The sequence below is a fragment of the Hafnia psychrotolerans genome, from assembly GCF_014639435.1.
GTDB lineage: Bacteria > Pseudomonadota > Gammaproteobacteria > Enterobacterales > Enterobacteriaceae > Ewingella > Ewingella psychrotolerans.
Map to the genome: position 1 here is coordinate 1 of NZ_BMFZ01000002.1, position 57671 is coordinate 57671.

Annotated in this window: 50 protein-coding genes and 1 pseudogene (1 of these 51 running past the window's edge); 15 read left to right on the forward strand and 36 right to left on the reverse strand. The window is 51.3% G+C overall.

Going from position 1 to position 57671, the window contains the following annotated elements:
- Positions 1 to 109: 109 nt before the first annotated feature.
- From IEV89_RS03175 to IEV89_RS03190, 4 genes and pseudogenes are all read right to left on the reverse strand, one after another.
- Positions 110 to 6886, reverse strand: a complete 6777-nt coding sequence (locus IEV89_RS03175) for an autotransporter outer membrane beta-barrel domain-containing protein (RefSeq protein ID WP_229746362.1) — start codon at positions 6884 to 6886, stop codon at positions 110 to 112.
- A 736-nt stretch (positions 6887 to 7622) separates the two neighbouring features.
- Positions 7623 to 7829, reverse strand: a pseudogene (locus IEV89_RS21625) (integrase core domain-containing protein); the annotation flags it as partial.
- A gap of 231 nt (positions 7830 to 8060) precedes the next feature.
- A complete protein-coding gene (locus IEV89_RS03185; RefSeq protein WP_188470390.1) occupies positions 8061 to 9038 on the reverse strand; it encodes an alpha/beta hydrolase in 978 nt (325 codons plus the stop codon).
- A gap of 12 nt (positions 9039 to 9050) precedes the next feature.
- The gene (locus tag IEV89_RS03190) at positions 9051 to 9932 is read right to left on the reverse strand and encodes an MBL fold metallo-hydrolase (protein WP_188470392.1); all 882 of its coding nucleotides are present in this window, start codon (positions 9930 to 9932) and stop codon (positions 9051 to 9053) included.
- A gap of 117 nt (positions 9933 to 10049) precedes the next feature.
- On the opposite strand from IEV89_RS03190, the gene IEV89_RS03195 reads away from it, so the two are divergent.
- Positions 10050 to 10958 (forward strand): LysR family transcriptional regulator, encoded by a 909-nt coding sequence (locus tag IEV89_RS03195; protein ID WP_188470394.1) that lies wholly within the window; start codon positions 10050 to 10052, stop codon positions 10956 to 10958.
- A gap of 55 nt (positions 10959 to 11013) precedes the next feature.
- Here the strand turns inward: IEV89_RS03195 and IEV89_RS03200 are convergent, their stop codons facing one another.
- On the reverse strand, positions 11014 to 11301 hold the full coding sequence (locus IEV89_RS03200; protein ID WP_188470396.1) for a hypothetical protein: 288 nt from the start codon (positions 11299 to 11301) through the stop codon (positions 11014 to 11016).
- Positions 11298 to 11810 (reverse strand): GNAT family N-acetyltransferase, encoded by a 513-nt coding sequence (locus IEV89_RS03205; RefSeq protein ID WP_188470398.1) that lies wholly within the window; start codon positions 11808 to 11810, stop codon positions 11298 to 11300. The genes IEV89_RS03200 and IEV89_RS03205 overlap by 4 nt, the downstream gene beginning before the upstream one ends.
- 418 nt (positions 11811 to 12228) lie before the next feature.
- On the opposite strand from IEV89_RS03205, the gene ybjG reads away from it, so the two are divergent.
- Positions 12229 to 12834 (forward strand): undecaprenyl-diphosphate phosphatase, encoded by a 606-nt coding sequence (gene ybjG / locus IEV89_RS03210; protein ID WP_188470400.1) that lies wholly within the window; start codon positions 12229 to 12231, stop codon positions 12832 to 12834.
- A 50-nt stretch (positions 12835 to 12884) separates the two neighbouring features.
- Here the strand turns inward: ybjG and IEV89_RS03215 are convergent, their stop codons facing one another.
- Positions 12885 to 14096, reverse strand: coding sequence for a serine hydrolase (locus IEV89_RS03215; RefSeq protein ID WP_188470402.1), 1212 nt, complete (start codon positions 14094 to 14096; stop codon positions 12885 to 12887).
- A gap of 327 nt (positions 14097 to 14423) precedes the next feature.
- Here IEV89_RS03215 and IEV89_RS03220 point away from each other — a divergent pair, with 327 nt between their 5' ends.
- Positions 14424 to 14762, forward strand: a complete 339-nt coding sequence (locus tag IEV89_RS03220; protein WP_188471288.1) for a GlpM family protein — start codon at positions 14424 to 14426, stop codon at positions 14760 to 14762.
- Positions 14763 to 14765: 3 nt separating this feature from the next.
- On the opposite strand, the gene IEV89_RS03225 is transcribed toward IEV89_RS03220, so the two are convergent.
- Positions 14766 to 15689 (reverse strand): LysR family transcriptional regulator, encoded by a 924-nt coding sequence (locus IEV89_RS03225; RefSeq protein ID WP_188470404.1) that lies wholly within the window; start codon positions 15687 to 15689, stop codon positions 14766 to 14768.
- Positions 15690 to 15841: 152 nt separating this feature from the next.
- On the opposite strand from IEV89_RS03225, the gene IEV89_RS03230 reads away from it, so the two are divergent.
- The 4 genes from IEV89_RS03230 to IEV89_RS03245 all read left to right on the forward strand — a co-directional run bounded on the left by IEV89_RS03230 (position 15842) and on the right by IEV89_RS03245 (position 20631).
- Complete coding sequence (locus IEV89_RS03230; protein ID WP_188470406.1) at positions 15842 to 17269, forward strand: M20 family metallopeptidase; 1428 nt, start codon at positions 15842 to 15844, stop codon at positions 17267 to 17269.
- A complete protein-coding gene (locus tag IEV89_RS03235) occupies positions 17266 to 18552 on the forward strand; it encodes an MFS transporter (protein ID WP_188470408.1) in 1287 nt (428 codons plus the stop codon). Before IEV89_RS03230 ends, IEV89_RS03235 begins: the two co-directional genes overlap by 4 nt.
- 109 nt (positions 18553 to 18661) lie before the next feature.
- Entirely contained in the window at positions 18662 to 19282 is a 621-nt protein-coding gene (locus IEV89_RS03240) for a glutathione S-transferase family protein (protein ID WP_188470410.1), read from the forward strand.
- Positions 19283 to 19557: 275 nt separating this feature from the next.
- Positions 19558 to 20631 carry a sugar ABC transporter substrate-binding protein gene (locus IEV89_RS03245; RefSeq protein ID WP_188470412.1) on the forward strand — a complete coding sequence of 358 codons (1074 nt, stop codon included), beginning with the start codon at positions 19558 to 19560 and terminating at the stop codon, positions 20629 to 20631.
- A gap of 60 nt (positions 20632 to 20691) precedes the next feature.
- Here IEV89_RS03245 and xylR read toward each other — a convergent pair whose 3' ends face one another.
- From xylR to xylF, 4 genes are all read right to left on the reverse strand, one after another.
- Positions 20692 to 21870 (reverse strand): D-xylose utilization transcriptional activator XylR, encoded by a 1179-nt coding sequence (gene xylR, locus IEV89_RS03250; protein WP_188470414.1) that lies wholly within the window; start codon positions 21868 to 21870, stop codon positions 20692 to 20694.
- 168 nt (positions 21871 to 22038) lie between these two features.
- A complete protein-coding gene (locus tag IEV89_RS03255) occupies positions 22039 to 23238 on the reverse strand; it encodes a sugar ABC transporter permease (RefSeq protein ID WP_229746363.1) in 1200 nt (399 codons plus the stop codon).
- Positions 23231 to 24787 (reverse strand): xylose ABC transporter ATP-binding protein, encoded by a 1557-nt coding sequence (locus IEV89_RS03260; RefSeq protein WP_195826133.1) that lies wholly within the window; start codon positions 24785 to 24787, stop codon positions 23231 to 23233. Before IEV89_RS03260 ends, IEV89_RS03255 begins: the two co-directional genes overlap by 8 nt.
- An 87-nt stretch (positions 24788 to 24874) precedes the next feature.
- Positions 24875 to 25870, reverse strand: a complete 996-nt coding sequence (gene xylF / locus IEV89_RS03265) for a D-xylose ABC transporter substrate-binding protein (RefSeq protein WP_188470416.1) — start codon at positions 25868 to 25870, stop codon at positions 24875 to 24877.
- 397 nt (positions 25871 to 26267) lie between these two features.
- On the opposite strand from xylF, the gene xylA reads away from it, so the two are divergent.
- The 5 genes from xylA (at position 26268) to IEV89_RS03290 (ending at position 31003) form a co-directional block, all read left to right on the forward strand.
- The gene (xylA, locus tag IEV89_RS03270; RefSeq protein WP_188470418.1) at positions 26268 to 27587 is read left to right on the forward strand and encodes a xylose isomerase; all 1320 of its coding nucleotides are present in this window, start codon (positions 26268 to 26270) and stop codon (positions 27585 to 27587) included.
- 198 nt (positions 27588 to 27785) lie between these two features.
- Positions 27786 to 29240 (forward strand): xylulokinase, encoded by a 1455-nt coding sequence (gene xylB, locus IEV89_RS03275; protein WP_188471295.1) that lies wholly within the window; start codon positions 27786 to 27788, stop codon positions 29238 to 29240.
- 243 nt (positions 29241 to 29483) lie between these two features.
- Positions 29484 to 29789 carry a hypothetical protein gene (locus IEV89_RS03280; protein WP_188470420.1) on the forward strand — a complete coding sequence of 102 codons (306 nt, stop codon included), beginning with the start codon at positions 29484 to 29486 and terminating at the stop codon, positions 29787 to 29789.
- A 126-nt stretch (positions 29790 to 29915) separates the two neighbouring features.
- Entirely contained in the window at positions 29916 to 30314 is a 399-nt protein-coding gene (locus IEV89_RS03285) for a CidA/LrgA family protein (protein WP_188470421.1), read from the forward strand.
- Positions 30311 to 31003: a CidB/LrgB family autolysis modulator gene (locus IEV89_RS03290; RefSeq protein WP_188470423.1), complete on the forward strand. Its 693-nt coding sequence runs from the start codon at positions 30311 to 30313 to the stop codon at positions 31001 to 31003. Before IEV89_RS03285 ends, IEV89_RS03290 begins: the two co-directional genes overlap by 4 nt.
- Positions 31004 to 31136: 133 nt before the next feature.
- Here IEV89_RS03290 and IEV89_RS03295 read toward each other — a convergent pair whose 3' ends face one another.
- The 12 genes from IEV89_RS03295 to flgB form a co-directional block, all read right to left on the reverse strand.
- Positions 31137 to 31397, reverse strand: coding sequence for a hypothetical protein (locus IEV89_RS03295; RefSeq protein WP_373283351.1), 261 nt, complete (start codon positions 31395 to 31397; stop codon positions 31137 to 31139).
- A gap of 500 nt (positions 31398 to 31897) precedes the next feature.
- Positions 31898 to 32860: a flagellar hook-associated protein FlgL gene (gene flgL, locus IEV89_RS03300; RefSeq protein ID WP_188470428.1), complete on the reverse strand. Its 963-nt coding sequence runs from the start codon at positions 32858 to 32860 to the stop codon at positions 31898 to 31900.
- Between the two features lie 33 nt (positions 32861 to 32893).
- Positions 32894 to 34561, reverse strand: coding sequence for a flagellar hook-associated protein FlgK (gene flgK / locus IEV89_RS03305; protein WP_188470430.1), 1668 nt, complete (start codon positions 34559 to 34561; stop codon positions 32894 to 32896).
- A 160-nt stretch (positions 34562 to 34721) separates the two neighbouring features.
- Positions 34722 to 35672: a flagellar assembly peptidoglycan hydrolase FlgJ gene (gene flgJ, locus IEV89_RS03310; protein ID WP_188470432.1), complete on the reverse strand. Its 951-nt coding sequence runs from the start codon at positions 35670 to 35672 to the stop codon at positions 34722 to 34724.
- Positions 35672 to 36781, reverse strand: coding sequence for a flagellar basal body P-ring protein FlgI (locus tag IEV89_RS03315; RefSeq protein ID WP_188470434.1), 1110 nt, complete (start codon positions 36779 to 36781; stop codon positions 35672 to 35674). The genes flgJ and IEV89_RS03315 overlap by 1 nt, the downstream gene beginning before the upstream one ends.
- Positions 36782 to 36790: 9 nt before the next feature.
- Entirely contained in the window at positions 36791 to 37513 is a 723-nt protein-coding gene (locus IEV89_RS03320) for a flagellar basal body L-ring protein FlgH (RefSeq protein WP_188471297.1), read from the reverse strand.
- Positions 37514 to 37737: 224 nt separating this feature from the next.
- A complete protein-coding gene (gene flgG, locus IEV89_RS03325; protein ID WP_188470436.1) occupies positions 37738 to 38520 on the reverse strand; it encodes a flagellar basal-body rod protein FlgG in 783 nt (260 codons plus the stop codon).
- A gap of 21 nt (positions 38521 to 38541) precedes the next feature.
- The gene (locus tag IEV89_RS03330) at positions 38542 to 39297 is read right to left on the reverse strand and encodes a flagellar basal body rod protein FlgF (protein WP_188470438.1); all 756 of its coding nucleotides are present in this window, start codon (positions 39295 to 39297) and stop codon (positions 38542 to 38544) included.
- Between the two features lie 33 nt (positions 39298 to 39330).
- Positions 39331 to 40581: a flagellar hook protein FlgE gene (flgE, locus tag IEV89_RS03335; protein WP_188470440.1), complete on the reverse strand. Its 1251-nt coding sequence runs from the start codon at positions 40579 to 40581 to the stop codon at positions 39331 to 39333.
- A 103-nt stretch (positions 40582 to 40684) separates the two neighbouring features.
- Positions 40685 to 41368, reverse strand: coding sequence for a flagellar hook assembly protein FlgD (gene flgD / locus IEV89_RS03340; protein WP_188470442.1), 684 nt, complete (start codon positions 41366 to 41368; stop codon positions 40685 to 40687).
- Between the two features lie 11 nt (positions 41369 to 41379).
- On the reverse strand, positions 41380 to 41784 hold the full coding sequence (gene flgC, locus IEV89_RS03345) for a flagellar basal body rod protein FlgC (RefSeq protein ID WP_188470444.1): 405 nt from the start codon (positions 41782 to 41784) through the stop codon (positions 41380 to 41382).
- A 5-nt stretch (positions 41785 to 41789) separates the two neighbouring features.
- Positions 41790 to 42200 carry a flagellar basal body rod protein FlgB gene (flgB, locus tag IEV89_RS03350; RefSeq protein ID WP_188470445.1) on the reverse strand — a complete coding sequence of 137 codons (411 nt, stop codon included), beginning with the start codon at positions 42198 to 42200 and terminating at the stop codon, positions 41790 to 41792.
- Positions 42201 to 42378: 178 nt separating this feature from the next.
- Here flgB and flgA point away from each other — a divergent pair, with 178 nt between their 5' ends.
- From flgA to IEV89_RS03365, 3 genes are all read left to right on the forward strand, one after another.
- Positions 42379 to 43092, forward strand: a complete 714-nt coding sequence (flgA, locus tag IEV89_RS03355) for a flagellar basal body P-ring formation chaperone FlgA (protein WP_188470447.1) — start codon at positions 42379 to 42381, stop codon at positions 43090 to 43092.
- A gap of 165 nt (positions 43093 to 43257) precedes the next feature.
- Positions 43258 to 43557, forward strand: a complete 300-nt coding sequence (gene flgM, locus IEV89_RS03360; RefSeq protein WP_188470449.1) for a flagellar biosynthesis anti-sigma factor FlgM — start codon at positions 43258 to 43260, stop codon at positions 43555 to 43557.
- A gap of 55 nt (positions 43558 to 43612) precedes the next feature.
- Complete coding sequence (locus IEV89_RS03365) at positions 43613 to 44065, forward strand: flagella synthesis protein FlgN (RefSeq protein ID WP_188470451.1); 453 nt, start codon at positions 43613 to 43615, stop codon at positions 44063 to 44065.
- 22 nt (positions 44066 to 44087) lie between these two features.
- Here the strand turns inward: IEV89_RS03365 and IEV89_RS03370 are convergent, their stop codons facing one another.
- The 12 genes from IEV89_RS03370 to motB form a co-directional block, all read right to left on the reverse strand.
- On the reverse strand, positions 44088 to 44507 hold the full coding sequence (locus IEV89_RS03370; RefSeq protein ID WP_188470453.1) for a flagellar protein FlhE: 420 nt from the start codon (positions 44505 to 44507) through the stop codon (positions 44088 to 44090).
- Between the two features lie 2 nt (positions 44508 to 44509).
- A complete protein-coding gene (gene flhA, locus IEV89_RS03375) occupies positions 44510 to 46588 on the reverse strand; it encodes a flagellar biosynthesis protein FlhA (RefSeq protein ID WP_188470454.1) in 2079 nt (692 codons plus the stop codon).
- A complete protein-coding gene (flhB, locus tag IEV89_RS03380) occupies positions 46581 to 47732 on the reverse strand; it encodes a flagellar biosynthesis protein FlhB (RefSeq protein WP_188470456.1) in 1152 nt (383 codons plus the stop codon). The genes flhA and flhB overlap by 8 nt, the downstream gene beginning before the upstream one ends.
- A 179-nt stretch (positions 47733 to 47911) precedes the next feature.
- On the reverse strand, positions 47912 to 48541 hold the full coding sequence (gene cheZ, locus IEV89_RS03385) for a protein phosphatase CheZ (protein WP_188471299.1): 630 nt from the start codon (positions 48539 to 48541) through the stop codon (positions 47912 to 47914).
- A 38-nt stretch (positions 48542 to 48579) separates the two neighbouring features.
- Positions 48580 to 48969, reverse strand: a complete 390-nt coding sequence (gene cheY, locus IEV89_RS03390; RefSeq protein ID WP_188470458.1) for a chemotaxis response regulator CheY — start codon at positions 48967 to 48969, stop codon at positions 48580 to 48582.
- 49 nt (positions 48970 to 49018) lie between these two features.
- The gene (locus IEV89_RS03395) at positions 49019 to 50068 is read right to left on the reverse strand and encodes a protein-glutamate methylesterase/protein-glutamine glutaminase (protein ID WP_188470460.1); all 1050 of its coding nucleotides are present in this window, start codon (positions 50066 to 50068) and stop codon (positions 49019 to 49021) included.
- Positions 50068 to 50940, reverse strand: a complete 873-nt coding sequence (gene cheR / locus IEV89_RS03400) for a protein-glutamate O-methyltransferase CheR (RefSeq protein WP_188470462.1) — start codon at positions 50938 to 50940, stop codon at positions 50068 to 50070. The genes IEV89_RS03395 and cheR overlap by 1 nt, the downstream gene beginning before the upstream one ends.
- Positions 50940 to 52616, reverse strand: a complete 1677-nt coding sequence (locus tag IEV89_RS03405) for a methyl-accepting chemotaxis protein (RefSeq protein WP_188470464.1) — start codon at positions 52614 to 52616, stop codon at positions 50940 to 50942. The genes cheR and IEV89_RS03405 overlap by 1 nt, the downstream gene beginning before the upstream one ends.
- Before the next feature lie 107 nt (positions 52617 to 52723).
- Complete coding sequence (locus IEV89_RS03410; protein ID WP_188470466.1) at positions 52724 to 54415, reverse strand: methyl-accepting chemotaxis protein; 1692 nt, start codon at positions 54413 to 54415, stop codon at positions 52724 to 52726.
- A gap of 220 nt (positions 54416 to 54635) precedes the next feature.
- On the reverse strand, positions 54636 to 55133 hold the full coding sequence (gene cheW / locus IEV89_RS03415; protein WP_188470468.1) for a chemotaxis protein CheW: 498 nt from the start codon (positions 55131 to 55133) through the stop codon (positions 54636 to 54638).
- Positions 55134 to 55212: 79 nt separating this feature from the next.
- Positions 55213 to 57228: a chemotaxis protein CheA gene (gene cheA, locus IEV89_RS03420; RefSeq protein ID WP_188470470.1), complete on the reverse strand. Its 2016-nt coding sequence runs from the start codon at positions 57226 to 57228 to the stop codon at positions 55213 to 55215.
- Between the two features lie 4 nt (positions 57229 to 57232).
- Positions 57233 to 57671 carry the 3' end of a flagellar motor protein MotB gene (gene motB / locus IEV89_RS03425; RefSeq protein WP_188470472.1) on the reverse strand. The gene runs 740 nt beyond the window's last position, so only the last 439 of its 1179 coding nucleotides appear in the window; the start codon falls outside the window, past its right edge; its stop codon occupies positions 57233 to 57235.

Genomic DNA, 57671 nt, shown 5'->3' on the forward strand with positions numbered 1-57671 from the left:
CTTTTAGAACTCGCAGGATCTGAGTTTCAGTGAAACGCGCTTTCTTCATGATGAGCCTCCCAATGGTTGTATTTTAACCAGAGAACTCTATCAAGCAGTAAGACTAAATTCAGGAGGGACTACAGATCCAGTTAGCCTCAATAAATGGCTGGAATTCACGTGCTTTTCCCTCATCAGAGGCATGATGCCCTTTAAGATAAGTTCTCACGCCCAGTCGAGTCATTAGGTTACCGTCACCATCACTACTCACACGAGTACCATTGGCTTCGGTATGATTTTTTGCTTTGATGCCCATCCAAACAGCCTGTGCCTGTGGTTGTACATACCATGTATTGGTACCACCCAGACTGCCTTTAAACTCATTAAGCTTAATGGTCTGCCCCACTTCTACCGATGCAGTGATACCGCGTGACTTATACGATTCAGAGGCAATTTGTTCACCGTTAACATTGTTGTTAAACCAGCTATATTGCAACCAGCTATCAACGTAGGTACCTGTTTTCTCGGCGTCATTGGCATACCACGTACTGTAGATACCTGTACTGTAGCCATCAACTGAACCTTTCGAACCATAACCACTGATGTTGGAGTGCGTATTGCTGTGGTTATTACCGTAGCCGGCCATCACACCTAAGTGCCAGCGATCCAGCCGATCGGTACTCCACTGTGCAATATCGCCGCCCATTTGTATCACATAACGGTTGCTTTGAGTTTTTAACTGGTCAGCAGCGTCACGGAAGTTATTGTGTCCACCGACCTGACGCATCCACATACTGGTGACTTTCTTCTCGCCGGTTAGCGCATCGATATACTGAGTTTCACCTAAGCGATCATGTAAACGCGTTACGAAAAGATTATTCGCCGCTGCAAGGTTAGCAATATAACTACTCCCTTCAGGACGCTCGGTATTATCACTCGGCTCTGGATTTGGGCCTGGATCAGGATTTTCACCATTTTGATTATTGGTTAAATACCAGTTTCCACTGCTATCCCCCTTACCACGCGCCAACGTGTAGTCATAAGCGCCCGCAACGATACGCCCTTCCTGATTGAACTCACCATTAGATGCCCCATCCACGTGGATAAGTTCGATGCCGTTTAGCGTCTGAGCACCCGTGCCTCCGGCATTGCTGACGCTGACTCCGGTTTTCCCAGAGGTATCTCCAGTAACGACCATCTTATCCGTAACCGAATTGTCGCCGCCAAGTGCAGTGTTAAAGTGAATGTATCCATCATTACCGATGTAGTCACCGTTCACCAACAGCTGATTACCTGCAGTGGCATGTCTGGTATTATTACCGACCATAACGGTTCCGCTGTTTACTAGATCTTTGCCAATGGTGAAAGTCTGAGCCTTACCGTCAGTTTGGGTATCTGAGCCAATCTGTAGCAAGCCTTGGTTATCTATATTCCCAGCCACACCACCAAATCCGGAGAGCTTCGCTCCCTCGTGAATATTGACCTGCTGGCTGGCAAGCGTCATTGCCGTATTTTCATTACCAAGAATCAGACCGCCCTGCTGGATGTCAGTCGTTCCGGTATAGGCTACGTTTTTGTTAAGGGTCACGCCGCCACTCCCCTGTTTGATAAACGAACCACTGCCGGTAACGTTGTTAGCTAACGCCCAATCTGACTGAGTATTCAGCACCAGCTCGCCTTCATCTTCTATATCGGCCGTCCCCAAATGCTGCGCAGAACTCGCAGTCAATTGAGAAGTGGAATCAATAGTGAATGTGCCCGCGAATTGACTGTTGTCACCAGCAAGAACCACGTTGCTCTCTTTCAAAGTTACAGCGCCGTTATCGCTGATGTTGTTATAGAGAGCGCCATCCGCCGTATTCAGCAACAGCTCACCTTTATCTACAATATCGCCGATTCCCAGACCCAGAGTGTTATTCAGTTCGGCTAAAGCCCCCTGCTCAATCGTGGTCGTCGCAGAGAGATTCGCATTGGCGCCATTCACCGTTAACGTGTCAGCGGCAACAACCAATTCTCCGCTGCCAGCTAGCTCACCCGAAGAAATGCCACCGTGACTTAACGTTAATTTACCGCCGTTGATATTCAGCAAAGAGCCCGCTGCTGTAGCCAGTTTGCCCACAGTCTGGCGATGACCACTCATATCCAGTACGGTATCCAACGCTAACTTGAGTTCGCGGGTCAGTCCCAGAACGTTATCGTTCAGCATCAAGAGATTACCACTGCGAACATCGGTGACGCCGGTATAGTCGTTATCCATATTAGATAAAGAGACCGTCTCCCCTTTTTGACTATCGAATGCCAGATCGCCGCTGCCTGTGACTTTGGCACTCAAATCTGCAGCATTGTCTGTTTTGCCATTCGCATCGAGCCCTAATGCATCATTACCACTCCCTAACAGTTCAACCTGAGTGAGACCATAGTTCACATAAAGGCCATCGTTATTTTCGCCGCTGGTAAGGCGATAGTCATAAGTACCTTTGGCGACAGCAGTTCCATCCTGAACAATATCCAACGTAACGCCATCTGAAATCACGTTACCGCTGGCGTCATGCAACTCTAAATTACCGCCGCTGCCTTGAACCGTCGCATCAGAATCGGCCAGTTTAATCAGGCTTCCGGTGTCATCTTGCTCGAGAAGGGAAACGTGTGTATTTGGTAAAGGGCGATCGTTACTCACGCTGCCTGCATCGACTTGAACCACACCGTTGCCCAGCAGATCCATATTATCGGTGGTATGAATGGTACCCGCGGCCTCAGTCACTCCAGGAGTCACACCGTCAAACTTCACTGTACCGCCGTTAAACACCAGCCCACCGATCGTTTGCTGCCCCGCGCCAACATCGGAAATGCTACCGTTGTCAGCACGCAGCGTCGCATTGGCTAAAGCCTGAGTATTAAGCCCATCCAGCTCAAAACGTGTATTCTCCATGGCAACCGTTCCAGCAAAGCCATCGGCAGCGTTGTTGGACGTGAATTCAAACTGGTTACCCGCTGTATTAACCGCCATCAGTCCATTGCCAGACAAGTGGCTATTAAATGCGACGCTAGCGCTATTAATAACGGATAAAGTACTTTTAGAATCAATGAAATAGCCCGTTGCAGCACTATTATCACGGCTATCGCCCAGCGCCAGCAGCACGTTATCTAAGGTGAAGGTCGAACCGTTAGTGAGATCGATATGTTCCATTCCAGTAATGGCATCGGCGCGATTTAACACATAGCTAGAATTATCCAGTTTCAGTGTGTCGTCGCCTTGCCCACCATTCAGAGATGTAAACAGGTTGGTTTCACTCTCTTGAACATTTTTAAGTAAAAACAGATCGCTACCATTACCCGTGGTGAAATCAGTTCCCGTACTGCCTGACTCCAACGTTACCACGTTGTTACCAGTAAGAAGGTTCACCTGCCCAATGATGTTTCCACCATTGGTATTGGTGAACTGCACGCCTGGCCCGCTGGTCGTTTCGACGGCTTTCTGTGAAGCATTGAGAGCCAAAATATCACCACGGTTTACGAATTCGCTTACGCTACCGTTGTTAATATCAACCACGGCATCCGTCGTTGACTTTGAGGTGAGTTTTCCTGACTGTTCAACTTTTTGAGTTGAACCTTTGACTATCAGGGCTGCACCTCCCGCAGAATCGAGTACATTAACGCTCATGCCGGTTTTCAGGTCAGAAGAGGTATTGGTCACAACCCCCTTGCCACCAGCCTGCTGGACATTAATCACTAACTCTTTTGAGTCGGACATATCCAGCATTTGATCGGTCTGCGAGCCATCATTGTTTTCAAACAAAATACCGGTACCGCTACCAGTGACATTAATTGTGCCGGAATTGGTTTGAGCCATAGAGGCTCCGGTGTGAACGCCAATACCGTTACCCACATTGATCGTCGTATCTTTAAGCTGAATACCAACAATGTTGGCTTTGTTTTCAATAGCACTGCCGCTTCCTGTGTCGCTCATGGTTATAGTGGCACCGTCTACCGTTAAACCTTTCGCGCCGGTATCTAATAAAATACCGTGAGCTGAACCAGCAGCCTGCGTAATACCATTACCGTTTAACGCCAATGTAGCGTCTTTACCCACCAAATAGGCAGCCGTGCCTTCCGTTGCAGTAACCGTTCCAGTGTTTGTGATTTCAGAACTGGCGCCCTGAATATTCACAGCGACACCATTAACCGAAATGGTAGAACGGTTATCAAGGATCCCGCCGTCAACCAATACGCCGGTGCTATTCGCCTCAGTGAAGTCGATACTCCCCTCATGGATCAGCTTGCCATCATTACGCGCAATATAGCCAAATGCACCATCGGCAGTATTGGCTGTTTCCAGATTGGCATAGCTGGTTAGAACAGAATTGCCTTTTTTGGCGGTATTCACCGAACCATCCAATTCATAGTAATTACCATCTACAATCCCTGCAGTGGTATCTTTGCCCGCCACTTTAACGATAACGGCATCTGCACTAATTTCTCCTGTTGCACCGCCTTCAACCCTGATCCCTGTAGCGCCTTCTCCTGTAACGCTAAGTGCTAATTTTCCAGAGCTGAATTGACTACCTGAACCAGTAGAACGAATAATGGTTGTATTATCACCTGAGGCATTAAGTTGAGCTACGCTATTGCTGGAGCCGTCAAAGGAGGCGCCTCCGTCAATTCGGTAAAGTGTTGAGTCTTGCGTTGACACATCTTGCACACTGTTAGCGTCATTTTTTATTCTAGAGCCAGCACCAAAAATATAGTATCCAGTTTGGTTAGTACCGCCGTTAAACGTTACTGCGCCATTTTGAGTTACATCAATTTCACCTTTATCTCTGGCGTGAATACCGATGGCGCCATTGCCAGCAAGATTTACGTTACCGGATAAAATCGCTAGGGCTTTTTCGCCTTGGGCATAAATACCGTAGTTAGCATAATGAGTTACTGGATCCAGACCTCCGTTAACGTTGATCGTCCCTGAATTAGTAATTTGTCCATTAGCTAATACTTTAACCCCAATACTATTCAATCCATTCATATCAATAGTGCCACTATTGATAACTTTATTTGCATCGGTGCCTTCGCGAACCATAATTCCCGTATTGCTAGAGACAGAGTCTCCAGACACGGCACCGTTAAGTTGGATAGTCCCTTGCTGTGCTAGTGTAGCCGCGCCACCGACATCAATAGCAGTGGCGTTTTGAACTTTAGAACCAATGATGATTTCTGAATTATTTTTCCCGTTATAAGTGCCATTACCATAGAGTTGCACCCCTATTGATGATTGTTTAATAGATAAATCATCGGTGCTATCAGATGGCGTTCGTTGCGCCATACGGCCAATATATAATGTACCTTCATTATTAAATGTGGTGTTTTGCTGAGTGACCACACCAATATTATAACCTTCGCCTAAAATGCTGTTTGCTTCATTGCTAGCCGCGATATTAATCGCGCCATAGTTATTTAAAGTAGCAGAGGATCCGAGCAATACTCCTGTATTATCATAATAGTTGCCTCTTGCGGCAACGTTAATCAAGCCAGTGTTATTGTTGTTAACTACCGACGCGCCGTTCGCTAAGATTGCGGTATGGATGCCATTCGCTACTCCCGCAGCTCCGCCCTGAAAGAAGCCCGCCATTTCAGGGTTTGTGCCTGCATCGATCACCCCATTGTTTTCAACAAAGGATGTATTGCGGGCTGCCACAACATAAGCACCCCGGAAAGTATTGCCCGCAGTCCCCAGGGTGCCATTGTTGGTTAATTTCGCCCCGTTCTCGAGGTTAACTACGGTGGCATCTGAGCCGACTAACTGGATGTTAGCGTCAGCGCCAATGTTAATATTAGAGCCAGCACCTTCAGCATGAAGATAAGATACGACGTCTCTATTGACCGTCGCTCTTACTGCATCGTCAGAAGCAATATTATCTGTATTAACGACAATCCCATGTACTGTTTGATCTCTGGCCTTGTTCAATTCAGCAGAATATTCAGCCTCAGTTAACTGAATTTTACCGTCTTGTAGGGCTTTAATTAAAGCATCGTTATAGGCTTTAAAGTCATCAATGTTAGTAATATTTTGTGGGCCCATCACACTATCAAAAGAGCCAACAAAGTCTGCCGTAGTCATCCAAGCGACTGGATTACTGGAATCTCGGATATTATTATTATTATTACCGAGCTGAACGACGGTCTTCGACAGATAGTTAAGCTGTCCCCCATCTATCACATGAAATGCTGAAGAATTATTCTTAGTCTTAGAAGAATTTTTCAAAATAACGTTGAATTGGTTTTCTGCAGCTCCGACCCAGTTTCCTGTGGTTTTACCAACATTGATATCAAGAGACGCGCCAGAGCCAATCTGGTAAAAGTTTCTATCGACATATTGACCATCTTTTCCCACTGGGGTTGAGATTGTTATGCGAAAATCTGCAGCAGGTTCTGTCTGAATATCATTGTTATCATAGACCTTCATAGTGACTGTGTTACCAGTCACAGGGTCTATATAGTTGATGGATTTAGTTTGTGAGCCGATTCTAAAAATATCATGGTCGACCCATTGAGCGCTTTCACCGGTGATGAGACCATCAGATTTAGCTTGCCCTAATGTAGTCTTCTTGGATCCACTTTCTCCCTTTTGGATACTAGCAAAGCTTCCAATCAAATTGTTTGAGCCAGAAATGACTTCCTCAAATGGATCTTGAGGCGTGAAATCATGCACTTGTATATCTTCAGCATTTGCAGTGAAACAAAAGAAAGATAGCGCGAAAGATATAGGCGCTAACTTAAAACAGTGTAACCCCGTATTAGCCGTACTGCTCGAGCAAGATTGCGAGCTTGAGCAATTATGCCCCTTAGCTAGTTCCGATGTGACAACAAACAATTGTGTATGTGCATTCCAAAGCACTTTAAAAATTCTATTCAAAACTGAACTCCCTGTTATAACTTTCCATAAAAACAATCAATTCTTATTAGTAATTCGTACTCAAGAACGCCCTGGCTTACAGTGTTAATGGATTATTCCGATCTAGCATCTCGACTATCAACATTGGTTGTGAGTGCAATCAAAATGTTATAGGACGGAATACTTTCACCTTTTATGCTAGCGTTTCAACCTATAATTCTCGCCTCTGAATTTAGCATGCAAATCATTAACCGAACATATACGAACGATCGCAATCATCATATTGATAGTTTGTGCCTGCCATTTTTATTGTCTTTGATCAAGTTTTCCGATCTGTACCAACTATTATTTTTCGATTTTATGCAAAAAAAATATTATGCAGTCATGAAATTTATCAACATATGCCACTGATAAATAATAGCATTTTAATATAAACAATCTAAATTTTATAAAAAATCATTTAAAACAGTAAATTATCACTCCGCTCATCATTATAAGAATAATCCCAAACAGATAATTACACGTAGTGTTATATTTATGTAATATAAGTCGTTTTATTTTGTTTTCCTGTTGTTGTCTTTTTGTTGGGTATAATCTACACGAGAATGTTTTTTATTTAGGTGCAGTCATAACTGCACCTAAATAGTTCACTGATTCACTATTAATTTATTGTTAACATTAGTTGATAGTCATCTTTTATTTCCAGATGCATATTGATAATCCTCCCATTTTTAGCAGCGGTAAATAGCAGAACGGATGCCGCGCGTCGTTCATGTTGTTTTGTGGTATAGCCACTCAGTATCACATTGGGTCTTTCGTGATTATAAAATCACTGCCATTCGGTTGCATAGCGTTGTCATTCATCCAGCGAACAGAATAAACATTGCCCCAACCAATGATAACGCGCTGTCCGGTTATAGCGCTCTATATACGCATTTTGCTGCGGGTTTCCAGGTTGAAAAAAGGGTTGGCATATGACAGCCAAAGAAAAGCCCGCGTATCGCGAGCCTGGTTTGCTCGTTTGAAGCACCTCCCATATCTGCCGTTCTTTGCTGTCAATCTCCGTGCCAATCCTCTGCTCAGAATATAGATGAATCATCGGTTGAGCTGTTTAATCAGTACGTTGAATGGTTACCGATATGCCCTCTTTCTGTCAGTGAGGGCACATGGTTGCAATAAGTCATGAAATGACGAGTCAAACGTTAAGTGTCTGGGTGATAAAATCACGGGCCAGTGCAAAAACCTGCTTACGGTTTTTCTCCAGCACCATCATGTGAGTCGCTTCACCGATCTCCACCCAGCGTTTCCACGGTGCGCCGGTAGCACGCAGGTACCAGTTCAGTGTGGCATTAATAGGCACATCCTGGTCCCACTCGCCGTGTAGCAACAGGACCGGAACCCTGATATCCGCCGGATCGTAAACCGGAATACCGGCTGACCAGTAAACCCGGGTATCCTGGATGGGACCGGTGCTGGCACGGATTTTACGCTGCGCCTTTAACTGCAGATTCGGCTCATCAGACAGCGTTTGCATCGCCCATTGGCTGAATCCTTCGGGTGGAATCAGATCCTGTTTTTTCTCATCCGGCACGCCCCGCAGCCAGCGGGCTTCAATGGCATCAATATCAATGTCTCGCCATGCCCCAATGGCACCTCCGGGATCAAGTGCAGGCTTCCCTTCCTGTAGCCACTGCGGTGCGATCAGTGTCAGGCGGCGCACTTTCCCGGCATTAAGCGTGGTATAGAGCGCTGAGACGGTTCCGCCCCACGACATGCCAATGATATTCAGTTGCGTCAGATTCTGTCGCTTAAGGATGAAATCAATGGCGCTGCCGAGGTCACATGCCGCTACCTCTGCGCGCGCAGAAGGTGGATTGTCCAGAGCAGGCGCCTCGAATGAAGCCATTCTGGATGCGCCACCGTAGCCGCGCACATCAACGGCCCAGACGTCCATACCTGAGGCAGCGAGATAATCGATGAAGGATTCGCCTTCAACCTGTGTATCAAACAGGCTTCCTGATGAATACGTCGCGCCATGCATCAGGATCACCGTATGCGCGGTATCGAATACGGTTCTGTCAGCCAACCATCGATGACGCAGCCACAACTGAATGCCAGCGGTATCAGAATCGACAGCGAAAGCCTCGCGAGAAAGTTGCGTTGAATATGACATTATTTTCTCCTCTTATGCGTACTGCCAGCACAGCTGACCTTTTACGGACACAACCTTTCCGACCGAGCGATCCGGAAAATGTGTGGTGAAAACCAGCGCGCCGGTCTCTGCGGCAAAATTCAGCATGTCCAGGCGAGATTGCAGCGCGGCATCGGGAAACTCGCAGTAGCCACTGCTCCACTGCGGCAAAGAGACCTGCAGCGGGTTATGTGCAACATCACCCCAGAAAAGAGCGGTTTCCCCTGCACGTGACATGCTGAAGGCGAGATGATCAACGCTGTGTCCTGGTGTCCTGTGAATACGCAGGCCAGGAAAAACCTCAACCGCATGTTCATCCAACAGCACTGCCTGTCCCGAAGCGACTACCGGGACAACGCTGTCCTCCAGTGCACCAAGACTTGGCTGCATGACATTTTGCGGATGCTGATAAAAGGCGTATTCCTGTGCTGAGAAGTAGTAACGGGCATTTGGGAATGTCGGTCTCCATTCCCCCTCACAGTAAATCGTATTCCAGCCCACATGATCGACGTGAAGGTGCGTCAGCACCACCGCGTCCACTTGCTCAGGCGTAACGCCCGAGCTTCTTAATGCGTTCAGCCAGTCACTCTTCATCTGATGGAATTTAGGGTTGCCCGGACGGTTCTTTCCGTTGCCGGAAGCGGTATCAATGATGATGAACTTACCGTCTCTTTCAACAAGCCAGCTATGCGTGCTGAGCGTGAGCGTTTCAGTCTGCATCTCTATGTCGCTCGATTTGAGGCGTTCAGCGACCGGTGAGGCTGTCTGACGATTCCATTGCGAAAACAGTGAAGATGCCGGGATCCCGCTGCTCTGTTGCTCCGGAATTTTTGTGATTCTTGCGCCAGCCACTTGCCAGGTTAACAGGTCATTCATAAGCCTTCCCTTTCGTTTGTTGGTTGCTGATGGCATCATCTTCGTCTTTGGACACGTGATGAACAACGGGGCAACAGGCAAACTTAAATTGCAGATCAAGCAACAATAAGGCGATTTATGGATAAATTTTCCGCAATGCGCAGTTTCTTACGGGTGGTAGAAACCGGCGCCTTCACGCGTGCGGCTGAAAGCCTCGGATTACCTAAATCAACGGTGACGCGACAAATCCAGACGCTGGAGACAGCACTCGGTGTAAAACTGCTGCACCGCTCATCCCGACGGCTCAGCCTGACCGAACAGGGAGAAGTGTACTATAAAGGTGCTCAGGCCCTGCTTACTCAGGCCGAACGCCTTGATAACAGCGTGTCAGGCGCTGATGCAACCTGGCGTGGGACGCTGAGGGTTGAGATGCCCGGCGCGCTGGCGTACTGCCTGCTGATCCCCCGCCTGTCTGATTTTATGAACCGCTATCCTGACCTGCAGGTCATCACCAGCGTGGGTAATCGCACCAGCGATCTTATCGACCAACAGATTGACTGCGTGATCCGTATTGGCGCATTGCATCATGATACGCTTATTGCCCGGTCTCTCGGTACGCTGCCAATGACTGTTTGCGCCGCACCAGAATATCTGCAAAAGAATGGCCGACCCGCTCACCCATCTGAGCTTCTGAAGCACCAGCTTATTCAGGTCAGGTCGCCGCAGAGCGGCAGAAGCTTCGAGCATCGGCTGACGAAAGATAATGGATCTTTTGCTATTCAGGGACCCTTTCAGATTTCCGTCAACGATGCCTATGCGGCATTGTGTGCTGCACAGGCAGGATTAGGTATTGTTGTAACCTATGCATTTCTGGTACAGGACGCGTTAATAAAAGGAGAGCTTGTTAGCCTGTTTGACGACTGGAATGCGGATAAACTGCCGGTTCATATTGCCTGGTCTGAAAACCGCCAGCTTGCGCCACGGGTCAGGCTGTTTTCCGACTGGGTCCGGGAACAGTTTAATGATATTAGCGAGAACTCACCTTGATTGGTCCTTGAGCAAGGGCAGGAAGAATATCTTCAGGCCCGGTAACATCCGGGGATCACAATATACGTTGTACTTTCTGCGCCACACCGCCTAAACGGCCATCGACCTGATTCCATTCATGGATATAGGATTCATAAGCAAATACAAAAGCGCTATGTCCGTTAGAAAACCAGCGGTCTGGCTTACGTTTCCAACCGACATAAGCGTCATAACGCAAAATTTCAACACCGCGCGGCTGAGAACGGATGATATAGGTGTAATGCCCATAAAGTTCTTCATCAGCGGGGATCGCTTCTTCCGGTGCCAGCGTAATAAAAAGCCCGCCGAGTTTGACTTTAATCATTCAAATTCCTTTTTCATCACCCAGAGTTCGGTGGTTTGTGTTGTCGTGACATGGGCGCTTTCACAGTGAATTGACATGCCCTGACGCTCATAAAAACCGATGGCTGAGGTATTTCCTTTCAGTACGGTCAGCCACAAGCAAGGTTGATGGTGTTCGCGTGCGTCATGTTCTGCGCGAACAAATAACGCAGTGCCCAGCCCTCGTGACTTAACATGAGGCTGCAAGTATAACTTACACATCATCGTCCCCTGTTCCTGGCTCTGCGGAAGCCGCTGGCGGTGGTGGACTTTAGCAAACCCAGCGGGTTGACCTTCTTCTATCGCCAGCCACCAGCGCTGGTCAGGATCAGTCAAACTTTGCTGCAAGGTGCTAAGGGAGAAATCGTTGTCCAGAAACTGTTCCAGCTCGGCAGCACTTTCCCACAGCGCGCCAAAATAGTACCGATAAGTTTCTGTGCCCATTTTATGCAGTAACTCAATATCTGCGATAACCGCCTGACGAATCTCCAATTTCTTCCCCCATTACTTTTATAGCGATACGCTCCCCGCCGTCACCCGCACAGGATAACGGCTTAAAGACATGATTAATATCACATCAGACATTATTGATGACGGTGCCTTTTTAAAAATTTCCTCGCACTTTAGGCGCTCAACAAATGGCCGAAAGCTCTCTTTGACGGCCTTAAGGACTCCTTAATTTCCTTTACTTATCATGAATCTCATCGCGAAACTATACCGCGCTTAAATAGAGCGGAATATTCAGAAGATCCCCTCTTTACCTGGCTTTCAGCACAATTTAACGTTGGCCCGGAATTTAGAGGTGTGCTCAGTCGTTTACTGAAAGACTTTACGGCCTCTATTTGGCCGATATTTATTATTGAGGGTATTCATTTTGCGGACAGATATGTTAAGGGTGCAGGAATGGAACATGGAACAGTTAAATCATCTGCTTTTTACCTGGATTAACGCAACGCCGGCATCGCCAACAGCGTTGATCAAATTTGCCATATTTATCGCCAATGACGTGATTATGATTGTGCCATTGTTGATCATCGGTTTATGGCTCTGGGGCAACCATGAGCATATTGCTTCCCAGCGCGCGTTGGTAGCCAAAACAGTGATTGCGCTCGGCTTCGCGATGGCAACCGCCAAAACACTGTCGATCCTGTTCCCTCATGCCCGTCCTTTTGTCGAAGGCTTTGGCTATAACTTCTTGCACCATTCGCCTGACGACTCCTTTCCGAGCGACCACGGCACCGCCATCTTTACCTTTGCTATCGCGTTTCTGTGCTGGCATCGGTTCTGGTCTGGCGCACTGCTATTCCTCGCGGGATTAGGTATCGCCTGGTCAAGGGTTTATCTCGGGATACACTGGCCGATGGACATGCTGGGCGGGCTGCTGATAGGTATGGTGGGGTGTTTGTTTGCACAGCTGGTGTGGAATTTATTTGGAGAGCCGCTCTCCGCCGGGCTGGATAAGCTCTATCGTTTCAGTTTTGCCATTCCTATCCGCAAAGGCTGGGTACAGGAGTAAGTGAAAAAATAGGGGCGCAGTAAACTGCGCCCGATGTTTCTTTTCCCAGGTTATTTCGCGAACAACGACCCAAACAGCCCGGTGATTTTCATCATCACAAAATCCCAGATACGACTGAAGAACCCGCCTTCTTTGACCTCTTTTAATGCCACCAAAGGACGCTGATCCACCACCTTACCATTCAGGGTGAAATCCACCGTGCCTACAACCTGATTTTTCGCCAGCGGTGCTTCCAGCTGTTTGTTGGTCAAGGTAAAACTGGCTGTCAGGTTTTTCAACTGCCCTTTAGGTGTGGTCAGGGATACATTTTCAGCCACGCCAAGGGGGACCATTTTGTCCTCACCGAACCAGACTCGCTGGTTGGTGAAGGCATCACCGGCCTTCATTGGGGTCAAGGTTTCGAAGAAGCGGAACCCCCAGTTCAGGAGATTTTCACTCTCATTGAAACGCACGCGATCGCTCGGTGCCCCCATCACAACCGCAATCAATCGCATCCCGTTTGCATCAATGGCGGATGAGACCAAATTATAACCCGCGCCTGAGGTGTAACCGGTTTTAATGCCATCGACGTTCAGGTTAGTGTTCCACAACAAACGGTTGCGGTTTATCTGGCGAATATGGTTGAAAGTGAATTCTTTCTGTTTATGCAGCGCGTATTCTTCCGGCGTATCGCGGATTAACGCTTGCGACAATAACGCCATATCGTGGGCCGAGCTGTATTGCCCATCCGCATCCAAACCGTGGACGGTTTTGAAATGGGTGTTTTCCAGCTTCAGCTGTTGAGCATAGCGATTCATCAAATTGACAAAAGAGTCTTGGCTGCCAGCCACATAATCAGCCAGTGCGATGCAGGCATCATTGCCAGACTGAATCACAATGCCTTTGTTTAACTCGGAAACAGGCACTTTATCACCGGGCTTGAGGAACATCAGCGATGACCCCTGCAGCACGGGATTGCCGGTCGCCCAGGCATCCTGGCCAACCGTGACCATGTCATCCGGCGTTATCTTGCCTGACTTGATAACCTGACCTACCACATAGCTGACCATGATTTTGGTCAGGCTGGCAGGATCAAGACGCATGTCAGGATTCGATTCAGCGAGCACCTTGCCGCTGTTGTAATCCATCAACACCCAGGATTTAGCGTTAATCTGCGGGGCTGCAGGGTTGGTATCTGCTTGTGCAGCGGGAAGCGCCAGCAGCATCAAACCGCCGCCGAGCGTACAAAGAAAGGTCCGTGTTAATTTAGGAGAGATTGTCATAGGTTTATGAACGCTTTTGTCAGGGTGACTGAGATTTATCTTGTCTTTCAAACAGCTTGGCGACTTGCTATTAAGACGCCGACCGAACGACCAATGCTAAAAGTTACCGGTTTATAGGCCTCGAAGAAACCATTGCAATGTAAAGATTCTTAGATAAAACCTCATTGGTGCCGTTCGCGGCTTTTTCTGCGCACTTTTCATTCTGTCTCCCACGCATTGACCGCATGCGAGGAGTCTGTCAAATTTGCGCCTCTATACATTCTCATGACTAACAAAACGCTGATCGGCAATAAATGCGCAACGGTACAGCAATGGAGAAACAGCGTGATTGGACTGGTGATTAAAGCATTGATTGGCGCACTGATGGTGGTGGCGATCGGTTTATTATCCAAAACGCGTAATTACTACATCGCCGGTTTGTTGCCTTTGTTTCCCACCTTTGCGCTGATCGCCCATTATATCGTCGGTACCGAACGTAGCATTGACGCACTGCGCACCACCATTATCTTCGGTCTGTGGGCAGTACTTCCCTATATGGTGTATCTGATTTCTCTTTATTTTTTGATTGGTTGGATGAAACTTCCCTATGCCCTTCTTACCGGTGTGATCTGCTGGTCCCTGGCCGCCTGGCTGCTTATTTCCCTCTGGACACGTTTTCACGCCTGAAAACTAAAGACCAAATTCGTCACGAAACCGGTCACCTTCTTGTGTCAGTTCATCACGGACAAACTCAATAAACTGGCTCAGTATGGCCGAATGTTTTTTGCCTGCCACCGTTTGCAACTGCAATGTGCGCTGGCTGAGCTGCTCAATATTCACCGATTTCACACAAAGCCCGTCACGCCGTGCTCTATACAAAATAGAGAAGTGACTGCAAGCCAAAATCGCCCCCGGCGTATGCAGCATAAATTCATATAGCGTTGAAAAACGGTTACAACTGAGTGCAGGTTCGAGAAATATTCCGCTCATCCGGCATGACAAATCAAACAACTGGCGAATCGTGCTGCCCGGTTCGTTCATCGCCAGCGGATAAGGGTGTAAGTCGGTCAGCTGTAATGCGGTAGTGGCCAGCGGATGATCAAGGCGCATCACCATTCTTACCGGGGCCGGAAACGTCGCGATCACATCAACACCCCGTTCGGCCGTTAGGCTGAACTGCAACGCGAGTTCACTCTCACCACGGCGGATCATCTCAGCCACCTGCAACGCCGTCCCCACATTCAGCGAAAACATCACGCCAGGATGGCGCTGTCGAAAGCGAATAAACAACTGCGGCAGGAGGTCAAATGCCGGGCCGTCGGTACAGGCCATGTGGATGACCGTTCGCCGCAGTGCATTTAATCCCTTGATCTCCCCGATGGCATGTTCCATGTCCATCATGCTTTTGCGTACGTGGTTTTCAAGGATCTGCCCGGCGTCATTGAGCACCATTCCACGAGCATGACGTTCAAAAAGCGTCGCCCCAACCCGCTCCTCCAGCCGCTGGATCTGCCGGCTAATTGCCGACACCGCCACAAATAATTGTTTACTGGCCGCGCTGAGCGAACCCGCATGGGCAACAGCCAGAAAATAGCGAATCTCGGTACTTTGCATCTTTTTTCTCTGCCTCATAAACGTGCAATCAAGCATTACATAAAAAGCAAAGGTTGATTGCAATTATTATTATTGTGGCAACGCTGCGTATTGGTTTAGATAACATTGATAACAACATAGATAAAAAAATAACCAACACAACGGATAACGCAATGACAGCGGATAAAGCAGCAGCACAGGCTCTGGCCTGGTTTGACAAGGGTGAATTTAAAACAACGTTGGCACGGCGTATTGCACTGGCCACCGAAAGCCAAAGCAGCACGCGCGACGCCGAGTTGGTCCGCTATTTCGACGACGAAATTAAACCGGCGTTATCTGCTATGGGCTTCTCACTGCTCAGCGTTGATAATCCTCGCGCCGCCCACCGTCCGTTTTTGATAGCCAGCCGAATTGAAGATCCGCAATTACCCACGTTGCTCACCTACGGCCATGGCGACGTGGTTTTCGGCGACGACGAGCACTGGCGTGAAGGGCTCAAGCCCTGGCAGTTGGTGGAGGAAGATGACCACTGGTATGGCCGTGGCACCGCCGATAATAAAGGCCAGCACAGTATCAATATCGCCGCGCTGGAACAGATTTTTCAGGCGCGCGGCGGCCGTTTGGGATTCAACTGCAAAGTCTTGTTTGAGATGGGCGAAGAAGTGAGTTCGCCAGGTTTGGCCGAGTTATGCCGCGATCACGCGGAGATCCTTAGCGCAGACTTATTGATCGCCTCGGATGGCCCACGCCTGAGCGCCGCGCGTCCAACGCTGTTTCTTGGGTCACGCGGTGCGGTTAATTTCCGCTTGAGCATCAATGCCCGTGACAACGCTTATCATTCGGGTAACTGGGGCGGCCTGCTGAGCAACCCCGGCACGCAGCTGGCTAATGCGCTGGCCTGCCTGGTGAATCAGCACGGCCAGTTACTGGTCGATGCCCTAAAACCTGCGCCCGTCAGCCCGCAGATTCGACAGATCCTCGATGATATTGAGGTAGGGGGTGGTGATACCGATCCACACATTGACCCCAACTGGGGCGAACCCGGTCTGACACCCACCGAACGTCTTTATGCCTGGAATCAACTTGAAGTGCTTTCTTTCCTTACCGGCAATCCGCAGCGCCCGATGAACGCGATCCCAGGTCAGGCAACGGCCGTGTGTCAGTTGCGCTTTGTTGTCGGCACGGATTGGAAAAATCTGGCACAGCATGTACGTGCTCATCTTGATTCCCGGGGATTTTCACAGGTTGATGTCGAATTCATGCGCGGTTCCCCTGCCACCCGTTTCGACCCGACGGATCCCTTGGTCAGTTGGGCTCTCGAGGTGATGCAACACAGCAGCGGCAAAAAACCGGCACTGTTACCCAATCTTGGCGGCTCGCTACCTAATGACGTTTTCTCTGACATCCTCGGCTTGCCGACGCTGTGGATACCCCATTCGTATCCGGCCTGCGGTCAGCATGGTGTGAATGAACATATGCTACGCTCGGTCGCGCGCGAAGGGCTGGAGATCATGACCCGACTGCTGTGGAACTTAGGTGAACAGGGAACCTCCCTGCTGCTACAACACCGGCAACATGCCGCTCCTGGAGGTGTAAAATGAATCACGCCGCTGTTCACACTGCCGGGCAAAATGCCCTTTCCTCGGGTAAACCGAGCCTAATAAAAACCCTCTTCGCGACCTGTATTGGTAATGCGCTGGAGTGGTTTGACATCGCTATCTACGGTTTCTTTGCCACTTACATTGCCCACGCCTACTTTCCCGCCGTGGACCCTACGGTGTCATTGTTACTGACCTTCGGCAGCTTTGGTGTCTCTTTCCTTATTCGCCCGCTCGGTGCCATTGTCTTAGGCGCCTATGCCGATCGCCATGGCCGTAAGGCATCGTTGCTAATGTCGATAAGTCTGATGATGCTAGGTGGGCTGATCATCGTACTTACGCCCTCGTACGCCACTCTCGGTATCGCGGCCCCGCTGCTTATTTTGCTCGCTTGTTTGATTCAGGGGTTCTCGGCAGGCGGTGAATTTGGTAGCTCCACCGCTTTTCTGGTTGAACATTTTCCGGAACGGAAAGCGTTTATCGCCAGTTGGCAGTTTGCCACTCAGGGAGCCAGCACACTGTTGGCCTCGGCGTTTGGTTTGGGGTTAGCGCGCGTATTAAGTGAAACGCAATTGCAAGACTGGGGATGGCGCATTCCATTTATTTTCGGTCTGCTGATCGGACCGGTTGGTTTGTACATTCGCCGTCACATTCATGAATCAGAAAGCTTCCAAAAAGCAGAGAAAACCCATTCGCCGTTGAAACAGATTGTCCGGGCGCAAAAGTCCCTGTTTTTCATTGCTGTCGGGCTGATGGTGGTCTCAACCGCCATCAACTATATGCTCAACTACGTCCCCACTTACGCCACCAAGACGTTACATCTTCCGCCTTCGGTCGGCTTTAGCGCCACGCTGGTTGCCGGTATCATTCTGACGGTCGTGACGCCGCTAATGGGACTATGGGCAGAGAAAGTCGGGCGTTTGCCATTAATGTGGGGTTCACTGATTCTGCTGTTAATTACTATCTACCCGGCGTTCTGGCTCATGCTGCAATATACCTCGGCGTTGTCGTTGATTCTTCTAATAGGCTGGCTGGCCCTGTTAAAATCGATCTACTTCTCCACGGTACCCTCGATGATGGCTGACCTGTTCCCGGTCGGCACCCGCGCCAGCGGAATGGCGATAAGTTACAACGTCGCGGTGACCGTTTTCGGTGGTTTTGCCCCGTTCATCTGTACCCTACTGATCTCAATGACCGGAAGCAGTCTGGCGCCAGGTTACTATCTGATGGCCGTTGCGCTGCTCAGCGTATGGGCATTGTTGCGGGCGCAGAGGCTACAGCGATAGCGTTCTCGCGGCAAATCACAGATGCATAAAAATTTTTTCACGCTTATAGTCTCAACGGCCTGTTTTTAAATTGTTCTACAAAATTCAAATCATTCAGGAGAAGTAAAAGATGCTGACAGTATGGGGTCGTGAAAACTCAACCAACGTGAAGAAAGTGCTGTGGCTGCTGGATGAGCTCGGTGAAACCTATCAGTTGGTCGGCGCAGGCGGCGCTTACGGCAAAGTCAACGAACCGCTCTATTTGTCGCTCAATCCCAACGGGTTGGTGCCTTGTCTGCAGGATGATGACTTTGTTTTGTGGGAATCGAACGCTATTTTACGCTATCTGGTGGAGCGCTCTGGCAACCCCATGTTCTGGAGCAGCGATGCACAGCAACGCGCCTCGGCGGATAAATGGCTCGACTGGGCCAGTAATTCGCTGCCGCTTCCTTTCCGCCAGGTCTATATCAATCTGATCCGCACACCTGAAGATAAGCGTGATATGGCTGCCGTCGCCACTGGTATCGCTGGGTTTGAGAAATTATGGCCCGTGGTTGATGCCGTACTGGCGAAACAGACCTGGCTGTCCGGGGACACATTCGGTATTGGCGATATTCCGATGGGCTGTTTTGCGTATGCGTGGTTTGGACTGGAAATCGAACGTCAGCCCCATCCAAACCTTGAGCGCTGGTATCAGCAATTGACCCAACGTCCGGCTTATCAGAAACACGTAATGATCCCGCTGAGTTAATCTGCCTTCGAGGTCGGATGCAAAAACGTCCGGCCTCGTCTGTATGGGTGGACCGCAGAAAAACCCTCCCAGGTTATCTATTCCAAACAGGAATAACGCAAGTACGAAATATACTAACTACAAAGCATTCCCTATTTATTAACAACTAGGTAAACTGCCCGCACAGATAGACGTCTGGACAGACAGACTTCTGCACATCCTCATCTTGGGTGGCTCTTGTTGAGCTCCCGTAAACCACCTTGCGAAACCGCGTTCGCTGTCTGCCGGAGTTGTTAATGAAAAAAATATCCGCCTCTTTATTGGTGCTGAGTCTGTTGGCCGCTGCCCCAGCGTTCGCTGCAGAAGCCACGCTCGCCGCTGTTCCTGCTGTGATTGCTCAGCATCAAGGTCCGGTGCGCATTGCTGTGATCCGTAATTTAGGTTCTGACGATAACACGACCCAATTTTTAGCCGGGACCATCAAAGAAGGCCGCAATCTGGGTTTTAAAGTCGACACCTTCCTCAGCAATGGTGACGACGCCAAATTCCAGGACTTCGTCAACCAGGCCATCAGCCAGAAATATGACGGTATTATCCTGTCACAGGGCCGGGGGCCTTACTCCGTCGCACTGGTGAAACGCATTACCGCTGCGGGCATTGCAGTCTCCGTATTCGATACTGAAGTCCCGGACAACCTGCCCGGCGTAACGGTGACTCGTCAGGATGATGCCTCGTTGACCCACGCTTCCGTAGGGGAACTGGTAAAGGATTTCAACGGTAAAGCCAACATCATCAAATTATGGGTTGCCGGTTTCCCGCCGATGGAACGTCGTCAGAAAACTTATGAAGAAATTCTTAAGCAAAATCCGGGCATTCATCAGTTGGAGTCTATCGGCGCCGTCTCCTCTGATGTGCAGGGAGATACCGCGAATAAAGTCGGTGCTATTTTAGCCAAATACCCGAAAGGTAAAATTGACGCCATCTGGGGTGCATGGGATGCCTTCAGTCAGGGCGCGTATAAAGCCTTGAAGGAAAACGGCCGTACTGAAATCAAACTCTACAGTATTGATGTATCCAACCAGGATCTGCAGATGATGCGAGAGAAAGGGAGTCCGTGGAAAATCACTGCGGCAGTCGATACTCAACTGATCGGCGCGGTAAACCTGCGCATTGTCGCGCTGAAAATTGCCGGTGAAAAAACGCCAGCTACTTATGAATTCCCGGCTCAGGCGATACCGCAAGCTTTGCTACAAAGCCAGAGCGGCGGCATCAACGTGACAGGTTTGAGCAAAATTATTCCGGGCTGGGGCAAATCTGAAGATTTCACCGCCCCGTGGTTTGCCACACTGGAAGCCAAATATAAGAAGTAATCTCCCTTTAGCCTCCAATACGCCTGCATCACGCAGGTGTATTCTTAGCAATTTTCCGCCTCAATAAATGACTTCACCATGCCGGTCGCGATATTCTTTAGGCGTCATGTCATAGCCTTTTTTGAATACAGAATAAAAGTATTGCAGTGATGGATAGCCGCACATTTGTGAGATCTCATTGATAGAAATCGACGTCGCTGCCAGCAGATTTTTGGCGCGTTCCAGCTTCTCATCATGGATCACGCCATGAATAGTTTGACCGGTTTCATCTTTGAATCTTTTTTCGAGATTTGAACGCGAAATACCAATAGCATCCAGGACTTGTTCAACCTTAATCCCTTTGCAGGCATGGTGACGGATATAGTGCATCGCCTGAATAACTGCCGGATCACGCAGCGAACGAAAGTCGGTAGAACGGCGGGCCATCACTTTCACCGGCGGTACCAGGATACGTTGCAGAGGTAATTCACGAGCATTCAGCAACTGGTGTAATAGCTTGGCGGCGCGGTAACCCATTTGCCGGGTGCCCTGTGCCACCGACGAAAGTGCAACCCGCGACAGGTAGCGGGTCAGCTCTTCGTTATCGATGCCAATCACGCTGAGTTTTTCTGGCACCGGAATGTCCAAATGTTCACAAACCTGCAAAAGATGACGAGCACGGGCATCCGTCACCGCGATAATTCCCGTTTGCTGTGGCAAGGTTTGCACCCAGTCAGCCAGACGGTTTTGCGCATGCTGCCAGTTCTCCGGCGCAGTTTCCATTCCCTGATAAACCACACCTTGATATTGTTCAGCGGCCACCAACTGGCGGAACGCATGCTCACGTTCCTGAGCCCAGCGCTTGCCGCCTACACCGGGTAAACCGTAGAAAGCAAAACGGTTAATACCCTTTTCTTTAAGATGCATAAATGCCGCTTCCACCAGCGCATAATTATCGGTCGCAATGTAATGCACCGGTGGATAGTCCTCTTCGCGGTGGTAGGAACCCCCAACACCCACGATCGGTACGTTCAGGCCTTTAAGCACGCCTTCAATCGCACGGTCATCGAAGTCCGCGATGACACCATCACCCAGCCAGTCGCGTATGTTATCGAGGCGACAGCGAAAGTCCTCTTCAATGAAAATATCCCAGTCGCTTTGCGATGCCTGCAAATACTCACCGACGCCCTCGACGACCTCGCGGTCATACACTTTATTGGCATTGAATAACAATGTGATCCGATAACGCTTTTCAAACATATCGGTTTCTCTACGGTGGTTTACGCAAAAAACAAACCGGGTCATTCATGCCACGGCTTGTAGGAATCAGTTCGATATCACAACCCTACCTCAGTTGCAGCAATAGCGCTGATTTCTTTAAAATTTAGCCAATATTTTCCCAACGCTCCTGCACGTTGGAAGGTCTATTTAGGCCCGTCGTTTGGTCGCTGAATCCATCCAGACCGCCAGCAGCAAGATCGCGCCTTTGACGATGTACTGCCAGAACGACGGAACATCCAGCATACTCATGCCGTTATCCAGCGAGGCCATGATGAAAGCCCCCATCACTGCCCCGGCTACGCTGCCCACGCCCCCGGCCAGGCTGGTGCCGCCAATGACGCAGGCGGCAATGGCATCCAGTTCGGCAATGTTGCCTGCGGAAGGTGAACCCGCACCCAATCGGGAGGTGAGGATCAGCCCCGCAATCGCGACCATCAGCCCGTTGATGGCAAATACCGCCATCTTACTTCGCTCGACATTCACGCCAGATAACCGTGCCGCATCGATGTTGCCACCGATAGCATAGATACGTCGGCCAAATGCCGTGCGTGATGCCATAAAAATACCACCGAGCATCAGGGCAACCAGCACCAACACCGGTGTCGGTACGCCGCGATACTCATTAAGCAGCAGTACTGCCCCCAACGCGATAACGGCGGTCAGCGCCTGCCGGGCGACATCACTTTTAGCCTGAGTAAGCGGTAGCCCCAATGCAGCCCGCTGTTTGCGCCGGTGCCACTGCCAGCCGATAAACAGCGCCAGAGCAACAACACCGATACCAAAACCCACACCATCAGGTAAATAACTTTGCCCGATCAGTGACATTGCAGGCGTGGTTGGCGCAACGGTCGTCCCGCTGGTGATGCCAATGAGTATCCCGCGAAATGCCAGCATCCCAGCCAGTGTCACGATGAACGATGGCACCTTACGATAAGCCACCCACCAACCATTCCAGGCACCCAGTAACAAGCCTAGCAGCAAGGTGACCGCAATCGTCAGGGGTAGCGGCCAGCCCAGCCACACATCAAAGATAGCAGCAACCCCACCCAGTAACCCCATCATGGAACCGACGGAGAGATCAATTTCGGCCGAAATAATGACAAATACCATACCGACCGCCAAAATGCCGGTGATCGCGGTCTGGCGAAGCAAGTTGGAGACATTACGCGCACTGATATAAGCACCGTCTGTTGTCAGTGAGAAGAACACGATGATCACGGCGATCGCCGCCAGCATGACGTACACTTGCAAGTTGATATTTTTGAGCGACTGTAACGAGAAAAGTGACGGTGATCTGATGGGTTCGTCCGCCGCTTCCGGCGCGCCCAATGGCGTTAATTTAGACATGAATTTCACTCCTTAAAGCAGATTCCATAACCTGTTGCTGGGTTAAATTGTCATTTTTCAGACAGGCTTTGAGCTGCCCCAGATGCATAACCAAGATCCGGTCACTCAAACCGAGAACTTCAGGCAGTTCAGAAGAGATCACAATAACCGCCATCCCCTGAGCAGCCAATTGACTGATAAGTTTATAGATTTCCTGCTTTGCCCCGACATCGATACCGCGCGTAGGCTCATCCAGAATGAGGATTTTGGGTTTAAGCAACAGGCAGCGAGCAAGGATAGCTTTTTGCTGATTACCGCCACTTAACCTGCCAATGGCCAGAGTAGAAGTGGTGGTTTTAATTTTGAGTTTGGCGATCGATTGTCTGATGTTTTCCTGCTCGCGAGCATCGTTAATCACGCCCGCTGACGTAAAATCGCTGAGGGCAGCCAGTGTAATGTTACTCCCGACCGCCATCACCGGAACAATGCCGTCACGTTTACGGTCTTCCGGCACCATTGCCATTCCATGGGACATGGCGTCACGGCAATTTACGATGTTGACTCTTTTTTCTGCCAGCCAGACCTCCCCTTGCCAACGACCAGGATAGACACCAAACAGGCACTCCATGGTTTCTGTTCGCCCCGCGCCAACCAAGCCAGCGACGCCCAGGACTTCACCGGCATGCAGATTGAAGCTCACGTCATCGACCCGTTTTATATGACGATTGACTGGATGCCATGCACTCAGATGCTCAACTCGCAATACTTCGACACCAGGCTGTCGTTGGCGGGGAGGAAAAAGCTCCGTCAATTCCCGTCCGACCATCATGGCGATGATCTCCTGTTCACTCACGCCCCTGGCATCGCGGGTCGCGATATGTTGGCCATCACGGATGACGCAAAGCTTGTCAGAAATCGCCCTGACTTCGTTGAGTTTATGGGAAATGTAAATACAAGCGATATCGTGATTGCGCAGATCACGGATAATGTCTAGCAGGATCTCCGTTTCACTTTCCGTCAGTGACGCTGTCGGTTCATCAAGCACCAAGAGCCGCACTTGCTTATTGAGCGCCTTGGCGATTTCCACCAGTTGACGCTGGCCAAGTCCCAGTTCGCCGACCCGCGTATGCGGGTCAATCTCCAATTTGACCTGCGCCAGCATTCTTTGGCAGCGTAAATACATCTGGTCGGTATCGAGCAGGCCGTATTGCCCCCATTCGTTTCCCAGAAACATATTTTCTAAAACGCTTAACTGCTTCACCAGCGCCAGTTCCTGATGAATAATCGCAATACCTTTTTGTTCCGTTTCGCGGATCCCCTTTGCCATCAGTTTCTCGCCGGAGAAATAAATCTCTCCGTCAAATGTCCCGAAAGGATAAATGCCGCACAGTACTTTCATCAGGGTCGATTTACCTGAACCATTTTCACCACAAAGTGAGAGCACTTCTCCAGCATCCAGCTGGATACTGATATTATCGACGGCCTTTACCACGCCAAATTGCTTAGTGATATTACGCATATCAAGTAGGCGCGTTTTTTCCGGTGATCCAGATATAGGTAATCCAGACATAATTAACCTCGCAGCACTCTGACATTCTTATCAATATTCAAAAATGTCAGAGCCGCTCAATGACAGAAAAAGAGTGCAAAATAAAAATTATTTAAGATCGGATGCTTTATGGAACCCGTCGGCAATCACCGTGCTGTCAATATTACTTTTATCAACCGGAATAGGGGTTAATAAATAAGAAGGGACGTCTTTCATGCCATTATTTAAGGTGGCGTTAGATTTAGGATTTTCACCTTTGGCCAGTTCCACAGCAATTTCAGCCGCATCATTAGCCAGCTTAGTGATCGGTTTATAAACGGTCATGGTCTGGGTTCCCGCCTCAATACGCTTAATGGCAGCAAGATCCGCATCCTGGCCGGAAATGGCCACTTTGCCAGCCAACCCTTGCGCAGAAAGTGCCTGAACGGCACCGCCCGCTGTCGCGTCATTGGAAGCGACGACTGCATCAATTTTGTTATTATTGGCCGTCAGCGCATTTTCCATGATTTTAAGCGCATTTTCCGGCAACCAACCATCCGCCCACTGATCGCCAACGATCTTTATTTTCCCCTCTTTTATCAAAGGGGTTAGCACTTTCATCTGACCGGAGCGGAACAGTTTGGCATTATTGTCGACTGGCGAGCCTCCCATCAAGAAGTAGTTGCCTTGCGGCACACGCTCAACCAGGCTTTGTGCCTGTAATTCGCCCACTTTCTCGTTATCAAATGAAATATAAAAATCAATATCTGCGTTGTTAATCATCCGGTCGTAGGCTAGAACTTTAATGCCTTCCCTTTTGGCCTCGGCGATAACATTACTCAACACTTTACCGTTATAGGGGATAATCACCAGGACATCGACACCGCGATTGATCATATTTTCAATCTGTGCCATCTGTGTTTCTTCATTTCCGTTAGCAGATTGCACAAACACATCAGCGCCCAGTGTTTTGGCTTTCGCTACAAATATATCCCTGTCTTTTTGCCAACGCTCCAGTCGCAAGTCATCGATTGCCATACCAATTTTGATCTCTTTTGCCATCCCGAGATGGCTGAAAAGGAGTATGGCGGCGCTGGCACTGAGTAACAATGTTTTCATTTTCATCTTCTAAAACCTTTTTTATAAAGAGGTAGGGAAAGAGAAATAAATAAATGTGGAAGCAACCACAGGGAATGTTGTTGCGGATGAATTGTTGTCGCTTAGCCATTATTCAGCAATTGCAGATTTTAACCCTCGCATTACGTTTTTTAGTTTCTTTTCTAATATTTGATGGAGATCATGGTTTGCTTGCAATAGCCCTATTAGCAGCACTGACTTGCTCGCGGAGCCTCGGCTTATTAAAATCAATCGTATTTAATTGGCTATTTATGCGATCTAACGCACAGTTAATAATTAAGTTAATTTGAGTGTTAAATAACGTAATTGTGGGACAGCCTGACAACTCCGAAGATACCCCCTCTCACCTCCCAGCAAAACTGGGCCAGTTTCTAAGGAGTTTTCAATGCACGCTTATTTTGACAAGCTTGACGCGGTTCGCTACGAAGGAACTCACAGCAAAAACCCTCTCTCATTTCGCCATTACAATCCAAATGAGGTCATTCTCGGCAAAACCATGGCTGAGCATCTGAGATTTGCCGCTTGCTACTGGCATACATTCTGCTGGAATGGTTCAGACATGTTTGGTGTGGGGGCGTTTGACCGCCCATGGCAGCAACCCGGAGACGCCCTGGCCTTAGCAAAACGTAAAGCCGATGTGGCATTCGAATTCTTCACAAAGCTCAGCGTCCCTTACTACTGTTTCCACGACGCCGATGTGTCACCGGAAGGCAACTCGCTGAAAGAATATGTCAATAATTTTGCCGTCATGACCGACGTACTGGCGCAGAAGCAGGAGAGCAGCGGCGTAAAACTGTTGTGGGGTACAGCCAACTGTTTCTCCCATCCTCGCTACGGTGCCGGCGCGGCAACCAATCCGGATCCTGAAATTTTTGCCTGGGCCGCCACGCAGGTCTTTACTGCCATGAATGCCACGAAACAACTTGGCGGTGAAAACTACGTGCTATGGGGCGGACGTGAAGGTTACGAAACACTGCTTAACACGGATTTACGCCAGGAACGTGAGCAAATTGGTCGTTTCATGCAACTGGTGGTCGAGCATAAACACAAAACCGGGTTCCAGGGGACATTACTGATTGAACCCAAACCCCAGGAACCGACTAAGCATCAATATGATTATGACGTTGCCTCAGTCTATGGCTTCCTGCAGCAATTTGGGCTGGAAAAAGAGATCAAAGTTAACGTAGAAGCCAACCACGCAACGCTGGCAGGCCATTCGTTCCATCACGAAATTGCGAATGCCATTGCCTTGGGAGTTTTTGGCTCCGTGGATGCCAACCGTGGTGACCCTCAGTGTGGCTGGGATACCGATCAGTTCCCTAACAGCGTCGAAGAAAATGCGCTGGTGATGTATGAAATCATCAAAGCGGGCGGTTTCACTACCGGGGGCCTGAACTTCGATGCCAAAGTTCGCCGTCAGAGTACCGACAAGTATGACCTTTTCTATGGACATATTGGCGGTATGGATACCATGGCGCTGGCGCTGAAAGTTGCCGCGAAAATGATTGCCGATGGTGAGCTCGACAAACACGTTGCTCAACGTTATTCAGGTTGGAATACTGAGTTAGGCCAGCAGATTTTGCAGGGCAAAATGTCACTGGATGAACTGGCCAAGTTTGCACAGCAACAACAGTTAGCGCCGGTGCATCAGAGCGGTCATCAGGAGCAACTGGAAAATCTGGTTAACCGTTACCTTTTCGGTTGATTGCAATCTAGCTGCCACAGCAAATCTGCTCCGTGATAGCTGTACGATACCCCGAAATGGGATACTCGACAGATTACCTGGCGCAAGGACGGCGGCAAATGAATGCCCCAGGTGCTGACATCAGTCAGTGACTGGGGTAAGTGAAGGCAACCAACACACCTGCACATTGAAAGATGGCGGGTACAGGAAGAGGTGAATATGTATCTCGGTATCGATCTCGGTACATCCGGTGTAAAAGCCATTTTGCTCAGCGAATCCGGGCAGGTCGTCGCCACTCATAGCGAACCGCTCACCCTTTCTCGCCCTCATCCTTTATGGTCAGAACAGGATCCTGAGCAGTGGTGGAGTGCAACTGACAACGCTATTTTGGCGCTGGCAGCAATACAGGATCTCTCCAGCGTAAAAGCCCTGGGCCTGACCGGGCAAATGCACGGTGCCACGCTGCTCGGTGCGCACGGAGAGGTATTACGTCCGGCTATCTTATGGAATGACGGACGCAGCTTTAAACAATGTCTTGCGCTGGAGGAAGCCGTACCCGAATCCCGTCATGTTACGGGTAACGTCATGATGCCTGGCTTCACCGCGCCTAAATTAGCATGGGTAAAACAACATGAGCCTGAGGTGTTTAACCAGATAGATAAAGTATTGTTGCCCAAAGATTATCTACGCTGGCGTATCAGCGGAAATTTTGCCACGGATATGTCAGATGCGGCAGGAACCCTGTGGCTGGATGTGGCTAAACGCGACTGGAGTGACGTGATGCTCAACGCCTGCTCGCTTCGTCGTAGCCAGATGCCAACACTGTTCGAAGGCTGCCAGATAACCGGCAACGTTTCCACCGAGTTGGCCGAACGCTGGGGTACCGGTTGCATACCCGTGATTGCCGGTGGCGGTGACAATGCGGCAGGTGCGGTGGGCGTTGGGCTATATCGTGCAGGTCAGGCCATGCTCTCTCTCGGGACGTCTGGCGTCTATTTTGCCGTCAGCGACGGTTTCCTCAGTAATCCGCAGCAAGCCGTACATAGTTTCTGCCACGCCTTACCCGATACCTGGCATTTGATGTCCGTGATGCTCAGCGCCGCCTCTTGCCTCGACTGGGCGGCAAAACTGACCGGTATGGCCTCGGTAGGTGACTTACTGGCGCGGGTTGAGCAATCGACTCCCTCTGAATCACCGGTGTGGTTTCTGCCCTATCTGTCCGGCGAACGGACACCCCACAACAACCCGCAGGCTAAAGGCACGCTGTTTGGTCTTACACATGAGCATGGGCCAGCGGATATCGGCCGCGCGGTACTTGAAGGCGTCGGTTTTGCGCTGGCAGACGGCATGGATGCGCTGCATGCTACCGGTCTGAAACCGGATTCGATCATCCTGATTGGCGGTGGCGCACGCAGTGGTTACTGGCGGCAAATGCTGGCCGATATCAGCGGGCAAACGCTTGAGTATCGTACCGGTGGGGATGTTGGCCCGGCGCTGGGTGCCGCCAGACTGGCGCAAATTGCTATGAACCCGCAGCAATCTTTCGAGGTGTTACTGCCAGCACTGCCTCTTGAACAAACGCATAAACCGGATGCGGCAAAACACCACGCCTACAACGAGCGTCGCAAGGTATTCAGCGAGTTATACCAGCGTCTATTACCCTTAATGAGTTGAGCGTAGTGACTGGCGTTGTTTGACCCACCAGCGCCTTGGTGAAACCGATGCCAAACAGACGAGGTCGCGGTCAGGATCTCTGGCGCACGATTCAGGTAACGCCAACGCTGTACGCTTTCAAAAGTTAAGCCGTCGGGTTATTCCTCCGACGGCTTAACTTTAGCTATTGAATTCCATCTTATAACGATAATAGCCAGTGACTAACCACTGGCCTCTACCACCGCTGAATGTTTCTGCAATACGATGACATCCATTAGAGGGATATCAGTAAATATTGGTGTCAAAAATAATCGTAACCTCACCGCAATAGGTCCCTGGCCGGGTTTTCAGCAGGGTATCAACATCCCGCTGGCTGACCAGAAAATCCAGGCTTCCCGTCTTATTCTGCCAAACGCTTTCGTCAAGAATATCATCCCGTTGCGCTCGCCACCGGCTACCCGCGGTTTGCGTGATGCCGATGAGCCAGGCGTGTGGTCAACGATATTCTCCGGCAGCGTCTGCACCGGCACCCGCTGCGACGAGTTATCACGTTTCAGGACGCAGTCTTAACCGTTCTACTGCTCACACGTAAGGTTGCAAATGACATACACTGGATTATTAATTCATACTCAGTTTTGTGGCATAGCTCACACTTTAATTGTATGATGAATGCGTCACCTCACTGGAACGAAGGCTATGGGCAACATAATAACGCTGTTATTGCAATATATTCGCGCTTTTATAGTGATATATCTCTGTTTGTACGCCGGTATTGGTATTTCATCCCTGCTGCCGCTCACCATCCCCGGCAGTATTATCGGAATGCTCATTTTGTTTACCCTACTCAGTACCCAGATCTTACCTTATCGCTGGGTTAAACCCGGCTGTAGTGTATTGATCCGCTATATGGCGTTACTGTTCGTGCCTATCGGCGTCGGGGTGATGAGTTACTACGATGTGTTGCGCACTCAGTTTGGCCCGCTGGTTGTCTCTTGTTTCATCAGTACGCTGATGGTGCTGCTGGTCACCGCCTACTGTTCTCACTATGTTCACCGGGAACGTCCCATCACCGGCGAGCCGGAGGAAAAACCATGATCGACATGCTGTGGTCCCTGCCCTTAACGCTACTGGTGTTTTTCGCCACGCGTAAACTGGCGGCGAAACTCAAACTCCCGCTGCTCAATCCGCTGTTGATGTCGATGGTGATCATCATCCCTTTACTGCTGGTGACCCATATTCCTTACGCCCGTTATTTCGCTGGCAGCAAAATACTCAACGACCTGTTGCAACCCGCCGTCGTCGCGCTGGCGTTCCCTCTTTATGAGCAGTTGCATCAGATCCGCGCCCGCTGGAAGTCGATCATCAGCGTCTGTTTTATCGGCAGCATGGTGGCGATGGTCAGCGGTACCGCCATTGCATTATGGATGGGTGCCACGCCTGAAATAGCCGCGTCCGTACTACCGAAATCTGTCACCACGCCGATAGCCATGGCGACAGCCCAATCCATCAATGGCATACCGGCCATCAGTGCGGTGTGTGTTATTTTCGTCGGAATTTTAGGCGCCGTATTCGGCCACACTATTTTGAATATTCTGCAGATCACCACCAAAGCCTCACGCGGCCTGGCGATGGGTACGGCATCGCACGCGCTGGGCACCGCCCGCTGCGCCGAGATGGACTTTCAGGAAGGGGCATTCAGTTCACTGGCGCTGGTGATCTGCGGGATCATTACCTCGTTGCTGGCGCCGTTTCTGTTCCCGGTGTTATTAGCGGTATTTGGGTAAGTTCAGAGAGGATTTAACGCTGAAGGTGGGGAGTAAGTCAGGGCCGCTGTAACGCTCACTTCCAGCAGACTAAGAACAAGCCAGATTAGTAATCTGGCTTGTTCTATAAGTTTTAATAATCGATCGCTATTAATTAGTGTGTTCCTTTCCATTTATTGATCATTTCTTGGGTCACCTCATCTTTATAGCAAATTGGGCTATATCCTCCAGCACGACTCCAGGCACTTCTTTTGCCACAACGACTGCCATTTCTTGCTGAATTGTACGGGCAAGGACAGTTTCCTGGATAACTTTCTATAGACTCGTTGATAATAGATTGTTTTATTGCGCCATCAGATGTTTTTATTGGCTTAGCAGACACAGGTAATGACATAAGAGCAAACATAAAGAGCATAGCGAATGTCTTGATTTTAGAACTGTGCATACGACCTCGTTGCTGTAGGTAAACACAGAATATCTAGCTTTAAATACAATAGCTTCTTGATATAGGTTAATAAAGCATCAATGAATAAATTTATTCTTAATCCGTGTATTCTTCCTCTCGATAACCCATATCAAAATATTTTTCTGGTTTATCAATAGCCTTTGCCGGTCATTACGCCGCAATACCACCTGAATGTTGACTAAAGATTTATTATTGAGGCGCGCTGCGGGAAATAATAAGGCGATCAGTGACAGGCAGGATCAATGAGGTAGAAAATCGGCTATGTTGTACGCTGATTGGCGCAACAAAAGGTGTTAACGGGTTGTCGCAAAAAGGCGTATGTCACCCGGCTATTAGGTAAACAGAGTGACATACAAAACTGAGCGTACCCGGTTCAAGCATACTCAGAAAAGCGTGTCCAAACGGAGGCATTTCGCCTCCGTCGGTCAAAGCAGGTCAGTATGAAAGGATTATGAGTTCATCTTGAAGAGTGACATGCCCTGCATGTTACTGAAGGTTTTGTACGATGCCTGCAATGCAACCTGCTGCAAAGAATATTGTGAAATGACCGCAGTCCAGTCGGCATCGACCAGCGAGCTGAGTTTGCTGCTGTTGGTCAACGTGCGGTCATCCCCCAGCGAGTCCAGTTTATCGAGTTCACTCAGTTGAGTCCCCAACTCGGAACGCACAGAAAGTACGTTGTTGAGCGAATTACGCAGGCCACGGTTGGTTTTATCAATCGCGTCGGTGTAATCGGTATCGTTAGGGAAATCTTCTTTCGCCGTTTTCAACGCCGTCAATGCGGTATCAATGGTCTTAAACAGGTCAGACTCTCCTGTTGTACCGTCCGGCTCTTTTACCGCATCACCCGTCAACGCATCAAATACCTGCGAACCGGTATGGTTGATAACCATGGTGCGGCTGGCATCGACTTGTTGAGAAATAGATTCTGTGCCGCCGTTGTAGGTCACTGCACCGGTAGTAGCGTCGGAGGTAAACGGCGGTTTATCACTTTTATAACCGGCAAAAATATAGCGGCCATTACCATCGGTGCTGTTGGCCAGGTTGAGTATCTGATCTTTAATACCCTGTAACTTGGTCGCCAATGAGTTACGGTCATCGTTGCTCAGCGTACCGTCACCGGCCTGAACAATCAGTGTTTGCGCATCCTGAATACTCGAGGTCACATTTTGCAGAATTGACTCTTCCTGACTCATGCTTTGCGTGGCAAACGTGCGGGCAACACCATACTGTTCGTTCTCAGCCTGTGACTGCTTAACCATCACTGCCTGCGAGGCGGCCAACGGGTCATCGGAAGGTTTATTCACCTTCAGACCGGTTGAAAGCTGCACGCTGGTATCCTGCCAGCGCGATTGCGCATTCATGACGCTGTCCATGTTTTGCTGGTAAATCAAATTTGTACTAAGGCGCATGACATCAGTTCCTTATCGCATCAAAGTGTTTAATTAACGGATGTTGATGATCGCGTCGAAAATGGTAGACGCCGTCTGAATCACCTGCGCGTTAGCCAGATAATATTGCTGGTAGCGCTGCAAATCGCCGTACTCTTCATCGGTATTCACACCGGAAATTGACTGCTGTTGCGCACTCAGTTGCGTCACGATGTTGGTCTGTGCGGTATTGTTGGTTTTCAGCGTCGACACCTGATTACCGACGTTACTCACCAGACTGGCGTAAGCCCCTGAGAGTGTCGATTTACCTTCAACCAGCTTGGCGTTTTGTAAGTCGAGCAGTTTCTGTGCATTACGGTTATCACTGGCGCCGGCGAGGCCGGTAGTGGGATCCAATTCACTGGCGGCCGCAATTTTAGACGAGTCGGTGATCGCCAGATTCAGGCTGCCAGCTACGCCACTGACGGTTTTCACCGTGAAGCTGTCTTTGGCGTTCGCTGTTCCTGTCACTGAGACTTCCAGGCCGTCAAATGCCAGGGTTGGGTTGCCTGAGGCATCCGTCCCCGCCGTTGGCGTGATTTTTGTACCGTCTGACGAGCGGGTCGCGCTCCAGGCCGTGCCATCATAAGACACCACGTAATCGCTGGCTTTCACCGCTGATACATCACTGAACGTAGTGCTAAGCACTGCTGAGCCGGTGTTTTTAGTATTCGACACGGTCGCTGGCTGATTGAAGCTGAAGAAATCGCCTCCCGCCTCGCTGTTCATATCGAAGCCACCTTTGTTGACGGTGTTGAAGCTGTCGCCCAACGAGAGTGCCAACTGCCCTAATTGGTTAATCGCGGGTTCGAGGTTGTCTTTACGAAACTGCAGTACTCCGCCTAGCGCTCCCGTTGTGATACGGCTTTCAGCGATCTCCGATACAGTGCCGTCCGGCTGAGTCACCCCTACGGTCAGTTTACTGGTGTCCGCGCTGGAGGCGATAGCCACGATAGTGCGGGTGTTGGAACCTTGAACTAACGGCACGCCGTTGGCAAAAGAGACGTTATACGCATCGCCATCCTGCTGGGTAACCGTGACGCCCACGATATCGTTGAGCTGGCTGACCATCTGATCACGCTGGTCGAGAAGCGCGTTAGGTTCCTGACCCGTGCTACCCCGAGTGGTCGTAATTTGGGTATTGAGCTTAGCAATCTGCGCCGCAAAGTTGTTGACCTGATTAACGTTATCAGTGATCTGCTGATTCACACCGCTGCTCATATCGGCCAGATATTTTGCTGAACTGTTAAATTGAGCGGTCATACCCTGTGCTTGTCCGAGTACCGCCTGGCGCGCGGCGCTGTCGCCTGAGTTACTGGTCAGCGTTTGCAGGCCGGTGAAAAATTTCTGCATGGTAGTCGCCAGGCTGGTCGTCGTGTCTGACAACAGATTGTCAATCTGACCGGCCTGCGAGGACTGCGTAGTCAGCGCGCTATTAACGGTGCTGGCACTCATTAACTGATTGACAATAAAGGCATTATATTCGCGATTAACACTGCTGACGTTGACGCCGTTACCGATGTAGCCTGCCGCCGTACTCGTCCCATTGCTCTGGGCAATGATTGCCGTCTGGCGGTTATAACCGGCCACGCTGACGTTGGCGATGTTATTACTGACCGTACTGAGCGCAGCCTGCGCCGCATTCAGCCCGCTCATTGCGGTATTGATCAAGCTGTTGGACATAATTTTTTTATCCCAAAGTGACGCCGGCTGACGTTTTTATAGATTTAAGTGTTGTGAAAATCGGGAGCACTCCCTATTCCCCTACAGGTCTTTAAACGGCTATTTATTTCTAAACTAGAAGTGTTATCGGCGTCGGCTGACGGAACTTGAGGGTTGATTGTCAGAAAATCTTACTCAAATCTGTGCTGTAAGCTTTTACCGCTTGGTGGCCTGCCCCTTTGATTTTCTGAATGACGCTGACCAGCTTGTCGGCATAGTTCGGATCAGTGGCATAACCCGCAGCCTGTAAGGCATGAGCGGCCTGTTCAGGCGTTGCTGCAGCCATGACCTGGGCATAGCGCGGGTTGTTGGTCAGCAGTTTCACGTAGTCGCCAATGGCCTCGACGTAAGAACCATAGACGCGGAAACTGGCCTGTACTTTTTTTGCCACGCCATCGGTGTATTCCGTGGTCGTGATATTGGTGGTTGGCCCATCCCAACTGCTGCCGGCTTTGATACCAAAGAGGTTGTAACTCTGTTTGCCATTCGTAGTGGGGATCTCTCGCTGCCCCCAGCCTGACTCCAGCGCCGCCTGCGCCAAAATCAGCTGGTGAGAGATACCACTCTCTTTGCTGGCGACCTGCGCCGGAACACTCAGACGCGACACAAACTGCCCACTGTCCTGCCCCAGTGGCGCGCCGCCGGAGGTTCGGTCTGGCGCATTGGGAATGGCTTTGCGGATCATCTGTTCCATGGCCAGCACCGGCATCGTGTTCAGCACCTCTTTATCCAGCGCCATCGGGACTGTCCCGGCCATTTCAGAGGGTTCCGGGTTACCGCCGGTCATCTGTTTGACCATCATTTCAGCCATACCAAGTCCTTTGGCTGACATGTTCTGGGCAATTTGCTGATCGTACATCGATGTATAAAGCCGGGTCTGATCGCTGCTGAGCAGGCCATCCTGCGGTAAGGCTGAACGCATGCTTTTAAGCATCATCTGCACGAAGACGCCCTCGAACTGCTTAGCGACTTCCGCAATATGTGCCTGCGGATCTTTCTGTACCGCCAGCTTCAGTGTATTCAGCGACTGCGTTTCATACGCCGCCCCAGACATCGACATCAAATCGCTCATTAGATGATTTCCAAATCAGCACGTAAACAGCCAGCGGTTTTCATCGCCTGCAAGATAGACATCAGATCGATGGGTGTCGCACCCAACGCGTTCAGTGTGCGCACCACATTATTCAGGCTGGCGCTGGACCGCACTTGTTGCAGTGCGCCACCAGACTGACGAACGGAAATGTTGGTGTTGGGTGTCACCACGGTCTGACCGCCACCCAATGGCGTGTTCGGCTGGCTGACTTCATTCTGACGGTCAACGACTACGGAAAGATTCCCCTGTGCCACAGCACAAGAATCAAGCGTAACATCGCGGTTCATGACCACGGAGCCGGTGCGCGAGTTGATGATCACTTTGGCATCCATCGGACCGACATTGACTTCAACATTTTGGATTTGAGCCAATACACGGACCTGCGAGCTATTGCCGCGCGGCACCATCACCCGAATATTGCGCGCATCCAACGCACTGGCGGAACCCAGGCCGCCCTGGCGGTTAATCGCATCGCTGACCTGCTGCGCCAAATTGAAATCTTCGTCATTGAGTACCAGATTGATCACGCCTTCAGCACCGAAGGTGTTTGGCAATTCACGTTCAATGGTCGCGCCCGCAGTGATGCGTCCGCCGGAGAGTTGGTTGACGGTGACACTGCTACCGCCAGACGATGCGCCTGCCCCACCCACCAGTACGTTACCCTGCGCCAGCGCGTAAACCTGATTGTCCACGCCTTTGAGTGGAGTCATCAGCAATGTGCCGCCACGAATGCTTTTGGCGTTACCCATAGAAGAAACCACCACATCGATGGTCTGGCCGCTTTTGGAGAACGGCGGCATTTTTGCCGTGACCATCACCGCCGCAACGTTTTTCAACTGCATGTTGGTGCCAGCAGGCACCGTGATCCCCAACTGGGACAACATGTTGGTCAGTGTTTGGGTCGTGAACGGCGTTTGGGTGGTCTGGTCACCGGAACCGTCCAGCCCCACCACCAGCCCGTAGCCGATCAGGGCGTTATCACGCACACCTTGCACGCTGGCAAGGTCACGGATACGTTCGGCGAAAGCCGGCAGCGCGACGAAAGCTGATAGCGTTATGCACAATAGCGCGGTACTAAATTTTCGCATGTTTGCCTCTTAGTACGGCGAGAGATTAAGGAAGAACCGCTGCAACCAGCCCATGTTCTGCGCTTCATTGATGTAGCCGTTACCCACATATTCGATACGGGCGTCGGCCACCTGCGTTGACACCACCGAGTTGGATCCGCTGATGGTGCGCGGATTGACTACGCCGGAGAAGCGGATAAATTCAGTGCCCTGATTGATTTCGATCTGTTTCTCACCCACGACGCGTAGGTTACCGTTCGCCAGCACTTCGCTGACCGTCACGGTCAATGTGCCGCTGAAGGTATTATTGGCCGCAGCACCGCCTTTACCACCAAAGGTGTTGTCGCCGGACATGTCCATGTCAGCGCGGGCATTACCAAATAAGCCTTCGAGATAGCGCGGCGTCACGGCGGCAGAAAATTTACTGGAACCATTGCGGCTGGCATTAGCGGAAGAGCTTTTGCTGGCGCTCACGTTTTCCTGTAACACAAGGGTCAGGGTATCGCCGATATTGCGTGGTCGGCGATCTTCAAATAGAGGCTGATAGCCATAATTCATCGGCTGAACGGACTGGAAAATCGAGCCGTTTGGAACCGGTGGCGCTGCGGGGGCCGGTTGTGCCGACGTTGTGCCTTCTACCAGCGGTTTATGCGGTAAATACGCGCAACCGTTGAGCAACAAAGTTACCAAAAGCGGCACGACCAACACAGCAGGCCGTTGAGCGGCTGCGCTGTTTACCGACGTTAATTTCATGGTCACCACAGAGATCGCCTTAGTCTTCGAAATATCGACATTTATTACTGAGGGCATAGCACCTTAAATGGTCTGCATGACCCCACTTGAGTCAATAACAAACCCCATCAATTCTTCTCGCTGCATCAACGCGGCCACGGCGTCACCCCCGGTAGCTCGTATCAATAAGTGACCGGCGTTTACGCAGGCAGCCACCGCAGAAGCAGCGCGAAGAATACCGGGGATTACAACTGGGTCAGCTTCTGCAACATCTGATCAGAAGTCGAAACGGCTTTACTGTTGATCTCGTAAGCGCGCTGAGTCTGGATCATATTGACCAGTTCTTCCGCCACGTTAACGTTCGAGGTTTCAACGTAACCCTGATACAGCAAACCTGCGCCGTTGAGGCCCGGCGTGCTTTCCGTTGGCGCACCGGAGCTTTGCGTTTCCTGATACAGGTTTTCACCCATCGATTCCAAACCGCTGTCGTTAATGAACGTGCTCAGCGTGATTTGCCCAACCTGCTGTGCCGCCGTTTGTCCCTGTTGGGTTACGCTGACGATACCGTCGCGGCCCACGGTGATGGACAAGGCGTTAGCCGGAATGGTAATGGCCGGGATCACCTGATAACCGCTTGACGTGACCAATTGACCATTCTGGTCAACCTGGAACGAACCGTCGCGGGTATAAGCGGTGGTGCCATCAGGCAGTTGTACCTGAAAGAAACCCTGCCCTTTAATCGCAATATCTTTGCTGTTGTTGGTCTGTGACAGGTTGCCCTGCGAGTGCAAACGTTCAGTCGCCACCGGACGCACACCCGTACCGATTTGCAGGCCGGACGGCAGATTGGTCTGCTCAGACGACTGCGCACCTGGTTGGCGGATTGTCTGGTACAGCAAATCTTCAAATACCGCGCGCTGGCGTTTAAAGCCGTTAGTACTGACGTTCGCCAGGTTGTTGGCGATCACGTCCATGTTGGTTTGCTGCGCGTCCAGGCCAGTCTTCGCAATATATAGTGATGGGATCATGTTGTTACTCCTTTGCGGTCATCAGCTCAACGACAGCAGTGCATTGGCGCGTTGCTCGTTTTCATCCACGCTGTGGATGACCTTCATCTGCATTTCGAAACGGCGGGCGTTGGCTATCATGTCAACCATGGTCTCGACAGGTTTGACGTTGCTGCCTTCAAGCGTGCCTGGCATCACGTGGATACTCGGATCAGCTTGCAGGGCATTTCCCCTGGCCTGCGCCGTCGCGGGGGTCAGACGAAACATGCCATCATCACCACGCGCCACTTCGTTACCTGCCGCCTTGACCAATTTCAGCTTACCGAGCTGGCCCATCGTGTTCGGATCCGCCCCCGCTTCGAGCACTGCAATCGTGCCATCAGACGAGATGGTCAACTGCGCATTCGGTGGCACTTCGATCGGGCCGTTATCGCCCATGACCGGATTGCCCTGAATCGTCAGCTGGTTGGTCGGCGACACCTGAATGTCACCGTTACGGGTATAGGCTTCAGAACCGTCAGGCATCTGCACCGCAAGAAAGCCATCCTGCTGCAGCGCCACGTCCAGCGGGCGTCCGGTGTAGTTAAGCTGTCCCGGCGTCATGTCAGCGCCCGGCGTTGAGGCCGTCACCAGTGTACGTGTTTCGAGACTTGGCCCGTTCACCGGCACGGCACGCAGAGCCATCAGTTGTGCGCGGAAACCTGACGTTGAAGCATTCGCCAGATTACTCGCGGTAACTGCCTGCTGGTTGAGCGTCTGGCTGGCGGCGCCCATTGCGGTGTAGATTGCGCGATCCATAGTGCGTTCCTGTTCCGTCTGTCATTGCTACGTTTAACGCAGGTTGACCAGCGTGTTGAGAATGGAGTCCTGCGTTTTGATGGTTTGCGAATTCGCCTGGTAGTTACGCTGGGCGACAATCATGTTGACCAGTTCCTTACTCAAATCGACGTTCGACGCTTCCAGCGCACCACTGGTAATGTTGCCAAACCCCCCCGCACCGGCCACGCCAGTGATCGGCTGACCGGAAGACTGTGAGGAGGACCACACATTGTCGCCTTCGGATTTCAGACCTTCAGGGTTGGAGAAATTGCTCAACACGATCTGGCCCAGCAGTTGGGTTTGCTGGTTGGAGTAAACACCAGATATGGTGCCGTCATCGTTGATCTGATAACCGGTCATCTGACCTGCTGCATAGCCGTCCTGCATCAGCGTACCGATGCTGTTGCTGCCAGTATTCTGCTGAATACTGCCCTGGAAGCTGAGTGCCACCGTTTGTGGCGTGGCTGCACCGTTGGTGGCCGTATCCATTGGCAGCGTCAGTGGGATCGCCGGGTTGCTCACGACGCCAGCCGCATCAGCAGTACTGGTTAAGATACCGCTCGTGCTGAAGTTCAGGCTGCCGATTTTGCCCGCGGCAGAACCCGCGACGCTACTGTCCTGGGCGTAAACATCCCATGAGTTCGCCACCGTGGCCGACTTAACAAAGTACATATTGTTGTCGTGCGCATTACCCAATGAGTCATAGGTCGTAATGGTATTGACGTAGTTATAGCTGGTGGGATCTGAACTATTGAACGTCGCCGTGGTGGGCGTCTTGTCCGTGGAGTTCAGGTTAGCGGCCATGGTGGCCGTAGTTGAGGCTTTGGCGATCATCATAGTGTTGGGAATATTCAACGCCACTGGCTGCGCGCCCTGCGCGATAGTCGGTGGTGTCCCCGTGGCCGGATAACCGGTCAGACTCAGACCCTGCGAGTTCACCAGATTGCGGTTTTCATCGAGGGAGAGTTGGCCGTTACGGGAGTAAAATACCCCGCCGCTGGCGTCGGTCAGGCGGAAGAAGCCGTTACCGCTCAATGCGACATCCAGACCACGGTTCGTGGTGGTGGTGGTGCCGTCACTGAAGTCCTGAGTAATGGCGGCAACTTTGACGCCCATACCGGTTTGTGAACCGGCAAACATATCGGCAAAAGAAGCGGTCGCTGATTTAAAGCCAGACGTGGCGGAGTTGGCAATGTTATTACCAATGACATCCAGGTTTGACGATGCTGCGTTCAGGCCGCTGACTGCTTGGGAAAAGCTCATGGTCTGCTCCGTATTTTATATGTAGTCAAATGCGTTAAGGTTCGGGAAATCATTCGTTCTGCTCTGTGCCCCAGCCCTTCGTAGGCGTGGACACGGAAGGCGATTACAAAATTTGTCTTACATTGGCCAACGTACTGGTGCCGCGCACGCCGAGATCCAGCAGTGCGCCGGAGCTGTCGTTGGTGACGCCATTGACCAGCGCGTAGTTCAGCGTCGTGGCCACCATCTGCTCACCGCCATTGGTCGCGTTGACATTGAAGCTATAGCTGCCATCCGGTGCGGCAGTGCCGTCATCCTGCGTACCGTCCCAGGTATAACTATGAACACCCGCCGTCTGAGCACCCAGGCTGATGGTTTTCACCACTTTGCCAGTCGCGTCGCTGATGGTGACGTTGGCGGTATCCACAGAACGTTCCAGCTCCAGACCGAATGGCGTGGTACTCACCTTGCCATCAGAACTGCCGACCAGAATCGCTTTGCCCTCCACCATCACGCCATGACCAATCAGCGACGTCGCCTGTACAGACTGGTTACTGTTGATCTGGCCGGAAATGCTGCCGAGTGTGGTGTTGAGTTTTTCAATACCGCTGACGGTATTAATCTGCGCCAACTGACTGGTGAGCTGGGCGTTGTCCATCGGATTAGTCGGGTCCTGATTCTTCAACTGCGCCACCAGCAGCGTCAGAAAGCTATTTGACAGATCATCTGCGGTGGAAGTGGTGGTCGACGTACCGGTGGTGGAAATGGTGTTGTCGGCGGTGTCGTTAATCGAGCTTAAAACTGACATAAGACGCTCCGTTATTGACCCAGTGTCAGGGTTTTCATCATCAACGATTTGGTGGTATTCAACACTTCAACGTTGGCCTGATAACTACGGGAAGCCGAGATGGTGTTGACCATTTCGCTGACCACATCCACGTTTGGCATTTCCACGTAACCTTTGGCATCGGCCATCGGGTTGCCGGGCTGATACACCAGGCGCATCGGAGCCGGGTCATCAATCACTTGTGCTACTTTCACCCCACCCGTTTCCTGTCCCGGTGCAGCATTAACCTGAAACACCACTTGCTTCGCGCGATACGGCTTACCGTCCGGGCCGGTAACGCTATCGGCGTTGGCCATGTTACTGGCGCTGACGTTCATGCGTTGCGACTGGGCTGAGAGCGCCGATCCGGCGATATCAAAAATATTGAGCATCGACATACGGGTTATCCTTGAAGTACCGACATCATGCCTTTGACCTGGCCACCAAGGACGGTCAAGTCGGTCTGATATCGCACACTGTTATCGGCGAAATTGGTTCGTTCACGATCCATATCGACCGTGTTTCCATCCATAGACGGCTGATCGGGGATGCGGTACATCAGGTCCAGATCCGGGCCCGTGCGGGTAGAAGCAGGAATATGATGCGCATTGGTCAACGCCAGTGACATTCCGCTGCCGTTGGCACGTCCGGCTTCCATCACTTTTTGTAACTGACTGGCGAAATCGATATCCCGCGCCTGAAATCCTGGGGTATCCGCGTTAGCAATGTTCGCCGACAGTATTTCCTGCCGTTGGGCGCGCAAATTGAGCGCTTCCTGTTGGAACTGTAGTGCGGCGTTCAATTTGTCGAGCATGCGCCCTCCGCAAAATGGGAATTTGGAGCCGACAGCATAAATCTCACGGTCAACAACCTATCGCGGGAATAAGCGCAAAATGCCCCGCTATTTGTCGCATTGGGAAATGGGGACTGCGGGTAGACTTGTCGCCAGAAGTGGAGATCCACAACCTTTGTATTAACGGGCGAGGAGCGAAATGAGCAAGCTGAGGATCGGGAAATGTGGGCGGATACTGGGGCTGTGCCTTGGGTTGGTGCCTGCGCTAACGCTAGCTGCGCCGGTTCAACCGGTTGCCGTGTCATCCAATAGCGATACGATGTTTGCCGGTCAGATTCAGCAGTTTTTCCGCCAACAATATGCCAGCAGCACAATGCAGGTGAAGACCATTGTCACCACCCCGGCGGCCCGCCAGCCACAATGTCTGTCGCCGCAGTTTTCGCTATCACCGAATGCCCGCAGCTGGGGTAATGTGTCCGTTGCCGTTAACTGCAACGGACATAAAAGCTATGTGCAAGCAAAAGTACAGGTCAGCGGCACCTATTGGGTCGCCGCAAGGAATGTCTCCTCCGGTGCCCATCTTAGTGTGGCCGATATGCGACAAAAAAGTGGAAGGCTGGATTTATTGCCGCCACGGGCTATCCTTGATAACCAGCAGGCGCTGAACGCAGTTGCGCTGCGCAATATCAATATTGGACAGCCGCTCACATTATCAATGTTACGACGTCCGTGGATGGTGCGCGCCGGGCAGCAGGTTCAGGTGCAAGCAACAGGCAGTGGTTTCAATGTATCAAGTGCCGGTAAAGCCATGAACAATGCCGCTGCCGCTGAAACCGTCCGGGTCAGAATGCCGTCCGGTCAAATCGTTAACGGTACGGTCAGTGCAGATGGCACGGTGAGCATCGCAATTTAAACCCGATGTCATGTGCATCCCAATAGCACTCACCACCATCGCAATAAAGACTAAAGTTTTTCTGTAAAATGACGATAACTTTGTATCAGCGGCTTATCCAGCGGCATTTTTCGTATGACTAAGCGGGTTATCAGTCAACAGATCCGTCCTATTGGGAGAAATACTATGAGTATCGAACGTACACAGGCGTCACAGGCTATCAGCCCGATCAAACAGCGTGACCCTTCAGACGTTGCCGCCCCAGCGGCTAAAAAAGAGAGTCATGTTGCAACTCCGGCCAGCGGTACTGCGGTGACGTTGAGTGACGCGCAAGCGACGCTGACGAAGTCTAGCTCACAAGATATTAATACTGCCCGTGTGGACGAAGTGAAACAGGCTATCCGCGACGGCAAACTGACGATGGATACCGGCAAAATCGCCGATGCGTTATTGCAAGACACCCAGGACTATCTGAAAAACATCTAGTACGAAGGTGCTGGTGTTGGAAGATACTTAATTTATTGAAAGGTCATGAAGCCCGATGAAGACTTTTATCAAGACCATGAATATGTTGGTTGAAACGTTGCAAGCCTTAGATTTGATTATCAATCATGAGCAGATTCTATTATGTTCTGGGCGTGTCAACGGGGTGGCCTTGCAGCACATCACTGAGCAGAAAAGTTCATTGCTGACCACCGTCGATTATCTTGATAAACAGCGTCGTGAACATGACGTCAGGCTGAAGCAAGCGGCTCCCTACTTAGATCTGCAAAGCATCCATCGGTCAGAAATTGCCGACATGTGGAAAATTGTGGTGCAATTGAGTGAAAAGCTCAGTCATGTTAACCGCCACAACGGCATGCTGCTCGAAAAACAGATCGACTACAACACCCAGGCGATGACGATCCTCAATGCCAGCCAGACGCAAAAATTGTACGGCCCTAATGGACAGACGTCGGTCAGTGGGCAATCCATACGTAAGATCTCAGTCTGATCCCTCCGCACTCGGTTGCTATTCAACGATAATTCACCATTACCTGCTGGCTGACGATGCGCAACGGCGGGTTCAATCTTCCTTTACCTTCGACATAGAATACCAACCGGAAAGGGGCTTGTGCTGACTGGCCGTAAAACGCGCGGGTACTGCCACTTGCGGCATCCAACTGAGCGCAGCGGTTATTGGTATTGCACAATCTGACCTGTAAACCCGCGGGTTGCGGGCCGAACAAACGGTAGTTCCAGCTAACCGATTCAATTGTCGCCGACGGTGTTTGCATGACGGGGGAGCCGGAGGACGGGTTAAGCGCCGGTGCGGAATGCATCACGCCTCTGTTTTGCAAGGTCACGCCCTGCCCACTGTCCGACCAAGAGCCGGAAGCCGCAAAGACCGAGGTTGAACAACAGCCTATCAATAATCCTGCACAAACCTTGTTCATGCTTATTCGCCTCCGATTGTCGCGGTCATGCGAATCTGACGTGTGTCGCTCATTTCCAGATTCGACATCACCGCAATCTGCGGCAGTGAGCGGCGCAGGAAACGTGAGAGCAACGCACGTAATGCGTGATTAACCAGCAGAACCGGTGGCGCACCGTTCATCTCCTGGCGCTGTAATGCGGTCTGAGCCTGGGTCAACAGACGCTCCGCCAGCCCGGGTTCCAGTCCACCGCCACCTTGTAATGCCTGTAATAGCAGGCGCTCAAGCGCGGTATCCAACCCGATGACCTGCACTTCCCCGGTGCCAGGGAACCACTGTTGAGTGATGGCTCGGCCAAGCGCCACGCGCACCACGGAAGTCAGTTCGTTCGGGTCACTCTGATTTGGCGCATGTTCTGCCAGGGTTTCGATGATCGTGCGCATGTCGCGAATCGAGATCTTTTCAGCAAGCAGATTCTGCAACACTTTATGCAGAATAGTCAGCGTCACCACGCCAGGCACGAAGTCTTCGGTCAGCTTCGGCAGCTCTTTGGAGACGCGGTCAAGCAGCTCTTGCGTCTCCTGACGCCCGAACAACTCTTGGGCATGTAAGCTTATTAGATGGTTAAGATGGGTAGCAACCACGGTACTGGCTTCAACCACGGTAAAGCCCTGAATTTGAGCCTGTTCCCGTAATGCCGGTTCAATCCACACGGCGGCCAGACCGAAGGCCGGATCTTGAGTGATATCGCCTGGCAATTCGCCTATTGCGTTGCCAGGGTTAATCGCCATCCAGCGGCCCGGATGCGCTTCACCTGCACCGATTTCCACGCCCTTCATCATAATACGGTAGCCGGCTGGCGGCAGTTCAAGGTTGTCACGAATATGGATCACCGGCGGTAGATAGCCCATCTCCTGCGCGAATTTTTTACGAATACTGCGGATACGCCCCAGCAGTTCGCCATTCTGTGCATAATCCACCATCGGGATCAGACGGTATCCGACTTCCATGCCCAGTGAGTCTTCCAACTGCACATCTGACCAACTGGCCTCGACCAGCTGTTTATTGTCGGTATCGATCGGAGCCGCCACTTGGGCCACGGCCGGTTTTTGTTGCTGACCACGAGTCCACCATGCCAGTCCTAGCAGACCACCGGTGAACAAGAGGAACACGAAATTTGGCATGCCAGGCACCATGCCGAGCAGACCCAGCACGCACGCACTCAACATCATCACGCGCGGATTACGAAACAGCTGGGTAACCATCTGCTCGCCAACGTCTTCATTGGTACCGACGCGGGTAACAATAACACCCGCTGCGGTGGAGATAACCAGCGCTGGGATCTGCGCGACCAGGCCATCACCGATGGTCAACAGGGTATAACTCTCTGCGGCGTGGCCGACACTCATATTGTGTTGGAGTACGCCGACCAGCAAACCGCCGACGACGTTGATGATCATGATCATCAAGCCTGCAATGGCGTCACCGCGCACAAATTTACTGGCACCATCCATCGAACCGTAAAAGTCAGCTTCCTGGGTCACTTCAGAACGGCGTTGCTTCGCGTCTTCTTCGCCAATCAGCCCGGCGTTAAGATCCGCGTCGATTGCCATTTGTTTACCTGGCATCCCGTCGAGGACAAAACGCGCGCCCACTTCAGCAATACGACCGGCACCCTTGGTGATAACCATGAAATTGATCAGCACCAGTATGATAAACACCACAATACCGATGGCGAAATTGCCGCCAACCAGGAAGTGGCCAAAGGCTTCAACCACTCGCCCGGCAGCCGCTGAACCGGTATGGCCTTCCATCAGAATGATACGGGTCGAGGCAACGTTGAGTGACAGGCGCAACAAGGTGGAGAAGAGCAGAATCGTCGGAAACGCGGCAAATTCAAGGGTACGCTGAGTGAACATCGCCACCAACAACACCATAATCGACAGCGCAATGTTGAAGGTAAACAGCAGGTCGAGGAGAAACGGCGGTAACGGCAGCACCATCATCGACAAGATGATCAGAATCAGGATCGGCCCCGCCAGCACCTGCCACTGTGTGTCTTTAAAACTTGGTAAGCGCAACAGCGCAGCCAGATTACCCATTTATTTCTATCTCTCCAGCAAAGTCCAGTGCTTCAGGCACGGGTAAATGTTCAGGTTTCTTCGGAGCCAATCCGCCTTCACGCTTCCAGCGCTTCAACTGATAAACCCACGCCAACACTTCTGCCACCGCGGCATAAAGCGCAGTGGGGATCTGTTGGCCAATGTCACTATGACGATAAAGCGCACGAGCCAGAGGCGGGGCCTCCAGCATCGGAATTTTGTGTTCTGCACCCAGTGCTTTAATGCGCAGGGCAACCTCTCCCGCCCCTTTTGCCAGTACTTTGGGTGCACTCATTTTATTTTCGCTGTACTGCAGCGCTACCGCATAGTGGGTCGGGTTAGTAACAATAACGTCTGCTTTTGGTACATCGGCCATCATGCGGCGTCTGGCCATAGCGCGTTGTTGCTGACGGATGCGCCCTTTAACATGCGGATCCCCCTCCTGACTTTTGAATTCGTCGCGGATATCCTGCTTACTCATGCGCAGTTTCTTAATGTGCGTCCAGATCTGCCAGAAGACATCGAAGGCGACCATCGGCGTCAACCCCAGCACAATCATCATCCCGCAAAATGCAATCATGCTCAGTGCTTCGCCCAGCGCCGGAATAGTCGGCTGGGCGATCAGCCGCATCATTTCAGGCCAGTGATGCCATAGATATAAACTGCATATCCAGCCGACAATGGTGGCCTTCAGAATGGCTTTCAACAATTCGGCCAGTACCTGTCCGGAGAACATCCGCTTGAGCCCGGCAATGGGGTCCATGCGACTGAATTTCGGCGCGAAGGATTTACCGCTGAAGTTCAGCCCGCCTAGCAGTAAAGGCGCCGCCAGCGCGACCAGGATCAACCCGCCGACCACCGGAAGTAACGCCCACACAGCGCGCTCCAATAGCGCGGCGATTTGTTGCAACATTTGGCGGTCATTATTGATGATGTCGTGGTCGAAGTTTAACCCTTGGGCAATCATCGCTGCCAACTGGCGGGACATCGATTCACCGGACATCCACAGCAACGACAAACCCGCGCCCAGCATCAGCATAGACGTCAGTTCGCGCGAACGCGGAATCTGCCCCTCTTCTCGTGCTTTTTCAAGCTTATGGGATGTGGGGGCTTCGCTTTTTTCGACATCGCTTTCTTCAGCCACCGGCGGGTTCCTGTCTGCTCTGCGGGCATAATTTCACGCATAGCATGACAAAGCTGGTGAAGAGTCATGGATGGAACAAAGGGGATAAATGGGGGTTATTCATGTGATGAGGGAATGGTGGGTAAACCACTTTCTCCGTTTACCCAAAGTGGGCAAACGGAGAAAGTAAGCAAAATGGACTAAAAACCCAATGAATCCAATAAATCATCAACCTGTTCTTGTGAAGCGACGACGCCTACCCCTTCAGCCTTAAGCTGCGGACCATTGAGCAAACCGTCATTTTCACCCTTGCTCTTGGTTTTCTGTTCAGGAATATTTTCCATCAGTACCATAAGCAGTTGGTTTTCAATCTCCTGCACTACGGTCATCATGCGTTTGATGACTTGGCCGGTCAGATCCTGGAAATCCTGCGCCATCATGATTTCAAGCAACTGTGCGTTAGTGAAGCTGGTATGTTCCGGCACTTCTTTCAGATAACTACGGGTATCAGACACCAGTTCGCGGGCGTCCGACAGTTCAATCGGGTTTTCGAACCATTGATCCCAACGCGCATCGAGCTTTTTGGCGCCCGATTCCAGTGTGTTCTGGCGCGGCTGGGCGGCTTCAACACAGTTCAGGGCACGTTCAGCCGCCTGAGCGGTCATGGTGACGACATAGTCCAGACGATCTCGGGCATCAGGAATCGCTTCCGCCGCCTGCGCGATAGCCTGATCCAACCCCAACTCGCGCATACTGTCGCGCAACATGCGCGTCAGTTGCCCAATGCGAGCAATAATATCGCCAGCGGTTGCCGCATCATTTGCGGGCATCGTGATTCCTGCAGGATTTTCGTTATTCATCTCTACTCCTACATGCCTAATTTTTCGAAAATTTTGCCGAGTTTCTCTTCCAGAGTTGCAGCAGTAAATGGCTTCACAACATAGCCGCTGGCCCCGGCCTGCGCTGCCGCCACGATATTCTCCTTCTTCGCTTCAGCGGTCACCATCAGCACAGGCAATTTAGCCAGCGTCGCGTCGCCACGAATCGTTTTCAGCAGGTCAAGACCGTCCATGTTGGGCATGTTCCAGTCAGATACCACGAAGTCAAACGCACCGGCACGCAGTTTGTTCAGCGCGTCAACGCCATCTTCTGCTTCTTCCACATTTTGAAAACCCAGCTCTTTAAGCAGGTTACGCACGATGCGACGCATGGTAGAAAAGTCATCTACAACTAAAAAACGCAGGTTTGGATCGGCCATTTTTTTGCTCCTAAAATTCTGTTTCGTTCAGCCCTATACGGTCTGAAAATTAAATACGTAACGCCTGTCCGGCTGATATTTGTGCCAGCATGCGCTGGCTGACTTGGCTGAGATCCACCACTTCATTGACCCCACCAGCGGCAATTGCCTCACGTGGCATCCCAAAAACCACGCAACTGGCTTCGTTCTGCGCCAGGGTGTAAGCCCCTGCACTATGCATCTCCAGCATGCCGGCTGCGCCGTCATTGCCCATACCCGTCAGGATCACCCCGACGGCATTGCGTCCGGCGAACTTCGCCACCGAACGGAATAACACGTCAACCGACGGACGATGGCGATTGACCGCCGGACCGTCGTTCAACTTAACCTGATAATTAGCACCGCTGCGGGCCAGCTCCATATGCCGGTCACCCGGCGCAATATACGCATGACCCGGTAATACACGCTCACCGTCTTCGGCTTCTTTCACGGTGATCTGACACAGTTTGTTCAGACGCTCAGCAAAAGAACGGGTAAACCCCGGTGGCATATGCTGGGTGATCATCAGTGCCGGGCAGGTCGGTGGCAGCGGCTGCAGCACGTGGCGAATGGCCTCTGTACCGCCGGTCGACGAGCCAATCGCGATGAGCTTCTCACTGCTGAGCAACGGCGCACAGCTGAGCATGCGAGGCTGATCCAGATTGACACTCTTGTTCAGCCGCGCTTTCGATGCCGTGCGGATTTTGTCAGCAATCAGTTCGCTGTAAGCCAACATGCCTTCACGAATGCCCAATTGCGGTTTGGTGACAAAATCAATGGCTCCCAGCTCCAGCGCCCGCAGCGTGATCTCAGACCCCTTGCCGGTCAGTGATGACACCATCACGACAGGCATCGGGCGCAATCGCATCAGTTTTTCAAGGAAATCCAAACCATCCATGCGCGGCATTTCGACATCCAGCGTGAGAACCTGCGGGTTGAATTTCTTGATCAAATCGCGGGCCACCAGCGGATCCGGTGCCGTAGCGACCATTTCCATATCGGGATGACTGTTAATAATCTCTGTCATCAACTGGCGCATTAGCGCCGAGTCATCGACACTCAATACTCTGATTTTATTCATTACCTCTCCTTGGCGAGGCCGTAAACTGTCTGGCCACGCAAATAAAACTCCCGGCTTATCTGGCTAAAGTTTTCGGAATGTCCCGCAAACATGAGGCCGCCAGGTTTAAGTAACGGGACAAATCGGCGTAAAATTGCTTCCTGCGTTTCTTTATCAAAATAGATCATTACGTTACGGCAAAAAATAGCATCAAAAGGTCCGTTAAGCTGCCACTGACTCGCCAGCAGATTGAGCTGCTGAAAAGCGACCATTTGCGCCAGTTCCGGACGAACACGCACCAGACCACTGTGTGGCCCCGTACCTTTGAAGAAGAATTTCTGCATCTGTTGCGCGCTCAGCGTGCGCAACTCTTCCTGTCGGTATACCCCGGCGATCGCCTTTTCCAGTACCTGCGTATCGATGTCGCTGGCCTGAATCTTGCACGTAGACATGCGCGGCCCAAGGGCTTCGCTCAGCGTCATCGCGATGGAGTAGGGCTCTTCCCCGGTAGAGGCCGCCGTGCTCCATACGCTATAGTTATTCGGTCGTGAACGGGCATGTTCGGCCAGGATCGGAAAGTGATGTGCCTCGCGAAAAAAGGCCGTCAGATTGGTGGTCAGCGAATTAATAAACGCCTGCCATTCCGCACTGTTGATATCGCTTTCTAGCATGGCCAGATACTGACCGAAGTCATTAATTCCTAATAGTCGTAAACGACGCACCAGGCGGTTATAAACCATTTCTCTTTTGTGGACGGCCAACACGATACCGGCGCGCTGATAAATCAGTTCACTGATGCGGCGGAAATGAGCATCCGACAGCGGTAAACGTTGGGCCATCTGCGCCATAATCGACGCGTTGTCCAGAACCTGATTTGTATTAGGATTAGGCATCAAAAGTTTTCCCAGCTACCCGGTTCTTGGCCTGGAGGTAAGGCTTTTACGGGCGAAGATGACGCGGTGGATACCTGACGCGATGTAATTTGCGCAATATTGGGTCCGCTTGAAGCCGGATATTTACTGTCTACTGCCAGCCGGAATACCGACACCGTATCAGCAAGATGTTCTGACTGCTGTTCTAGTGTGTGCGTCGCCGCTGCTGCTTCCTGTACCAAGGCGGCATTCTGTTGCGTCACCTGATCCATTTGCGTCACCGCGAGCGATACCTGCTCAATGCCTTTGCTCTGTTCGTCAGAGGCGGAAGCGATTTCCCCCATGATGTCAGTCACGCGCGTGACCGCACGCACAATGTCATCCATGGTGTTACCGGCCGACTCCACCAGCGCTGAGCCTTGTGTCACACGGCTGACTGACTCATCAATCAACGCTTTGATCTCTTTGGCGGCTTGCGCACTGCGCTGTGCCAGACTGCGCACTTCACCCGCCACGACCGCAAAACCACGCCCCTGTTCACCCGCGCGAGCGGCTTCTACCGCGGCATTGAGCGCCAGGATATTGGTCTGAAACGCGATGCCATCGATAACGCTGGTGATCACGCTGATTTTCTTTGAGCTACCGGCAATATCACTCATCGTTTTCACCACATTACCGGTCAGTTCGCCGCCCTTCCCTGCCGTATTGGAGGCGTCGCGCGCCAACTGGGTAGCCTGACGGGCATTTTCGGCGTTCTGTTTCACCGTGGCGGTCAGTTGCTCCATGCTGGCGGCGGTCTCTTCCAACGAAGAGGCCTGTTGCTCGGTACGGGCAGAGAGATCCTGGTTACCGGCAGAAATCGCCTTCAACCCACTGAACATCGTTTCCGCACCGTGCCGTACCGTACGAACGGTGTTAGCCAGTGATACCTGCATTTGCTGCAAGCTGGCGAGCATCATTCTTATTTCGTAACGCCCTTCTACGGTTATAGGAATCGAGATATCACCCGCGCCGATGCGGTCAAAATGATTTCTCATCTGGTCCAACGGACGGAACAGAATACGGCGGGTAACGACCAGCGCCACGAAGGTCATCACCAACAACAGGAGCACCACGATGACGGCACTGATCACCGAGTGCTGGTAAGAGGCGATGGTTTGATCTTTTGCCTGGTTAAAACGGCCGCCGACATAAGTCACGTAGTCGGAGACATCTTTTTGAAACTGGTCCTGATATTTTTGCGTCGGGCTATCAAGGAACCCCTGCATATCGCCTTTCGAAAGCAAATCATTGAGCAATTGCAACATGTCATGCAGTTGCTGATAACTGGCCTGATTGACCTTGGTCAGTTCAACAGCACGCTCCGTTCTGCGCGGCAGGGCCAAAAATGTCTTATAAGATTGTTCGGCATTTTTTAGGCTGTCGTGGGCATCGCTTATCAGTCCGGTGACACTCTCCTGCGGTTGCTTGAGCGCCAGACGCGTGGCGGCTCGGTTGAGTGTATTGCGCGTTTGCAACATCGACGACCAGCTCTGGCTTAACGCGTCACGCTGCTCGGAGGTGTTGGCTATCTGTTCAAAATTGGATTTATCCGTATGTGCGGACATCAGTGACAGACCGCTGCTGGCAAGTTGCATAACAAAGAACACGAGTAACAATAAAAACAAGCAAGTGGACACACGGATATTCTTAAACATGGGTAAACCTCTATTGGCATCAGCCTTGACTGGCACTTTTTTATCACTTTTCTTAATCAACCCTGGGTGCAGGCCGCAAAAAAGGCCGGCCTGCGAAATAGGGTGACTTAGAAGGTTTCCCAATTTTCAGCCAAATTCTCTGCTGAACCGCCGTTACCGGCTTTTGAACCTGACAGGTTCGGCGTCAATAAGGCTAATTTGCTGGTCGGTAATGCGCTATTACGCCCGACCTGGTTCTTATTTTGAGCCAAGGTGAACACCGCGACTGACTGCGTCAGTAAGCTGGCTTGTTCTTCCAGAGCCGCTGAAGCCGATGCAGATTCTTCCACCAGCGAGGCGTTCTGCTGGGTGACGCGGTCCATTTCAGTGATGGCCTGTGCGACCTGTTCAATTCCACGGCTCTGCTCGTCGGACGCGGAGGTAATTTCCCCCATAATATCGGTTACGCGGGTTACTGCGCTGACCATGTCACCCATGGTTTCGCCTGCGCTTTCAGCCAAAACAGAACCGGTATTGATACGGCTGACTGAATCGTCGATCAGACCTTTGATCTCTTTGGCGGCCTGAGCACTACGCTGCGCCAGACTGCGGACTTCACCAGCGACCACGGCAAATCCACGTCCCTGCTCACCGGCGCGTGCTGCTTCAACCGCAGCGTTCAGTGCCAGAATATTGGTCTGGAAAGCGATACCGTCGATAACACTGGTAATGTCGGTGATTTTTTTCGAGCTGGCGGCGATTTCATTCATGGTTTGCACCACATTAGAGACCACTTTGCCGCCCTTTTGCGCGGTTTCTGATGCGCTCAGTGCCAACTGGCTAGCCTGACGAGCATTTTCAGCATTCTGTTTCACCGTCGCGGTCAACTGTTCCATACTGGCGGCGGTCTCTTCCAAAGCAGAAGCCTGCTGTTCAGTTCGTGATGAGAGATCGGTATTACCGGCAGAGATTTCGCTTGCGCCACTGTAAATCGCATCTGCGCCATGACGCACACCAGAAACGGTGCGAATGAGTTCGTCCTGCATATCACGAAGACTGTCGGCCAACTGGCCAATTTCGTTACGGCTGGTGACCGTGATCGCCTGCGTCAGGTCACCCCGGGCAATATGCCGGATGTTCTCAACCAGCGTAAGCAATGGATGGACCAGAATGCGTTGCACACCAAACCACGCAAGCGCGATGAACAGAATCAGCACCGCCAGAATCACACCCAACACCCACACTGCATGGTTGAAGGAGTTTTCGCTGGCGTGAACCGCGCCGTTGTACAGGCGGTCATTCTGATCAATGTAGGTGACGAAGGCTTTTTCAAAGTCATTCTGATATTGCTGAGTGGGTTGTTCGAAGAAGTCATTAATACGACCGATACCGATCAGCTCAGTCAGTTCACTCAGCGCGCCATTTAGCACTTGATATTTTTTATTCACTTCTACCGCATACGCTGGGTTCTGGCTGGCATCAGCCGGTATTTTCAGGTAATTGGCGTAATGTTCGGCAGCAATGGCGAGATCTTTTTGCGCTGTTTCTGTCAGTTCTTTTACCGTCGCACCACTGCCCATCTGGTTGGCATCAAGCATGAAACGGATGCCCGCGCGGTTCAGGGTGTTACGGGTTTTCAGCAGATATACCCAGCTGGCGTTCAGCTCAGCCTGTTGCAATCGAATCTGTTGAGAAGTGGCGAAGTTGTCTTTATCGGTTTTTAGCGACTGGAAGAACAGTCCGCCAGAAATCAACTGTAAGGCACCGAATACCACCAGTAAGATCACGATAGCCGTGACCACTTTAATACGGTTAAACATGTTGTCCCTTTTTCAATGTGATTCATCTAAAAGGGTTATCGGCAGGGAAAGTGAGAACTTCATACCGGTTTTGTAAAAGCGTGGGGAAATTTTGTTTTAGTTTTCGTAAATCGGGCAAAATGCTTTTTAATTCAATGTCAGGGCCAAGGCGTGTGCTGTACGCCCACGACCTTGGCCCTGACATTGAAAGCAAGTTTGGGCCATAGCCCAATAGCGAAAATCAAACTTTCGCCACACTCTCAAGAAGTGCCATTTCTTCGCTGCTCAGCAATTTCTCGATATCAACCAGAATCAGCATACGTTCCCCCAGCGAGCCAAGGCCGGTCAGGTATTCGGTAGAGAGGGTCACAGCGAATTCAGGGGCTGGGCGGATCTGATCCTGGGAAAGCGACAGCACGTCAGAAACACCATCAACGACGATCCCAACCACTCGGTTTTCAAAATTGAGCACGATCACCACGGTGTTTTCGTTATAGACCACATTTTTTTGCGCAAATTTCACCCGCAGATCGATGATGGGTACGATCACGCCCCGCAAGTTAGTGACACCTTTAATGAAAGCCGGTGTATTGGCAATACGAGTGACCTGATCATAACCGCGAATCTCCTGCACTTTCAGGATATCAATGCCATATTCTTCATCGGCCAGTGTAAAAATCAGAAATTCCTGTCCTACGGTCTCACCCGCCATTTTTGCCACGGTTGCAAGTCCTGCCATGTTATTCACCCTTCAATCGGTCGGATAATGGTTTAGCCTCCCCGGTTTCAATGGTGAGGCGATGTCTGAAGTTATTTTATTATGCTGCCGTTGCGTTCACTGCGCGTTTATCACGGTTCAGCGCCTGAAGTGCTGATACGTCTACAATCAGCGCCACGCTGCCGTCACCCAAAATGGTCGCGGCGGAAATTCCCGGTACTTTGCGATAGTTACTTTCAAGGTTCTTCACGACGACCTGATGCTGACCAATCAGTTGATCCACCAGCAATGCGTAACGACGTCCCGCACTTTGCAGGATAACGACAATACCCTGCGTGGCTTCAGTCTTGGCTTCGGTAACATCAAAGACGTTATACAGCTCGACCAATGGCAAGTATTCACCGCGAACCTGGAGGACGCGCTCGCCTCCCGCCAGAGGATGCAGGTCTTCAGCCAGCGGCTGGAGTGATTCCATCACCGCATTCAGCGGCAGGATAAACACTTCTTCACCCACTTTGACCGACATACCATCGAGAATAGCCAGCGTCAGCGGAAGCAGAATACGGATAGTCGTACCTTTGCCCTGCTGGGAATGGATTTCAACGTGACCGCCCATCTCCTGAATATTTCGTTTCACCACGTCCATGCCAACACCGCGACCAGAGACATCAGTGACTTTTTCTGCCGTCGAGAAGCCCGGCGCGAAAATCAACATACCGACCTCTTCGTCGCTGATGTTCTCGCTAATAACCATGCCCTGCGATGCCGCTTTGGCGAGGATCTTCTCGCGATTCAGCCCCGCACCGTCATCAGTCACTTCGATGCAGATATTGCCGCCCTGATGTTCCGCAGACAAGGTCAGATTGCCGGTGGCATCTTTACCATTGGCAATACGGATATCTGCCGTTTCTACCCCATGGTCGAGACTGTTACGCACCAGGTGCGTTAGCGGGTCGATGATGCGTTCGATCAGGCTTTTGTCCAGTTCAGTTGAACTACCGAGCAGGGTTAGCTCAATTTGTTTGTTGAGCTTGCTGGCAAGATCGCGTACCAGACGCGGGAAGCGGCTGAAGACATATTCCATTGGCATCATACGAATCGACATTACCGATTCCTGTAGGTCACGCGCATTACGCTCGAGCTGACCCATGCTGTTAAGCAGGTCGCTGTGCGCGACGGGGTCCAACTGGTCGGAACGCTGGGCCAGCATCGACTGAGTGATCACCAGTTCGCCGACCAGGTTAACCAGTTGATCGACCTTCTCGACGGCCACACGAATACTGGTCGATTCGGGTGCCTTCGGCGTCGGAGCCTTATGCTGTGCGGCATCTGGCACTGCGGACAGAACTGGCGCTAAGCGAGGGGCAACCGCGACAACCTCAGGTACAGAGACAGTGGCCACCATTTCGGCTTTATCATCCGCGACATCGTTGACGACACTGCTGCCGAAACTTATCTGTTCAGGTTCAATCACAAAGCACAGCACCGCGCTGATGTCATCTTCACTTAGCGTCGTGATAAGGGTTGCTTCGACGCTGGTTGCGGTTTGCACCGGGTCGACGACGTCGCCCAAATTACCAAGTTCTTCGAGCATCAGCGGAATCTCCGCCTCTTTCAGCCCTTTGAGACAAATACGCATCCCGCCGTTGACCACCGGGATGGCGATGCCGGTGGTCAATGCGGCAGGCACCACGAGGAGTTCCGCTGCCTGTGCGCCCTGCTGCTGAACTTCCAGCGCGAGTTGGCGCAAAGCGGCGCAAATGTATTCAAAACTCTCGGCATCGGGAGTTCGGGTAGATTTATATGCGTCTAGTTGCTCCTGCATAATGTCTTTCGTTTCCAAAAACAGGTTGATGATGTCGGTGCTCAAGCTCATTTCTGCATGTCTTGCGCCGTCAAGCAGGTTCTCAAGTAAATGGGTGGTCTCTTGAAGAACCGTGAACCCAAACGTAGCGGCACCGCCTTTTATCGAGTGCGCCGCGCGGAATATCGCGTTGAGTTGTTCGATGTCAGGTGCCAGCGGATCGAGTAACAGCAGGTGCTGCTCCATGTCTGCCAGTAGTTCATCTGCTTCATCGAAAAACGTTTGGTAAAAATCACTAATATCCATGCTCACGTGATCACCTCTGCTGTGAATCGCGGCTTGCCGGTGAAGCCGGTTGCGCCGTCACATCGGCGGCGGCAGGAATTGCCGTCGTCGGTCTGGCTGGCGAGAAAGAAACGACCGGTTTCACCGTCTCACTCTTGGGTTGTTGCTCTGTTGAAGATAAAGGCTGTAATGGTAAAGTCTGTGGCGGTAAAGACGTTGCCGGTACTGATGCGCCTGGCTCTGGATCTTTTGATGACAGATGCGGTGTAAATGCTGGCGACTTTTTAGCATTTGGGGCTTCAGGGGCAGGCGTGACGTCATCACCCGGCATTATTTTTTTCAGCTCACCGGCGTCGCTAATGTTGAGTGCTTCGCCTTCACTGTTTTCGCGCTCAATCGCTTCTTCAGCGTGTTTATTAAGCACCAGAATGCTGATACGGCGGTTGATAGCATCTCCACCAGGGTGATCT

Excerpts from the sequence above, each read along its gene's own strand:
- xylB (WP_188471295.1), top strand. The coding sequence starts at position 27,786 with ATGTATCTCGGTATCGATCTCGGTACATCCGGTGTAAAAGCCATTTTG.
- flgA (WP_188470447.1), top strand. The coding sequence starts at position 42,379 with ATGAGCAAGCTGAGGATCGGGAAATGTGGGCGGATACTGGGGCTGTGC.
- flgJ (WP_188470432.1), bottom strand. The coding sequence starts at position 35,672 with ATGAGCGATTTGATGTCGATGTCTGGGGCGGCGTATGAAACGCAGTCG.
- IEV89_RS03330 (WP_188470438.1), bottom strand. The coding sequence starts at position 39,297 with ATGGATCGCGCAATCTACACCGCAATGGGCGCCGCCAGCCAGACGCTC.
- flgC (WP_188470444.1), bottom strand. The coding sequence starts at position 41,784 with ATGTCGATGCTCAATATTTTTGATATCGCCGGATCGGCGCTCTCAGCC.
- IEV89_RS03320 (WP_188471297.1), bottom strand. The coding sequence starts at position 37,513 with ATGAAATTAACGTCGGTAAACAGCGCAGCCGCTCAACGGCCTGCTGTG.
- IEV89_RS03255 (WP_229746363.1), bottom strand. The coding sequence starts at position 23,238 with ATGTCTAAATTAACGCCATTGGGCGCGCCGGAAGCGGCGGACGAACCC.
- cheZ (WP_188471299.1), bottom strand. The coding sequence starts at position 48,541 with ATGCCCGCAAATGATGCGGCAACCGCTGGCGATATTATTGCTCGCATT.
- IEV89_RS03410 (WP_188470466.1), bottom strand. The coding sequence starts at position 54,415 with ATGTTTAACCGTATTAAAGTGGTCACGGCTATCGTGATCTTACTGGTG.
- cheW (WP_188470468.1), bottom strand. The coding sequence starts at position 55,133 with ATGGCAGGACTTGCAACCGTGGCAAAAATGGCGGGTGAGACCGTAGGA.
- xylF (WP_188470416.1), bottom strand. The coding sequence starts at position 25,870 with ATGAAAATGAAAACATTGTTACTCAGTGCCAGCGCCGCCATACTCCTT.
- IEV89_RS03395 (WP_188470460.1), bottom strand. The coding sequence starts at position 50,068 with ATGAATAAAATCAGAGTATTGAGTGTCGATGACTCGGCGCTAATGCGC.
- IEV89_RS03285 (WP_188470421.1), top strand. The coding sequence starts at position 29,916 with ATGGGCAACATAATAACGCTGTTATTGCAATATATTCGCGCTTTTATA.
- IEV89_RS03240 (WP_188470410.1), top strand. The coding sequence starts at position 18,662 with ATGCTGACAGTATGGGGTCGTGAAAACTCAACCAACGTGAAGAAAGTG.
- flgK (WP_188470430.1), bottom strand. The coding sequence starts at position 34,561 with ATGTCCAACAGCTTGATCAATACCGCAATGAGCGGGCTGAATGCGGCG.
- IEV89_RS03290 (WP_188470423.1), top strand. The coding sequence starts at position 30,311 with ATGATCGACATGCTGTGGTCCCTGCCCTTAACGCTACTGGTGTTTTTC.
- flgL (WP_188470428.1), bottom strand. The coding sequence starts at position 32,860 with ATGCGCCTTAGTACAAATTTGATTTACCAGCAAAACATGGACAGCGTC.
- cheY (WP_188470458.1), bottom strand. The coding sequence starts at position 48,969 with ATGGCCGATCCAAACCTGCGTTTTTTAGTTGTAGATGACTTTTCTACC.
- IEV89_RS03245 (WP_188470412.1), top strand. The coding sequence starts at position 19,558 with ATGAAAAAAATATCCGCCTCTTTATTGGTGCTGAGTCTGTTGGCCGCT.
- IEV89_RS03280 (WP_188470420.1), top strand. The coding sequence starts at position 29,484 with ATGACATCCATTAGAGGGATATCAGTAAATATTGGTGTCAAAAATAAT.
- IEV89_RS03235 (WP_188470408.1), top strand. The coding sequence starts at position 17,266 with ATGAATCACGCCGCTGTTCACACTGCCGGGCAAAATGCCCTTTCCTCG.
- IEV89_RS03200 (WP_188470396.1), bottom strand. The coding sequence starts at position 11,301 with ATGATTAAAGTCAAACTCGGCGGGCTTTTTATTACGCTGGCACCGGAA.
- IEV89_RS03295 (WP_373283351.1), bottom strand. The coding sequence starts at position 31,397 with ATGCTCTTTATGTTTGCTCTTATGTCATTACCTGTGTCTGCTAAGCCA.
- IEV89_RS03225 (WP_188470404.1), bottom strand. The coding sequence starts at position 15,689 with ATGCAAAGTACCGAGATTCGCTATTTTCTGGCTGTTGCCCATGCGGGT.
- flgD (WP_188470442.1), bottom strand. The coding sequence starts at position 41,368 with ATGTCAGTTTTAAGCTCGATTAACGACACCGCCGACAACACCATTTCC.
- IEV89_RS03365 (WP_188470451.1), top strand. The coding sequence starts at position 43,613 with ATGAAGACTTTTATCAAGACCATGAATATGTTGGTTGAAACGTTGCAA.
- IEV89_RS03405 (WP_188470464.1), bottom strand. The coding sequence starts at position 52,616 with ATGTTTAAGAATATCCGTGTGTCCACTTGCTTGTTTTTATTGTTACTC.
- flhA (WP_188470454.1), bottom strand. The coding sequence starts at position 46,588 with ATGGGTAATCTGGCTGCGCTGTTGCGCTTACCAAGTTTTAAAGACACA.
- flgE (WP_188470440.1), bottom strand. The coding sequence starts at position 40,581 with ATGAGCTTTTCCCAAGCAGTCAGCGGCCTGAACGCAGCATCGTCAAAC.
- cheR (WP_188470462.1), bottom strand. The coding sequence starts at position 50,940 with ATGCCTAATCCTAATACAAATCAGGTTCTGGACAACGCGTCGATTATG.
- xylR (WP_188470414.1), bottom strand. The coding sequence starts at position 21,870 with ATGTTTGAAAAGCGTTATCGGATCACATTGTTATTCAATGCCAATAAA.
- xylA (WP_188470418.1), top strand. The coding sequence starts at position 26,268 with ATGCACGCTTATTTTGACAAGCTTGACGCGGTTCGCTACGAAGGAACT.
- IEV89_RS03370 (WP_188470453.1), bottom strand. The coding sequence starts at position 44,507 with ATGAACAAGGTTTGTGCAGGATTATTGATAGGCTGTTGTTCAACCTCG.
- flgM (WP_188470449.1), top strand. The coding sequence starts at position 43,258 with ATGAGTATCGAACGTACACAGGCGTCACAGGCTATCAGCCCGATCAAA.
- IEV89_RS03195 (WP_188470394.1), top strand. The coding sequence starts at position 10,050 with ATGGATAAATTTTCCGCAATGCGCAGTTTCTTACGGGTGGTAGAAACC.
- IEV89_RS03215 (WP_188470402.1), bottom strand. The coding sequence starts at position 14,096 with ATGACAATCTCTCCTAAATTAACACGGACCTTTCTTTGTACGCTCGGC.
- IEV89_RS03190 (WP_188470392.1), bottom strand. The coding sequence starts at position 9,932 with ATGAATGACCTGTTAACCTGGCAAGTGGCTGGCGCAAGAATCACAAAA.
- ybjG (WP_188470400.1), top strand. The coding sequence starts at position 12,229 with ATGGAACAGTTAAATCATCTGCTTTTTACCTGGATTAACGCAACGCCG.
- IEV89_RS03315 (WP_188470434.1), bottom strand. The coding sequence starts at position 36,781 with ATGCGAAAATTTAGTACCGCGCTATTGTGCATAACGCTATCAGCTTTC.
- flgB (WP_188470445.1), bottom strand. The coding sequence starts at position 42,200 with ATGCTCGACAAATTGAACGCCGCACTACAGTTCCAACAGGAAGCGCTC.
- IEV89_RS03230 (WP_188470406.1), top strand. The coding sequence starts at position 15,842 with ATGACAGCGGATAAAGCAGCAGCACAGGCTCTGGCCTGGTTTGACAAG.
- IEV89_RS03260 (WP_195826133.1), bottom strand. The coding sequence starts at position 24,787 with ATGTCTGGATTACCTATATCTGGATCACCGGAAAAAACGCGCCTACTT.
- IEV89_RS03185 (WP_188470390.1), bottom strand. The coding sequence starts at position 9,038 with ATGTCATATTCAACGCAACTTTCTCGCGAGGCTTTCGCTGTCGATTCT.
- flgG (WP_188470436.1), bottom strand. The coding sequence starts at position 38,520 with ATGATCCCATCACTATATATTGCGAAGACTGGCCTGGACGCGCAGCAA.